Here is a 57,671-nt window from a genome sequence, read left to right as displayed (position 1 = left end):
CTGAACGCTCTTTGCAGACACTGGAGCAAATTCAAGCGAACGTGGATGCACTTACGGCACAAATGAAAAAACTGTTCGTAACCGATGGCGACAATCAAATTCGCATGGTGAACAACTATGATTGGACGCATAAAATCAATGTTATTGAGTTTTTGCGTGACTATGGTAAGAACTTCAGCATCAATTCGATGCTTGCCAAAGATGTTGTAGCGAGCAGATTGGACAGCGGAATTTCCTTTACGGAATTCTCCTACCAAATCCTGCAATCCCTAGATTACCTGCATTTGTACCAGCATGAAGATGTGCAGCTGCAAATTGGTGGCTCTGATCAATGGGGCAACATTACAAGTGGACTGGATTTGATCCGTAGAAAAGAAGGATCTGAAGCTATAGCCTTCGGTCTTACTATCCCGCTTATGCTGAAATCCGATGGCACGAAATTTGGTAAATCAGCTGGTGGAGCAATCTGGCTGGACCCGAACAAAACGACTGCGTTTGAGTTCTACCAGTTCTGGGCGAATACGGATGACCGTGATGTTGTGAAATACTTGAAGTACTTCACATTCCTTTCTAAAGAACAAATTGATGCAATTGCAGAAAAAGTACAGTCTGAACCACATAAACGTGAGGCTCAAAAAACACTAGCTGAAGAAATGACCAGATTCGTGCATGGTGAAGAATTGCTGGAGCAGGCGAAACGTATTACTGCTGCTCTGTTCAGTGGAGATATCAAATCCCTAACAGCTGATGAGATCGAGCAAGGCTTCAAGGAAATGCCGACTTACGAAACTACACTGGAATCCAAAAACATCGTAGAGTGGTTGGTTGATCTCGGGATCGAGCCATCTAAGCGTCAAGCGCGTGAAGATATCACCAAAGGCGCAATTTCCATGAACGGTGAAAAAGTTAGCGATGTAGCATTTGAAGTTACAGCAAATGAAGCGATCGGTGGCCGGTTTATCATTATCCGTAAGGGTAAGAAAAACTACAGCTTGGTGAAATTGTCCTAGAAGGTATAATATTAATAGGTCTTCCTTATATGAATAAGGGAGGCTTATTGCTATATTTGGGATAGTTAGCTTATCATTTACGTATTAAAATGAAAATCGAAGGTGAAATCGTTGGAATTATGTTAAGATTAGGATTCGTGTGATTTATAGATTAACATAATCATCAGAAACCATAATAGAAAATTAGGAGTGGTAATTTGAGAAGACAAAAACCAATGACCATGGAAGAATTAATGAATGAACTTCAAGGTCAAAAAATGAATCAAGAAGATCCCAATGAAATATCTTTTGAAAAGCTGTTTAATGAAGAGTTTATGAAAAAATACTCGAACTGGATGAGTTTTGATGAATTTTTAATCAAAGGGAACTTTCAAGTAAAGACAGAAGAAGATGTTGCTGACATACCTGATGAACTTTTTGATCGTCATGTAGCAAGAGAGACGAAGTTTGCAGATTGGAAATCAATGTTGGAAACAGCAAATAAGGAATACGTCCGTACAACATGAAACAACATTAGTATTTAAAGTCCCCGAAACGGAACTGCCCCCGTTTGAAATTTGGGATTAAAGTACCTAACAAGTTTAAATAGCCAGTCGCTGGAAATTCAGCGACTGGCTATTTTTTTCGCTAAAATACTGTAATCAAACGAATCCCATTCTCAAATATACTGCACTCTCATTAGTTTATGGGGAGGTGTTTTTTATGTCCAATTATTCGATTAACTGTGATGTTTTACTCATTGATGATTTGCATCCTATGATTTAATTGAAGACATAGGAAATCGCTTTAACAAAGATAGTATATACATAGGAGGGGCAGACTCGTATGGCAACATGCATGCAGACCACAAGGCCACAAACCCTTAATGTCATGTGGAAAACCGTCTCAGAGGATTGTAATCTAGCCTGTGATTATTGCTACTACAGCACAGCAGGGGGGCATCCTCGGCAACCGATCCGGGTGATGGATATGGATCTTCTGGAGCGATTTATCGCTCAGTACATGAAAAGATCATCAGGTATAGCGACTTTTTCTTGGCAGGGAGGGGAGCCGCTATTGGCCGGACTTCCGTATTTTGAACGCGTGATTTCACTCCAAGCTAAGTACGCTCCACCTCATACAATGATTAGTAATGCGCTGCAGACCAACGGAACGCTTATTAACGAGAAATGGGCGGAATTTTTTAAACGGTATAACTTTTTGGTTGGGATTAGTGTGGACGGTCCTGAGCCCATTCATGATGCGCATCGTATAACGGGCTCGGGGAAAGGTAGTTATGATCTAGTTATGCGTGGGGTTCGCCATTTACAGAATGAGGGTGTGGACTATAGTATTCTGACGGTGATCCATGAAGATAACGTAACGAAACCGGACGATTTGATGGCATTTTACCAAGAACAAAAATTTCCCTATGTTCAGTTTATCCCTTGCATGGATTTTGTTTCACAGAAGAGTGATATGCCTGGCCGCTTTCGAATTACACCTGAACAATACGGAGTCTTTTTATGCCGTACATTTGATCTGTGGTACAACGAGGGGTATCCAGAGCTTCCCATTCGTAATTTTGAGAATATGCTTCTAGTATTCATGCATCGGGAGGCAGAGTTGTGCGTTCACAGCTCATGCTGTCCGAAGATGATGGTGCTTGAAACCAACGGGGATGCTTATCCTTGCGATTTCTTTATTGATGAAGAGCACTGGTTAGGAAATATCGGCTATACCGACCTTGAAGCACTGCTTACCAGCCCTATATATGATGACTTTTTGTTAATGAAACCCAATATGAATGAATCATGCTATAAGTGTGAATATCTTAGCTTTTGCAATGGGGGATGCCCACGCAACCGGAATTGGCTTGATGTTCATGATCGTACTGAGGTTGATTATTTCTGCAGTAGCTATAAAATATTCTACTCATATGCCTATGAACGAATGATACTGCTAGCAAACCGACTTAAATCGGAGCAGATGCTGGCGTTCAGGAAAAGTGACAAACTACTTCCAGGTAGAAATGATCCATGTCTCTGCGGAAGCGGGAAAAAATTTAAGAGTTGCTGTCAACCACTATAGCTCAAATTTTTAAAAAAGGTTGTTCCAACAATCATGCAAATTGTTGTGAAACAACCTTTTTGATATGTTAAAGAACCATTTGGTTTCTCACCATAATAGCCGCACCAGTCACCACAGCTTCTTCTTTTAATGTACCCAGGGAGAAATGAGGTTGGTATTCAGGATAACGGTAAGTGTTTCGCTGTGCCACTTCAACCGCCGTTTGGAAAAACAATTCGTGAGAGTGGATGAGCGCACCACCTAGAATGATGGTTCCAGGATGAAACAGGTTAATAACGTTGGCGAGGCCAATACCGAAGTGAATGGCGGCTTGGGTAAATAATTCACGGGCGTGTGGATTACCCTCTCTAAAGGCTTGTACCAATACATCATAAGTCAGCTTCTCCGGCGATACTTTGTATCTTTGGAGGATCAGATCTTTGTCCATCTTTGCCTCTGAACGTGCACTTTGTTCGAGCGCCTGCACAGAAACGAATGCTTCTAAAGCTCCGTAATTCCCTTCATTATTTAATCGGGGTCCGTCTGTCTGGATGATCATTTGACCAATGGCATCTTCCATATCCATCGTGCCATGAACAATACTTCCATGCGACATCATCGCATAGCGGAGCCCTGCTCCAGCATGAACATAGAGCATATGTTGAATGTTAGCGTGACGGATGGACCATCGTTCTCCAAGGAGTGCGGAATTGGCACCGTTGTCGAGCAGAGCTTTGAAGCCCGTTCGTTCCTCCACCAATTTGCAAATAGGCAGATTGTTCCAGCCAGAAGAAGGGAAGTGTAGCGGTTTTAAGATAAAACCATTATCCCGGTCAAGCGGTCCCACGGCTCCAATTCCTATGCCAATAATTTGACTGTCCACTAACTGATGATCCCTGAGGAAAGCGCGTATTTGACTACTTACATGATCCATAAATCTTTCAGGTGTGAATGCCTGATCCATTCTCCAGTGAACAATTGATTTTGGATTCATTTGCATATCAAATAAACCAAGGGAAGAATACAGCCTGGAAATCTCTAAACCGATGATGTAACCGTAGGAAGGATTGATCTGGTATAAAATAGGTCTTCTGCCTCCGCTAGATTCCCCGAATCCGCATTCTATCAGCAAGCCTTCTTCCGTCATTTCATCTAATATTCGGGTCATTGTGCTTTTGGTAAGTGAAAATGTTTGTAGAAGATCTAACTTGGAAACTGTGCCTTGTTCGGCGATTCGGTCGTATAGGAGTTTCTTTGGGGATGGAATGTGTGTCGAGCGCTTTTCCACGATATACCTCCAAGCTATATATAGGGTGAACTAGTAAGATCGGTTTTAATAAAGTTTGTATTTATTAACATTAATATAGTATAACGCATAACCCAAAGAATGTATTTTACCGTTCAAAAAACTTAATTCCATTTTGGGAAAAAGTGATATAATGAAATTACGACAGAAAATATAAGGGTGGAGTCCATGAGAACAACTATGAAAACAAATGCGATGACGAATACAGACCTAAGGATAAGTCTATTGCTCCAGTTGTTTTGGGTATTTGTTCGAATCGGTCCTGTTACTTTCGGGGGAGGTTATGCGATGATCCCTATGATCGAACGGGAAATTTCCACTAAACGGAAATGGCTAGCTGAAGAGGAGATGGATGAAATTTTATCTTTAGCTGGCGCAGCACCAGGTGGGGTAGGAGTAAATGCGGCGGCATTCATTGGTTATCGACTTGCTGGTGTGAAGGGTGCGATTGCTGCAATCGCTGGGATTACGATTCCAACCTTTATCATTGTTTGTTTGCTTAGCGCCGTTTACTCACTTCTGGCCGACCAACCAAAAGTTATTGCCGCCATGAAGGGGATTCATGGTGCTGTTATTGCCTTGATCCTAGTAGCAGCATATCGAATGGCCAAGAACGCTATATTTGACAAGACTACGGCTGTTACGGCGCTAATTATACCGATTGTTTTATTAGTTTCCGGAATCAATCCCATTTACGTGATCGCAGCTGGATTGATTATCGGGTTTGTATATATGCCAATCAAACAGCTCTTTGGGCTCCAAGTTCGGACAGAGAAGGATTCCTTGAATGATTCAGATGAAGAGTCGAATTATCCGGAGTATTACATCTAGGGGGAAGCGATGTGATTTGGAATTTATTTTTTATCTTTATAAAAATTGGACTGCTCTCCTTTGGGGGAGGGTACGCCATCATTCCGATGATTCAGCATGAAGCTATGGCTGGTGGTTGGTTATCTGAAAGGGAATTTCAAGAGGTAGTTTCCATCGCAGGGATGTCACCGGGCCCTGTTGCAACTAACAGTGCAACCTTGATTGGATATCGTGTAGCTGGAATTGAAGGAGCGATTGTGTCCACATTAGGCATGGTTCTGCCTTCATTAATCATCATCATTTTTATTTCCATCTTTTTTTATCGGGTGAGGGACAGTCAATGGATTAAAACGTTATTTTATGGGTTGCGACCAGTGATTACGGGTTTGATTGCCTATGCTGCGATTCGGTTTGGTTTAAATAGCGTGGAACACGCCTTCGTTACTTGGCAAACCATTGGCACGTTGATCATTGTATTCGCTGCACTTTATGGTTTAATGAAATATAAGCTGCATCCGCTCACCATTATTGTTGCCTCTGGCATTCTTGGTGTAGCCTTTTTTTAGACAGAGCCGGGACGATCCCGGATTGGAGGTAATACATGTCAGAGAATATACGGGCTTGCTGCTCAGCTAGTCGAAATCAAGTTGAGAAACAAGGTTCCATCGATGATGTTTGTAAGGAGAACACAACTATCCAAAGACCAGAAGGGGATACAGATTTCTCGGACATGATCCTTATTCCTGGAGGTACTTTTCTTATGGGGACGGATGACAAAGAGGGGTTCCCCGAAGACGGAGAAGGGCCCGCTAGGAATGTTACCTTATCTACCTTTTTGATTGATGCAACGGCAGTTACGAATAAGCAGTTTGCTGCTTTTATCAAGGAAACAAACTACGTTACAGATGCGGAGCGTTTCGGCTGGTCTTATGTGTTTCATTCTTTTGTTTCCATGGAGACAGGGAAAAAGGTGACCCAAGTAGCTACTCAAACCCCCTGGTGGTGGGTGGTAGAGGGAGCGAATTGGTGTCATCCGGAAGGTCCGGATTCCCATGTAGATGAACGCCATGATCATCCGGTGATCCACATATCATGGGCTGATGCTGATGCTTATTGTCACTGGGCTGGCAAACGTCTGCCGACGGAAGCGGAATGGGAGTATGCTGCACGAGGAGGACTAGTTCAGAAACGATATCCTTGGGGGGACGAATTAAAACCGGGCGGAGAACATCGTTGCAATATTTGGCAAGGAAAGTTCCCTGATAAAAATCATGCCAGTGACGGTTATGCAGGTACGGCACCAGTAAAATCCTATCTACCTAACGGATATGGTCTTTATAATATGTCAGGGAACGTGTGGGAATGGTGCGAGGATTGGTTTACTAAGGCCTATCATTTAACTTCCGAATCCGAGAATCCGAGAGGCCCTGTAAGTGGCGTAGCAAGGTCGATGCGCGGAGGATCGTATTTGTGCCATAAATCTTATTGTAACCGTTATCGGGTGGCGGCCAGGAGCAAAAATACACCAGACAGCTCTGCAGGAAATATTGGCTTTCGATGTGCGGCTGATTATACCGGTTGAGAATACATAAAGACTACTACATTAGAAGGAGGAACTTCTTTGTCCTCTATCATTCATAGTCAGTTTGATATCACCGTGCTGGACGTCATAAAAATTCAATATCAGAAGCGGGTTATATTCGATTACGTCCAGTCTTGTTATACCGTCTCCTATATCCAAAAAGGTGAGGTTTTGACGACATCCTCCGAGGGAGAATATGTTGCTTCTGCAGGAGATGTGATGATCCACCGTTCTAACGAGCCTTTTAATGTGATTTCCAAAACGGATGGTGTACATTATCTGTTTAATATTAACGCTAAAGTTAAAGACGGAAATGATTTTTTTAAGTTATTCCCGCTAGGCAAGGTGATTCGGGTCCGGGATCGAAGCGAATATGAGCGAAGGTTTGACGAGATGCGGAGCCTGTGGTTGCAGGAGGAGGATGATTTCAGAAATGTTCAGGTCGGTTCATTGGCATTTTTTCTCCTTTATGAAATCATGGAGAGCACCAAGCTTGGCGGGCGCCGCTCATCTCGAGACCCCTATGTCACCGACCGCTTTAACGAGGCGTTGCAGTATATGGAGGAGAGACTTGATCAGGAGATTAGTAGAGAGGAGCTTTCCAAGCTCTATCATATGAATCCTGTTTATTTTAGCCGGGCGTTTCAGAAAATATATAAATTGACACCTATGCAAATGCTACGAAAATTGCGGCTGCAGCAAGCTAAACAAATGTTGGAGTATACGGATTATACCATCGAGCATATCTCCCAGAGATGTGGTTATTATGATGCTTCGCATTTCAGTAAGGTATTTCGTGGCGAATACGGCAAGGGTCCGGCAGAGTACCGAAAAAGTATCGAATATACAAAAACAAACATCGTTACTCCATAGCGGAGCTTACCATATTCATATACTCTATAAGCATGAGCAGATCATTCTGAACTGCCCGAATCGCCGCGTAACCATTTCGATGAAAAGGAAAGGCAGGGTATAACTCATGAGAATCTTGTATTTGGATTTGGATTCGCTTCGCCCGGACCATCTGGGATGTTATGGCTATCAGCGGAATACCTCCCCGAATATCGATTCAATCGCTAAAGAAGGTGTCACCTTTACCAACTATTATTGTTCAGATGCGCCGTGTTTACCGTCCCGTTCTGCTTTAATGTCGGGACGATTTGGCATTCATAATGGGATTGTAGGACATGGCGGGACCGCTGCTGATATGCGTAGAGAAGGGGCGAAGCGCGAATTTAATGACCGGCTGGGAATGGAAAGTCTTCCAGCTATATTAAGGCAAGCGGCCATGAAAACCGCTTCGATCAGCACCTTCGCCGAACGACATTCAGCCTGGACCTTTAATGCCGGTTTTCAAGAAGTGTTCAATGTTGGCGGAAGGGGACATGAGACGGCAGAACAGGTGCTCCCAGTGGCACTTAAATGGCTTGAGGATAATGGGGAGTCCGAGAATTGGTTTCTGCACCTGAATTTCTGGGATCCCCATACACCTTATCGTACACCCAGGAGCTATGGTAATCCGTTCGAGAAGGACCCTTTACCCGAGTGGATCACTGAAGAGGTGTTTGAGCTTCACCGAAAGAAGAAGGGACAGCACAGTATCGAAGATATGAATGCGCTTGCTAAATCACATTACCAACAGCATTTCAGGCACAATCAGGAGATAAAGAACCATGACGACCTGCGTGTTATCTTTGACAACTATGATGCTGGAGTTAAATATCTGGACGAACATCTCGGGCAAGTCTTTTCCAAGCTGAGAGAACTTGGCGTGATGGAAGATACAGCTATTTTGATCTCAGCGGATCACGGAGAGAGCCTGGGCGAGCTAGGGATTTACTCCGAGCACGGCACAGCAGACGAGGCGACTTGCCGCATTCCGATGATTATCCGCTGGCCAGGGGGCAAGAAGGGAATCGTGGAGGATGGACTACATTATCACCTTGATCTCGGACCGACATTAGCAAGCCTTTTGAATTTGAAAGGGGCACCTTCTTGGGATGGTGAAAGTTATGCTGATACCATTCTGGAGGGACTTTCAGGAGGGCGTGAGTATCTCGTAATCTCACAATGCGCGCATGTGTGTCAACGCAGCATCCGGTTTGAGGATTGGTTATATATACGCACCTATCATGACGGACACCATGGATTTCCGAAAGAAATGTTGTTTGATTTGAAGCATGATCCTTATGAACAACATAATCTCGCCGAAGTGAGTAAAGACATTTGTATGAAGGCTGTCTATCTGTTGAATGAATGGCATGACATCATGATGAGCTCCATGGACTGTGATATCGATCCATTATGGACGGTACTTATGGAAGGTGGACCCTATCATGCGAAAGGATATGTGAGCTCATCCTCACAGGATGCTTAGCGCTGTCCCTTTGAATGAGGAAAGAAAGACAAATGGAAAGGAGGCTGCCCCTGAATGGGCAACCTCCTTTTTTACACTCTGGCTTCTTGCTGATCAATTAAAGCCCCGGGAAGCCTCAAAACGGTCTTCGTCCCGCTACCTTCCTTACTGTACAGCAGAACGCCGCAAGGATCACCGTACTTAAGATTTAGACGGTTATTGACGTTTAGGAGCCCGATATGATCGCCGGACTCTATGTTCTTACCAGCAAGCAGCTCGGTTAGCTGTTCCAGTCTCGCACCAACGATGCCAACACCATTATCTTCTACAGCGATTTCAAGCAGTCCCGCTTCGCTTTTCTCTACTGTGATCAGCAAGACTCCCTGACCTTGAGCCTCAAGCCCATGACCAAGTGCATTTTCGACAATAGGTTGAAGGATCATTTTAGGTACGGGAATGTGTAACCATTCAGGTGGACAGAACAGTTTGTAACTGAATTTGTCAGGGAAACGGCCTTGGTAAATTCTCACACAAGATTCTGCGATTTTCAGCTCTTCCCCAAGAGTGACCTCCTCTTTGCCTTTGATGCTATACTTGAGCATTGTGCTTAAGGCGGTAGTCATTTCGTAAATATCCCGATTTCCTTTTACGATCGCAACGCCTTTGATTGTATCTAAAGTATTGCTTAAGAAATGGGGATTAATTTGACTTTGCAAATACGAGTATTCGGCACGTTGTTTTTCCAGATCTGTCTGGTAAAGCTGGGTGTTTGCATCGATTAATTGGTCCGTCAAATCGTGAATCCGCGTTGTCATATCGTTGAACTGCCGAGAGATGATTTCAATTTCAGCATAGCCTTTTAAATCGACCTTGTTGTTCAATATTCCTAGACTTCCGCCTTTTAATTGATTCATATAGCGCATAAGCCTAGACAATGGTCTTAAGAGATTCATCATGAGCACAGAGTAGGGAATAGAGACGACCAACAAGATTAATGCTAGAAGAGCATAGCTGACCTTCTTTAATTTCTCCAGTTCTTTCATTAAATTATGGACAGGAACAGCGGTTATGATTTTTCCAGAAATCTCCGGTAAGATAAAGGACTGAATAGCATATTTCTTTCCGTTGACTGTTTCAACGATTGACTCTCCATTCCTTCCAGTTGCCCGAGTTTGAAACTGCTGGAGCATGTCCTCCGGTTCATCACTATTTGAGTAGATCAGCCCTTTATCATCCATCATAAAAAAGCTGGTTCCGACCAATCGAGGGTACTCTGAAATTTCAGTTTGAATAGCCTTCATATCCACAATAACTGCGATGTAGCCGATTTTTTCGCCATATAGGGACGTGTCACCAGAAGCAAAGATGTTCATCCCGAACAGTAATTTTCTCTTGTCGATGACCTTATCTGGAGGACTGTATCCGCGATAATGAACGATTCCATCATCCCCAGCCGTCTTCATAAGATCGACAGCATATTTTGTTCTTCCCGCTAATGAAATACGTGTGTTAGAGCTACCGATAACAATAATATCTAAGATGTCTGTATTCATATTTCGCGCGATACTCAATAGCCCCTCTACCTTTTGGGATAGGTCGTAGCCTCGAAGCTTATCATTCTCGACTAGGAACTTTTGGACGGTCGAATCGTACCCTACATTCATCATCATGGAAGAAACGTTGGCATAGTTGTTAGAAATCCGTTGCTTGAGAAGGGAGACAAGCTCTGTATTGTATTGCGTATTTTGATTAATGATGGTCTCGCTTGATAGTTGGTATACCCTAGAGACGATGATTGGGATAATAGCAACAATAAACAACCCGAATAGCAAAACCTGAGTACGGATGGATAGTCTCTTAAATGTCTTCATTGTTTTGTTCCCTATATTGCGTTGGTGTCATCTTGAGATGCCGCTTAAAAATTCGCGTGAAATAGAAATAATCCTGAAAACCGCATTTCTCGCCGATTTGGTAAATGGAAAGGTTCGTCTCGACCAGTATTTTACAAGCGTATTCAATCCTTAAACGACTGATATGTTCGATGATGGTCTCGCCGACTTCTTTCTTGAATAATTGGCATAAGTAATTTGGACTTAAGAAAAACTGATTCGCTAAATGTTGAATCGAGATTTCTTGATTAAAATGGTTGTGGATGTACAACATGATCTCTTTGACTTTGTTGTTTGAAATTCGTGAAATATCAGTTTCGTTTCTGCTCATAAAAATATCTAGCGTCATAAGAATCAAATCATCGATCATAGCTTCAGCCGTACCGTATCTATAATAGAGCTGTTCATATCCTTCAAAAAAACGGCCGTTAACCCGAGTCCCTTCCCGAGGAAATAAGTACAGGATTGATGTGTAGAGCAAATAGGCTTCTTTAATGGTGAACGTTCCCTCTTTGAATAATTTCTTTATCGATTCCATGGCTGCTATAAAACCGAGCCGGTCTTTATTATGAAGAATCCGGGAAATCTCTTTGAGCTTCTCATCGATCGGTATTTCCTGTTGCTGAATCAACCGATAACATCCTGGCATTCCCGTTGCGAACATGCTGAATGCAGCATGAGAGGCGGATTCTAAAGCCGCATCCAGTTGGTGTATATCCGAAATAGGAGAACCAATTCCAACCCCGCACTCTTGTAAAACCTCTGTATGTTCAAGACCCCGAAGGAAGACTTCGTATTGGCACTCTTCCAATAAGTAGCCATACCGACGGCGGCTCATCGGGAAGACCAGGGGAGAGAACTGGCCGACATCTGCAGGTGAACTTAACCCTTGGATAACAATGGGGATATGTGGCGTATCCTTTGACAAAGGAATTCTCTTCTCATCCAACCATAAGCTAATTCGTTCGAGATCTCCGGAACAAACCGCTTCATATAGTTCGAAGTCGTGGACAGGGCTTTCTTTAACCACCTTCGATTCGTGCTGCTGGGCTATTCGGTTGAGCATTCCTTCAATTTCTTCGATTTCAAAAGGTTTCAGGCAATATCCGAACGTACCATAATTCATCGCTTTTTGTGCATAAGCAAACTCTGCATGTCCACTAAGTACGATAAAGATTGTATCAGGAGCGATAGCTTTGCCACGTTGAATGAGCTCAAGTCCATTCATTACAGGCATTTTAATATCTGTTAGAACAAGGGTGGGGCGAAGCGATTGAATTAATTGCAGGGCTTCTTGCCCGTTTTCGGCATCGTCGATGACTTCAAAGCCGTATTTCTTCCAATTCACTCCTGCTTTAATTCCCTCTACAATCCACTTCTCATCATCTGCAATAATCACTGAACGCATAAGTGAATCCCCCTTTCTATATGGAGCTCTTAGATTAATCCTAGCGATTGTGGATCAAGGGGGGTATGGACTATCTTACGCTCACTATGTCCGATATTACGTGTCACAGGAAGGTCAACGCACTAAGGTGTGAAAAATCCACATGACCGGAGTTGTATCCTCTATACAAGATAATTTACACTCCCGATATAATTTACCATATAAACCGCTTACAAGCATAAACAATCTCATACAGAAAGGTGGGGAGAAGATTGGCTGATTCTGTAACCGCTCGTACGCCTAAGCGAAGCTTAAAGACTAATGCTCCTAAGCAAAGCTTAGGAAAAACGATTTTACATTACAAGTATTTTTACCTCATGGTTCTACCGGTGTTAATCTGGTACGCCCTCTTCAGCTATGCTCCCATGTACGGTATAACGTTAGCATTTAAATCATTTGATTACAGTAAGGGGATCCTGGGAAGTCCCTGGATAGGCTTAGAAAATTTTCAAACGCTGTTGACCGATCCCGATTTTCGAAGGGCATTTTGGAATACGGTCATTATCAGCTTGATGAAGTTGATCACTCATTTCCCGATGCCCATTATCCTGGCGATTGTTTTATATGAGTTTTCCAGGACAAAAATGAAGCGGTTTTTTCAGACGATCCTGACGTTCCCGCATTTTATATCATGGGTTGTACTGTCGGGGATTATCATCAATATTTTAAGCAAGGACGGGATTTATAACCAGATCATCATGTTGTTTGGCGGGGATCCAAATTCTCCGCTTGTAGATGAAAGTGCATTTAGACCCGTTCTGTATATCACACATGTGTGGCGAGAGATCGGCTGGGATTCAATCATTTACTTAGCGGCGCTTGCAGGGATCAATCCTGAGCTGTTTGAAGCGGCGGAAGTGGACGGAGCGAACCGGTTTCGCCGTTTGCTAAACATCGCATGGCCGGGACTGAAGAGTACAGTCGCAGTCCTGCTAATCCTTCAAGTTGGACAACTACTAACCCAAGGTTCGAGCTTCGAGCAAATATTCAATCTGTATAGTTCACCGGTATATTCGGTTGCCGACACGATCGATACATACATTTATCGGACTTCATTCACGATAGGGGGCGACTTTGGATATATGACTGCCGTGGGTGTCGTCAAGTCCATTATCAGCCTGATTCTTTTATGGGCGGCCAATTCGTTCGCTAAGAAAATGGGTGAGGAAGGACTGTATTAATTTGCAGGAAAAGGGGAGAAGGAAGTGAGCGACACAACGGTTAAAAAGGGGAAAAAATGGAGTGTCTTCGATATCGTCGCATTCGTAGTTCTGGGGCTTCTAGCACTAGTAACATTTTTTCCCTTCTATAATGTTCTTATTATCTCTGTTGCAAAGTTCGAAGCGATTAGTAAAAGTGATTTTTATATTTTTCCGCTTTCGTTTGACCTGTCTGCATACAAGCTGTTGCTTCAGGATATGAAGTTTTGGACTTCAATTTTAAATTCTGTCATTGTCACGGCGCTTGGCGTGTTGTTCAGCATGACGATCTCTGTTGCTGGAGCATACGCATTATCCAAGCGGGGCATGCCGGGAAGAAACATAATGCTTAGTTTGATCTTGTTCACTATGTTTTTTAATGGGGGTTTAATTCCCTTTTATCTAGTCGTTAAAGATCTAGGATTCGTAAACAATATATTCGTCATGATCATACCCGCCGGTCTCAATACGTTTTACCTGATCATTATGAAAAACTATTTCAATACGATTCCAGAAAGTTTGGAAGAGTCAGCTAAGCTGGATGGGGCAAATGATCTGTACATCCTTTACAAAATCATTATTCCAATCTCTGCCCCATTCATGGCGACCTTTGCTTTGTTCTATGCCGTGGAAAGATGGAATGAATGGTGGTACGCGTTGATCTTTATCAGTGATGCTGCAAAAGCACCGCTTCAGATTTATCTACGGGAGACACTCATTACTTCGAATTCCTTGCTAAGTCAAATGGCACAGACGATGGCCGAGCAGGAGCAGACGGGGAAGGTATACACACCTGCACTTCAAATGGCAGCAATTGTAGTTTCGAGTATTCCGATTATTGTTGTTTATCCGTTCCTGCAGAAGCATTTTAATAAAGGGATTATGGTAGGTTCGATAAAAGGATAAGAAAGATTTTAAATAGATTGATTCTATCCTAAAATAGTATAAAGGGAGGTTTCAAGCATGCTTAGAAAGAAAATTTTGACACTGGCATTATGCATAACTTTATTGGCTCTGGTGCTCACAGCTTGCGGTGGAGGCAATAACGACAAAGGGCAGGCGGCATCAAATGGTGAAGGATCTCCAGATTCTTCTAATTCCACGGACACCCCTTACAAGGATCCAATGACCATTTCTCTTGGTTTCTGGGACGCGGATGCTGAAATTGCTAACATCGAAAAAGACCCAATCGCCAAACAAGTGTTGGAAAAGTTCAACATTACATTAAAACCTGTCAATATGACCTGGGATGACTATACCCAGAAGATTCAAATGTGGGCTGCTTCCGGTCAATTGCCTGATATTTTCGCGATCGACGCTGTGGGGACGCAATATCAGCGTAAATGGGTTGAACAAGGTGTTGTCAAAGCACTTCCGGAGCTTTCTAAGTACCCTAACCTTGCAAAATACTTCGAATCGCCGGACATTAAAGGTTTAGGTGTAGACGGAAAGTATTATACCGTTCCTCGCCGGATGTTCCCGAGTGTCGATTGGAGCGCACTGGATCGTATGGTGTTCTATCGATGGGATCTTGCTCAAAAAGCTGGTATCACAAAAGAACCTGAGACCTGGGAAGAGTTTGAAGCTATGCTTGATGCAATCGTGAAGTCGGATCCGGAAGGTAAGCATATTACCGGTCTTACGACGACAACTACCAAGATGCTGGGCGGATTCTTCTGGTTGTACGGTAACCCGGTTGCCACGAGTGATGGAAGCGGCAGTGACTTTAAATGGATCAAAGAGGATGGTAAGTTTATACCCGCTGTATTTTCGAAAAATGCGCTTCCCGCGTTGCAGAACATGAAGAATATGTACGAAAAAGGCTTGATCGATCCAGACATTGCGCTTGTTAAGCCGGCAGAGTCTTATGACAATTTCGTAGCCGGCAAAGCAGCTGCTCTTCTAAGCGGTGGCGGTTTTATAAATTTAAATAGCGATATGTATGAAAAACGCTGGAAAACAGCTTATCCGGATAAGGATATCATGGAGAGCATAAAGGCACTCAAGCCACTTATTGGACCTGATGGTGAACGCTCACATGCTATTTTTAAAACGTACTGGTCGGAAAGTTATTTCAGCAATAAAGTTGACGATAAAAAGATGGATCGCATCATGGCACTCTATGATTATGTGTTGTCTCCTGAAGGCAAGGACCTGTTGACTTATGGCATTGAAGGTGTCGATTACAAGATCGAAAATGGGCAGAAGGTTGTCATTGAAAAGGGTTCATTAAATGAGAAGTATCCAGCTAGCAGATTTCTAAAGAATTTGGTGGCTTATGAAACTTCAGATAGCTATAACATGGATAACCCGACGATCGCTAATGAAGGGATCCGCAAAGAAGCTGTCGATTATATCGATTGGATTCAGAATAATACGAAGGTTCCGGAATACGACATCCGGTTAACGTATATGTCCACCCCAACAAAGGATAAATTTACTGTGCTTGACCATGATGATCTGCTGAAGATTATGCTTTCCAAAGAACCCGTTGAAAGTTACTGGAATAACATTTTGAACGATTATAAGGCTAAAGGTCTTGATAAAATGATAGAAGAAGTAAATGCGAAGGCCAAAGAACAAGGTATTGAATAATTGATGGATAGAGAAGATCCGGGCTGAAACAGCCCGGATCTTCCGTTTAATGATTTGAAGAAGAATCAAGAATGTGCGGCGCTACTGATCGCATACTTATTATAAGATTAGGAGGGGAAAGTCTATGATTCATAGCATTCACTTGACAGGGTTAACCGAGAAACAGTTAGCAGCTGTTTCAGAAGTAGCGGGAATATTGAGTATTCGTATAGAACGGTCAGGGATTCCAGTGAATTGTAAGAAACAAGGGAAGGGCATTCGAATATCTTACGATGAGGTTCAGGTCACTATTACGTATGAACAGGAACATCAATTGATCAGGGCGCTCAGCCGATTTCTAGAGAATATACGTCGTGGTGAGAGAGTTGAAATTAATGAAATGCCGGTTTATGAACAGCTAGGTTTCATGGTAGACTGCTCGCGAAATGCTGTTCTTAACCATGAAGGATATAAGGAATTGATTCGGCGTTTAGCGCTTATGGGATATTCAACGGCTCAACTGTATACGGAAGACACCTACGAACTTGAGGGGTATCCTTATTTCGGTTATTTAAGAGGTCGATATACAGGGGAGCAAATTCGGGAGATGGACCAGTATGCCGCGCTATTTGGTATAGAATTGGTTCCTTGTATCCAGACGCTGGCTCATCTGGGCCAAGCATTGAAATGGCAAGCACATGCACCGCTAGTGGATTTCCAAGACATTCTCCTCATTGATGATCCGAGAACTTACGAGTTAATTGATCGAATGTTCGCTTTCATGGCAACTCATCTAAGCAGTCGCCGCATAAACATTGGGATGGACGAAGCGCATATGATGGGACTTGGTAAATATCTAGATAAGCATGGATACCAAGATCGATTCTCCTTGATGTTAAAACACTTTAGCACTGTTATGGAAATCGCCAGGAAATATGGTTTCCGTGCGATGATGTGGAGCGACATGTTTTTCCGTCTGGCCAGTTCTGGAGAATATTACGATGCTGAAAGTCCAATCAGCCCCGATATTGTTAAGCTGATCCCTGAAGAAGTTACTTTGATCTATTGGGATTACTATTCGGAAACGCAGGAGAAATACGACGGAATGTTACGCAAACATAAGCAGCTGAATGATCATATCGGATTTGCAGGTGGGGCTTGGAAATGGATGGGCTTCGCTCCAAACAATGAATTCAGCCGCAAAGTCAGTCTGCTGGCTCATGATAGCTGTGTTAAGCATGGAATTCAAGAAGTGCTGATTACCGCATGGGGAGATAACGGTGCTGAAGCTTCCGTCTTCTCGGTTCTTCCTACCCTTCAACTTTGGGCGGAGCTGTGCTACACGGGATGTTTCGTGGAGAATCATGTCAAAGAAAGATTCAGTAGCTGCGTGCAAGGCAATTATGATGACTTTATGGCACTCGATGCGGCCAACCTGGTTCCAGGAAATTCGGCACCTGGGGGATGTTCTATCAATCCGGCTAAATACTTGCTTTATCAAGATATTTTGTGTGGTTTGTTCGATCGACATGTTATTCCTACCGTGTATTCGAAGCATTATCAGCAAAGTGCGAAAAAGCTCGAACAGGCGATCACTCGCAATTTGCCTTGGCAATCCTTATTCTCTGTACAAGCCAGCTTATGTCGCTTGCTTGAAATAAAGAGCGAAATAGGGATTTCCATACGTGATGCTTATCATCGAGGAAATGTTGAGGAATTGGCTCATTTTTCCAAGGTGACTTTGCCAAAATTATCAGATTTAGCCGGTCGATTTATGGATGATTATCGGGTGCAATGGGAGCTGGAAAATAAGGTGTTTGGTCTTGATGTTTTTGATCTTCGTATGGGAGGAATGCTTCAGAGGATTAGGACGGCTATTCATCGAATCAATAGTTATGCCGAAGGGAAAGTGGAACAGATAGCTGAATTAGAAGAAGAGCTACTGACGTTCGACGGTCTCGTTGACGATGACGGCCCAAGAGCGATAAGTGCGAATTTGTGGCACATGATCGCAACACCGTCCGTCATCGCAGGGGTATAAGAAGGGAGTGAGGTTATGACTGACACTAATCTGGAACATCAAAATGGCTCAAAACGGCCAAACCTTTTGCTTATCACAGTGGATCAGATGCGTTTTGATTGCCTGAGCATCATGGGACATCCCGTCGTTGAGACACCCAACCTGGATTCTCTTGCTTCAAGAGGGATATTATTTGAACACGCTTACTCAGCTACCCCGAGTTGTATTCCCGCGAGGGCTGCCATCATGACAGGAATGGGCCAAAGATCACATGGGCGGGTGGGGTATCAGGATAAGGTTGAATGGAATTACGCCCATACGATTGCCGGAGAGCTTGCACAAGCTGGTTATCATACGCAGTGTGTTGGCAAGATGCATGTGTATCCTGCACGTAATTTATGTGGATTCCATAATGTAGTGCTTCATGATGGATATCTTCATTACAATCGGGACAAGAGCCAAGTTATATATGATGAACACTATGATCAAGTGGATGATTATTTACAATGGCTGCGAAGACAAACCAATGCCAATTCGGATATCACTGACTTAGGCCTTGATTGCAACGCCTCAACGGTTGCCCGCCCCTGGCACTTGCCGGAAGCGATGCATCCCACGAATTGGTGCGTAACCGAGTCGCTAGACTTTTTGCGAAGAAGAGATCCTGGGAAACCATTTTTCCTATGGTCTTCCTTCGTTCGCCCGCATTCCCCATTGGATCCGCCACAATGTTATCTAGATATGTATAAGGACTTGGAATTTCCCGATCCTCCAGTTGGAGACTGGGTGGATGAGAGTGCCGCCTTCAACGGAGCTAAGGATCCAACCTCTTCGTTCACTCATTTGCCAAAGCGCAGATTGGATCGTGCCCGTGCCGCATATTATGCACTTATAACGCATCTTGACGACCAAATTGGGAGGTTAATCAATGGGCTGCAGGAATATGGAGTTTTAAATGAAACTTTAATTCTATTTACTTCTGATCATGGTGAGATGATGGGGGATCACCATTATTTCCGCAAGTCTCTACCATATGAAGGGAGTGCTAAGATTCCTTTCTTAGTGTATGACCCGGGAGAAACGCTTGGACTTCTTCCAGGTACCCGGCTCGGTTCTATTGTAGAACTTCGTGATATTATGCCAACGTTTCTTGAAGCTGCTGGCATCCAAATACCAGTTACAGTAGAAGGGCAAAGTGTGTTGCCACTGTGTAAGGGGGATCAGACAGTGTGGCGGTCTTTTATTCATGGGGAGCAGGCCTATGGAGAAAGGTCGCACCACTTTTTAACGGATGGAAGAGAGAAATTCATTTGGTATTCTCAGACAGGCGAAGAGCAATACTTTAACCTAGTGACCGACCCCTTTGAGAAGGTTAATGCGATCGGATGTACCGATAATTTCGAGCGTATACATGAATGGAGAGATCGTCTTATTCACGAGCTGGAGGGACGAGAGGAAGGGTTTGTAAACAACGGAGAATTGATTGCCGGACGTCCAATTTCACATATTCTAAAGGCATCTGTATTGGGAAAATGATCTAAACGAAGGGCAATCTGAACATTCAGGTTGTCCTTCGTCTGTTATGGAAATATTAAGGGGTTTAATAGGTGTTTTGATTTACCAGCTACTCCGGCGTTCTGGCAAAGGGTCCTGATCTTGAATCATTCGATGGACGAGCATTTCTACCATCGAATGACGAATTTTACTATAATCGGGATCTTCAAAACGATTGTGGTTTTCATGAGGATCCTCTTTTAGATCATATAATTCACCGTAGGTCTCTCCTGCAAAGATAACTAGCTTATAACGTGTAGTGCGCAAACACTTAGCGTTTATACCGCGATCATGAGCAATATAAGCGGTTAGGGCAGAATCACGTACATTGGACTCCCTGCCAGCTAGCACTTTCATCTGTGACACGCCTTGAATTCCGTAGGGGAATTTGAGACCTGCGGCTTCAAGCAGGGTAGGGACAATATCAACATGTTCCATCAAAGCAGACACCCGTTGCCCGGAAGCAATCCCAGGACCGCGTACGATCATCGGGATTCGTGTTAACCCTTCATAAAACCACGGCCCCTTGTAAATTAGTCCATGGTCACCGAGCAGTTCTCCATGATCGCTGGTAAAGAGGATGACAACATCATCGTACATTTCTTTTTGACGCCAAGCTTTTATAATACGTCCGATCTGCTCATCAATGAAGGTAATCATCGCATAATAATTTCGAGTGAGCCGTTTCATATGCGCTTCATCAAGAGAATGCTCTTCACCGCCACCAGGCCAATATCCTCCCTGACTCTGACGCAGCAAATGTGGAGGACGAAGAAGCACGTCGTCAGCTTCTCTGGTTGGAGACGGAATGTCAATGTCCGTGTACATATCCGTATAAACTTTTGGAGGGTCAAAGGGATGATGCGGATCAACGAAACTGGACCATAAGAATAACGGTTGCTCGGTTTTGTGGGCGAGGATAGCATCGATACTCCGTTCAGCAATCCAGTAAGTCTGATGCAGCTCCGGTGGAATTTCGCTCTCCCACACATCGTGTTGAGCATCGGAGGCTCTGAAACGGTCTTTACTGAATCGTTCTGCTACTTCCGGGTTGCGTTCCCTAAGCCACTCCATATATTCCCCGATACAATTGTCTTCAGTAATATGATGCTCATCAAATCCGTAGTACGTTCCATCGGAAGCTCTTCCGCGATCTCGATAAGCAGGATCTTCATATTCTTGTGAAAAGTCCTCCTTCATTTGTGGACGGAAGTGCATCTTTCCTATACCGATGGTTTTATAATCCGCTTTCTTTAAATGATCGCACAAGGTAAGTTCGTCTTCTTTTAGTGTGGTACCGATGTTCCAAGCACCATGGACATGAGGGTACCTTCCAGTAAAAATGGAGGAACGTGAGGGCGTACAAACGGGGCTAGCGCAGTAAGCTCCAGTGAAGAGTGTGCCTTCCGAAGCAAGCTTGTCAAGCTCAGGTGTCAGTACGGAAGCATTCTCGATACCTAGTGCGTCCGCACGCATTTGATCTGTGGTAATTAACCAAATATGAGTTCTTTTTGACATCCGTAACCACTCCCCTATGGATATAGTGTATAGCATTACAAAAGCCTCTAGCAACCAATGAATTCTCCATATATTTCATTAGAATCGTCCATATGGGTTGCTATTTTTATTCCTTATAATGAGATAACCTATCTCAACGTTGGAGGAGAAATTTTATGCGGAAGTTATCCATATCAGGGGATCATTTTATATTAGACGAACAACCTATCCGGTTGCTTTCTGGTGCGCTTCATTATTTCCGGATCGTTCCGGAATATTGGCAGGATCGTTTGCTGAAGATGAAGGCTTGCGGATTGAATACTGTTGAAACCTATATTCCTTGGAATTTACACGAACCAGAGGAAGGGGACTTCAATTTCGCAGGCTTTGCTGACATCGAGGCTTTCGTTAAGCTCGCCGGAGAGCTCGGATTGCACGTGATTTTGCGGCCAAGTCCTTATATTTGTGCGGAGTGGGAATTTGGTGGATTGCCAGCTTGGTTACTTGCAGACGATAACATCCAACTGCGTTGTAATGATAAGGTTTATTTATCTAAGGTGGATGCCTACTTCGATGTGTTACTTCCAAGATTGCGACCTTTGTTAAGTACTAAAGGTGGACCTGTGCTCGCCCTTCAGGTAGAGAATGAATATGGAAGCTTTGGAAGTGATAAGACTTACCTGAAGTATCTGAGAGAAGGAATGATCGCCCGCGGCATGGATGTTCTGCTATTCACCTCAGATGGAGCTGAAGATCATATGCTCCAAGGCGGTATGATCGACGGAGTGTTCGCCACAGTAAATTTCGGTTCACGGGCAAAGGAAGCCTTTGCTAAATTACGTGAATATCAGCCTAGGGGGCCGTTGATGTGCATGGAATTCTGGAATGGATGGTTTGACCACTGGATGAAACCGCATAATACCCGCCCCGAATCAGAAGTAGCGGAGACTTTGGATGAAATGCTGGCTCTAGGAGCCTCTGTTAACTTCTACATGTTTCATGGGGGGACGAATTTTGGATTTATGAATGGGGCAAATCTTTTTGACAAATATGAGCCCATCGTAACCAGCTACGATTATGATACACTGCTGGACGAATCTGGTAAGCCAACAGCAAAATTCTACGCAGCTCGAAAAATAATTGAGAAATACGTGACGTTGCCGCCACTGGAATTACCGCCGTTAATAAAGTCACAAGCTTATGGTAAAGTGTTGATGACAGAAGCAGCACCACTGTTCACTCAGTTAGACGTTTTGTCTCACCCAGAAAGTAGAGCATGTCCCGAGCCCATGGAGAAACTGGGTCAGGATTATGGATTTATCTTGTATTCAACGAAGATCAGTGGACCGCGTAGTCATGTGGAGCTCGTTCTTCAAGAAGTACGCGATCGTGCGCTTGTATTTGCGAATGGGGGCTTTGTCGGTACAGTTGAACGCTGGGATCCGAGAGGAATTTCACTAGAGATCCCGATTGAGGGACTGCAAATCGACATTCTTGTGGAGAACATGGGGCGTGTAAATTATGGCCCGCTGCTCCGTGATCCGAAAGGCATAACCTGTGGCGTTAGACTCGGCTATCAATTTTTGCATGATTGGACCATTCGTTCCTTGCCATTAACCGATCTTAAAGGATTATCATTCACTTCGATAGATTGCGAAGAACGTCAGCAGCCCACTTTCTATCGGGGGTGTTTTCAAGTTAGTAAGCCTGAGGATACTTTTTTGCGGCTGGACGGATGGAGTAAAGGTCAAGCTTTTATAAACGGCTTTAATTTAGGTCGCTACTGGGAGAAGGGTCCGACAAAAACGCTTTACATACCGGCACCGCTTCTGCGTCAAGGTGGGAACGAACTAATCTTGTTTGAATTGCATGGCGTAGTGGAGCCAGTGGTTACTTTTGTAGATATACCAGAGTTCACATGATATTTAATGGGTGAATAAGTATCGTGATTCTATAGTATTGATCTGATGATTTTTAATATATAATCAAGACAATTGCCATTTCATTAAATTACCACTTGAAGTGAATGATTGAAGTTTTTTCAATCCCGAAACTTTTTAGGAACTGAAAATGCACGATTAGGGTGGGTTAGAGGAGGATTTTAAATGAGCTATGATTTGATGGCGTTCGAGACGTCTAAAGCACCGCAAGAGAGAGCAGCGTTTATGAAGTGGTATGAGCAGCAAGTGCAGTGGTCGGAAGACCATGCCTATAGTGATCCATCAGTTTTATCGGAGGCGCTGCAACGCTTTTATAGTGAGTTGTCCGAGCAATTTCCAAATATGAATGTAGAGGATGAGATTTTTGAGGCGATGGAGGAGGCCGGAACGGATAACCGGTTGACTGACTACTCGCTTGGCACATCCGTCATCTATGCGGCGTTCGCGTATTCCGTAGCTGACGAAGCTTACACTTCGATGCGGGAGTTGGCTATAAAACACAAAGTAGGATTTTTTGATGCAAGCAGCAACGAAGGAGATATTATTTTTCCTTGAAGTAAAATGATTTAGAGTGTAGACAGCTGGTTGCTCTTCTTGATGTTAATGAAGTGGCAACCAGCATGTTTCTAACATTACTTTTTTACTCTACTACAGACGGAATTATACAATCCTTAATCAGAGGCCACCGGTCACGAGGCTGAAGTGTGAATTCTGAGGCGATAGCTACGACAAGTTTTTTTTCTGGAATGCAGCAAATGACATTACCACCATCCCCTAAAGCTGAGTAAGTGTAAATCCCATCTTCTTCGCGTAGCCACCACAAATAACCGTAATGATTAGGGTTCATCGCTGTTGATTCTTCAATCCATGTCTCCGAAATAATCTGATTGTTCTCCCATTTTCCGCGGTTCAAATATAATAAACCAAAGCGCGCCATATCGCGTGGAGACAACGTAAGTCCCCATCCTCCTGTGGTGATACGATTGGGGTCTTCTACCCATCCCTTCACATTTACCCCAAATAAATCATCAAACCCAAATGAATTCATCTCATAATCCGGGATTTCCGTCATACCGATCGGACTGAATAATTGCTCGTTACCAAATTCACGGGCACTTTTTCCTGTGCAACGAGTGATGATCGCCGACAGTAAGTGCGCCCCTGCGGTGGAATATTTAAAATCACCAACATTCCCTCGGTGGCCAAGGATATCAAGTGTGAATTTGACCCAGTCGGACGACTTACAGAGTTGCTCCAGTGGTTCATGCCAGTCTTCAAAAGCATAGGGAGCGGTCATGTTGAGCAAATGGCGTATCGTGATTTCTTGTTTTTGCGGGTGGGAAGCAGCATCGTCGGGAACATAGTCAGGGAAAAAATCCAGCACCTTCTGATCAACATGCTTGATATATCCGGCATCAATGGCAATACCAATGAGGGCGGATAAGATGCTTTTCGTTACAGAAGCCACATGATGCAGATCATCCGGGCCATAGCCATTGAAGTATTGTTCATAGGCAATATATCCACTGCTCACCACTACAATTCCGTTTATATTACTATAGTCGGATTTAATCTTAGCTTCTAGTTCTGAAAGTTGTTCAGCATCCATTTTTAAGCTAGCCGGATCTGAAGTTTGCCAGTCTTTTGTAGGCCGGTAGTTTTTGTGCATATCGATAACTCCTTTAATCAAATTTTTATGTGATGATGAGTGCGGCTACGATCTTTTCTTAACTGGAAAATACACCTCAGTAACAAGATCCTCAGGATCAGTAGTTTGCGAGGGGTCTGTTATATATTTTTCATAGGGTGAGTTCACCATTTCATAACCTTCATTTTCTATCCATTCTGTGAGCTTCGCATAGACCGATGTCAATTCTGAATAAGGGCCTTTATAAACCGACCTCGCACATAGTTCCTCAGATAATTCTCTCGTTCCTTTTATATTCTCCTTAATAGGTAGGGCAAACTCTGTATCATTCCCGGCAGGATTATATTCCTCACTGTGATAAATGGTTATTGGCGTGCCCAGCAAGGTCAGCTTTTCAGTGGCAATGGTTTCATACAGCTTGCTAAAATAGTTACCATATCCGAGTGCATAATCATCACTGCTCAACATTTGACGCGTGAAAAGAATATGCATTGGTTTGGTTTCAACAAGTTGCACTTCTATCTTATTTAGGTAGGACATCATAGATATTCCATTCTCTAAATTTAGAACATCACTATTAATTTGCTTTAACGTATATTCGTAAGTTCGTAGTTTCTCTTGTATTTCTCTTTTTTTGAGATGAAGGACTGCACTAAGTTTCTCTTCAAACTGATCCTGCTCCCATTCCAGAATAGCTTTGATTTCTTCCAGAGAGAATTGATAAGATTTCAAACGGTTGATAAAGAGCATTTTTGATAGTTGTTTGATGGAATAATACCTATAACCGTTCTCAGGATTAATCTCATCGGGATGAATTAATCCGATTTCATCATAATACCGCAGCGTTTTGGTTGACACTTCGCATATCCTCGAGAATTCTCCTATAGAAAGCAACAATCTCATCTCCATTTCTTCGATATCAAATGATATATAAACTTTGAATTTCGTTGGTTTGTTCAATTCCACTATGCACCTTCCCCTAAGGGTAAAGTCAATAGCCAAACATGGCAGTCAGTGATGTAGCGGAGTGAAGATCGCAGGTCTTACTTTTTGCAAGTCCAGTAAATTTACTTTCTCTGTTGGAAGTTGGAGCTAGCGGTAGCGCGTTGAATCATGCTGCAAATCCAACATCACTTCACGATCTGACTTTTAGAACAGGAGGGGCATTCTCAGGAAAAAATGATATCAGTCTAAAGATCAAAAGTAATGATGTTATTGCTGATCAGCTCTGGATCTGGCGTGCGGATCATGGTGTGGGTACCGGCTGGACGTCTAATATCTCTAAGAACGGTCTTGTTGTAAATGGTAACAATGTGACGATCTATGTTTTGTTTAACGAACACCATAATGAATACCAGACATTATGGAATGGTAATGGTGGTCGAGTATATTTCTATCAGTCGGAAATTCCTGGTGATGTTCCAAATCAACCGAGCTGGAGGAGCAAGAACGGAATTCGCCTGGCGGAAGCGATGGCTACACGCTGGAGTACCGGAACGGCGATGGTACCCGTGCAATCGTTTAACGTGGACATGAAGGCGGTGAAGAGCATTAACCAGATCGTCATGGATTCAACAGGTAGCGATCTGGATGATGCACGGGGCTATGAGGTGTACGTCTCGAATGACGGAACGAATTGGGGTAACGCTGTGGCAAGTGGTAACGGCAACTCTTCCAGTTGTAACAGCAACCTTTGCAGCTCAGAACGCGAGGTAAATCAAAGTGGTGCAGACGGGGACAGCTTCAAGTTGGTGGTCTGTACGTGAAGGGATAGTCTTTTTTTGTAGTAGCTGTGTCTTATGAGTCGGAAGTGTTGGACAAAGTGTTTGGAGAGAATTTTTGATTTTCAACTGCTTTACAGTTTTATTATTATTATTTCGCTTTCACATGATACGACTTGAAGTTAAAAAAATAATATTTATAATTTCAAGTGATAAGGTGGTGATAAAATGTTTAGAATAGGTGAGCTTTCAAAGCTAACACAAGTATCAATTCGTATGCTTCGATACTATGATGAAGCAGGTCTTTTGAAACCACAAGAAATTGATAAATGGACAGGGTACCGTATGTATTCAAGTGAACAAATACCCATTCTTAACAGAATAGTATATCTTAGAGATAGTGGATTTAATGTTGCGGAAATTGCAATAGCTCTTGATAAAAATAATGATATATCACTTATAAAGCAACTTGATAACAAATACGCTGAAATAGAAAAAGTTATTCAAGATGAACAAGAAAAGTTAAGGAAAATTAAATTGGCAAAAATAGAAATATTAGGGCAAAAGAAAGAAATGTACTATAATATTTCGATAAAAGCCATACCCAGTTATGCCGTTTTATCCTTGCGTAAAATAATTCCGAATTACTATGCAGAGGGAGAATTATGGCAAGAATTATCTACAGCCATACAAAGGCGCACCTGAAACTATGGGTATCTTTGCCACAAGGTCGCCGATGCGCCCAAATCCTATTGCTTTGACGGCGGTAGAGGTTATTCATATTGACTTGGAGCATGGTAAAATTCAAGTTCCCTTTATTGACGCAGACGACAATAAACAGAAAGGCTTATGCTTTGAAGAAACAGAACTGAAACGGTTACGGTCTATTGGCAAATTCGCGACGGTAAAATGGTGAAATGCTTACTGATAATTATTTATTCAGCTTAACTATTCGCCTAAACTATTCGCCTAAACAAAATAAAGATAGCCTAACGGCGGTTTTGAATAACAATCAAAGCCGCCGTTTCTCTTTTTAAAAAATACGAATACGGAGGGTATGTTAAAGTCACCCTTATTTGATATCGCCGTGTTTCTTCTATCGAAAAAATCCGATAATCTGTTACTTGTTAAAAAAAGCAAATCAATAGGGTGAAGGAAATTCTAACACCATTCTACTAAAGAGTGCGGCCTTTTCTCTGTCATGGTCAGGGAGAGGATAATCGCCATTCCATTATTTTGTCGAAACATGAAGGAAAATAGAAAATTTTATAGAATTATCTATCGTTATCTATTCTATTTATTCCAAGTGTGCACGATGCCCCAAGCGTTTGCTGCAGCTTTACTTCTCCATAGAAAAGGGGCCTACGATGCTCAAAAGGACGTTACTTATTTATTTAATCGCTTTCATCTCGATAGCAACAATACCGCTATCCGTTTTTATAGACAACGATCGGCATGCGAATCACCTGCAAGTTCAGAAGGGTAGTATGGATCTTTCAACGTGGGATTACCAAGAACAAGAGATTATCAAACTAGATGGTGAGTGGGAATTTTATTGGAACCAGTTGCTAACGCCTGAGCATTTTATAGGAGCAAACACAGAAAAACCAGTTCCTTCAGCATGGATGGAGGTCCCTTCACAGTGGAATGGCAAAGTGATTGATGGGGAACCATTACCTAAATTTGGTTCTGCTACTTATCGGATGGTGCTGAAAAATGTACCTGTAAACGGTGTATTTGCCATAAAAAAAACGAACATCCGCTTTTCAAGTGCGATATATGCGAATGGACATCTACTGATTGAGGATGGAAAGCCAGCTATGAGTACAGCCGATTACAAGTCGGGGAATATTCCGCAGGTTGGGCTGTTTTCATCTGAAAAGGGTGATGTTGAGATCATCATTCAAGTGTCTAATTATGAATATGTAAATGCAGGCATTCCCGTATCTCTGACTTTTGGCGAAGAAGCCGCGATGATGGAGAACCAGCAGAAGAGTATGGCTCGTGAATTTAGCACAGTTGCAATTTTGGGAACGTTATCCCTTATTTTTGTTATCTGCTTTGTAGCGGCTGCGTTATACCGTAAGAAGGACTACTCCTTATTAGTGTTTGCTATTATTTGTTTGGTGCTCGCGATTTATCATGGATTGATTGGAGAACGTTCGCTGTTACTGTTTTTCCCAAACCTTTCGTTTATTGTCTTATACAAAGTGAAAGATATTACCTCCATATCGGGTTTTATTGTTCTGGCTATATTTTTCTACCAAATGCAGAAAAGCATAATCTCTTTAAAACTTGCGCAAGCCGTAACGATTATACTAGGCAGCTTTATAATTCTGGTAGTGATTCTGCCTATTTGTACTTATACGGTCTTCTCTTCGTATGTGATTTTTGTATATGAATTGATGTTAATTTGGATGTTGTTTAGAGTGGCTCTCTTGTATATTAGAAGCGCAGAAGTAAATCGGATCAAATCGTTGCTGCTGTTCTTGGCGATTCTTGCTATTAATCTGTACTCCATAGACATTATTCTGTTTGCGCTTTCGATGAAAGAGAATCTTTGGCTTGGACAGTTCTACATTGTTGCTTTTAATATCATTATGATCGTACTAATTGTTCTCCGTTTTTTCGAGGCTTATCATACGATAGACGAAATGAAAAACCAGCTAATTGGATTGGACAAAATTAAAGATGAGTTTCTCTCCAACACCTCTCATGAGCTGAAAACACCATTGAATGCCATAGTGAATATTACCGCTACACTTCTTAATGGGGTTGAAGGTCCAGTTACCGACAGGCAAGCGCAGAATCTAGCGATCGTTTTGGGAAGTGGCAGAAGATTAACTTATATGGTAAACGAATTGCTCGATTATTCTAAAATGAAGCATGGAGATATCACATTATATAAAAGCACGTTAGATCTGAAAGCTGTAGTTGATTCTGTCATCGGTATTCATTCGTTCCTGCTCGGAGAAAAGTCGATCCTGCTCATAAACAGTGTTGCTCCAGATTTCCCTACGGTGCATGCGGATGGAAATCGGCTGATTCAGATTTTGCACAACTTGGTAGATAATGCGATTAAATTTACGGAGCAAGGTGAAATACATATTAGTGCAAGAGCTATGCATGAATGGGTTGAAGTTCGTGTAGCAGATATGGGAATTGGAATTGCACCGGATATGCAAAAACGTATTTTTAGGGCCTTTGAGCAGGTGGACGAAGCTGAAATCCATAGTCATGGTGGAACAGGTCTTGGACTCAGCATTACCAAAAAGTTAGTGGAGTTACATGGTGGGAACATTAGAGTGGAATCTAATATAGGTAAAGGTTCGGTTTTTATTTTTACCCTTCCACGCTGGGAGAAGTTATCTAATCAAATCACGGGTCCAATGGTTGAAAAGACACTTCCTTATAGAGAGGTTGTCTTCCCTCGTCAGGAGTACCCCGTATATATTAAAGGTAAAATCAATGAACCGATCTTGGTCGTGGACGATGATTTTGCTAACCTTCAATCGATGATCAACTTGTTCAAGCTAGAGGGATATCCCATTGTTGTCGTGAACCGCGGGCAGCTGGCACTCGATGAGCTATCGAAGAATTCAGACTTTTTCCTGGTTGTTCTGGACATTACAATGCCTGATATTTCTGGCTATGAGGTGCTGCAAAAGATCAGAGAAAGGTTCACTGCCTTTGAGCTCCCTGTATTAATGTTAACGGCGAAAAACAGACTTACCGATATGAAATTGTCCATGGACAAAGGGGCAAATGATTATGTGGGGAAACCGTTTGAAGCGGAGGAGCTAATGGCGCGAGTGAAAAGTCTGACCCGATTGAGAGCTTCCGTGAAAATGGCAAAAGATGCCGAAATCGCCTTTTTACGTTCTCAGATTAAACCTCATTTCTTGTATAATGCCCTGAATTCAATTGCTGCATTATGTGTGGAAGAACCTGAGCAGGCTGAGGAATTAACACTGGAGCTATCACAGTATTTGAGAAGTAGCTTTGATTTCAAACAGTTGGATTCGTTAACGACCCTGGAGAGTGAGCTAGAACTGGTTAAAGCTTACGTTAATATTGAAAAAGTGCGCTTTGGTTCGAGATTACAAGTCCAATATGATATAACCGCAAATTCAGATAACCGGATTCCTCCACTGATCTTACAACCATTAGTGGAAAATGCTATAAGACATGGACTGATGTCCAATTTACGCGGAGGTAAGGTCACTATAGCTGTGAAAGAGTCGTCGGATCTTGCTGTGGTCAGCTTTGTTGTAGAAGATGATGGATGTGGAATGAGCGAGCACAAGCTGAAGGAGATTATGCGATCAGATGTAGATAAAAGAGGCGTAGGGCTGTGGAATATCAGTCAGCGCATCAAACTTCTTTATGGAAAAAGTGTTTGTATTGAAAGTGTTGAAGGAAAAGGTACACGGGTTTCTTTTGACATCCCCAAACAGCATAGCAAGCGGGTAGGAGGTTGACACATGCTTCGAGCTATTATCGTAGATGATGAAGAACTATCAATTAAGCGGTTAAAAAGAATATTGTCTCAGAGTGGTGAGATTGAAGTATACAGTACTTTTCTGGATCCGACAGAAGCCTATGAATTTGTAAAGGGAAATTCGATTGATGTTGCATTTTTGGACATTTCTATGCCTGACACGAATGGAATGAAGCTTTCTGCCTTTTTACATGAACTAGATGAATCGATTGATGTGGTTTTTGTTACAGGGTATGACGAGTACGCACTGCAAGCCTTCGAACTGAGTGCTGTCGATTATCTGTTGAAGCCTGTAACTGCTCAGCGATTAACTAAAACTCTGGATAAGATCAAAAAAATAAATCGAGGAGTGACGGTTCAGCCTGTTATGGAAGTGCTTTTATTTAATGGACTAAAGATATACCGCCGGACGCAAGACAGAGAGCCCATTAAGTTGAGAAGTCCAAAAACCGAAGAGTTGTTTGCTTTTTTGGTTAGTAAAGGAACCGTTAGCCGTGAAGAAATTATCGACACCTTATGGAGCGGGCTGGAACCTGAAAAAGCGCTCAAAAATCTGAACTCTACCTTATATTATATTCGAAAAGCAATCGGTCCTAGTGTAATAAAGGCGAGTAGAAATGAAATTAGTATAGATGAACGCAGTGTTTATTGTGATTTGTATGAATTTGAGCGATTGTTGAAGCAAATTAGACATGTCTTGAAAAGAAATTCAGCATGGTTCAATCTAGTGGAAACATTGTATACGGGAACCTTTCTCAAAGGAAAATCATACGATTGGGCCAGTGGGAAGACACTCCGTCTTGAACAGGATTTTATTGGACTGCTGGAACTGGCTGGTAGATTTCACATGGAGCAGAACGAACCTCAACCATCTCTGCACTACTTTGAGAGAATATTGAAATTGGACCCCTTGAGGGAAGATATCCATCAGGAAATCATCCATTTATATATTGAACTAGGGCGAATGAATGAAGCCTATCGGCGATATGGGCAATTGGAAGAGACCCTTCAACAGGAGCTTGGAACTTCACCTGATCCTAAGCTCAAAGCGTTGATTAAGAAGATGATGAATTAGTATAAGAAAAAGAGAACCGACGAATCGATTAGATTTCGAGGGTTCTTTTTTTGTTTATTTTTCGTTTATCATAATTTTGTATAATACTCTCGATTATTGTCGAAATGATGACATGATTTAAGCTAGAGGGGGAAAAAGAGTTTGAAGCCATCATTTATGAAAATAGGCATTAGTATTTCGTTAGCCACTGGACTTGTGGTGCAAGGTGTGGGGCCGATCCATCCTCAAATCATGAGTGCAAAATCGAGCTTTGGTTGGCTCGAGAATAGCCCAGTAGTGATACCGTCCATTAATGAAGATGATACTTCCAACGCGGGCGTTGTTGTGTCAAGTCTTTTGGCAGCGAAGGTAACCGATCCAGCGACAACAGGGATTGCTGTGGTATCTTTTGATAATACCAATGGGGCCTGGCAATATTACAACACACAAGGAAATATCTGGTATAATATCGAGCCGGTGTCGGACACTAAAGCTTTTCTGCTGCTGAAATCGGAGAAAATACGTTTTGTCCCAGGGAAAGATTGGAACGGACAAGCTTCCATTCGCTTTAAGCTATGGGATACTACAGTAGCCGGTTATCAAAATTATCAAAAAAATGCGAATACCACAGTTTCTGCCGCATTCAATCCAGATTTAGGCACTGCCACAATTACTGTAAACCCAGTGAACGATGCACCTTATCTGACAGAACTGAATGGTGGGGACTATCTTAGTTTTGACGGTAGCGGGGATTATGTGTCGTTCCCGGATCAACGTATTTATGGGAACTCTTTTACAGTTGAAGGATTTTTGAAGGTCAATGGTTTTAATACATGGATGAGATTTTTCGAATCTTCAATCGGTGAGGCAGACCACAATATTTTTGTAGGCTTTAACGGAAAAAAAATGAACTTCACCGCGTACACCAATAAAGGAGACATTAATGTCGCTGAAGATTTTCCGATTTCCAAGTGGGTTCATGTCGCGATTGTTTATGATCACACTCAGAAAAAGGGACGTATTTATTGGGATGGCGTTCTTAAAGCAGAAGGACCTATGGATTTAAGTACGGTTGGAAACGTTGCGCGTCCGAACAATTGGCTTGGTAAAAGTACTTGGAGACAGGACGGAGACTATAACGGTGGAATGAGAGACGTAAGATTCTGGAGTAAAGCCAAAACTCAGAGTGACATTGTGCGCGAAATGAACGTCGATTTGAAAGGGACGGAGCCTAATCTGGCTTTAAACTATAAATTAGCGAATAGTAATGATGGTAATGTTGCTTATAATACACTGGTCACTGCAGGTAAGAACGGAACAATTACGGGAGCAAGCTGGAAGCAAGACACTGGCTTCATGGGAAATACTACAACGGACAAAAATAAGTCGGTATCACGATCTTTTAAGGTCATTGATGTAGATGGAGATGACCTACAAGTATCCGCTACCTCCTCAAATACTCTTTTAATTCCGAATAGTGGCCTGAAGGTAAGTGGAAGTGGTGAGCAACGAACGTTAGAAATTACACCGGCGGTAAATGCTTTCGGTACTAGTGTGATTTCTGTCAAAGTAGATGATGGGAAATTAAGCAACACTTACACCTTTAACTTGACGGTAAACGATGTGGGGGATGTCATCGTAACCGGATTGACCTTGAATAAGACAACACTCCAGTTAACAGAGGGAGAAGCGGGAGATACATTGAAAGCTGTCATCGCACCTGCTAATGCCACGAACAAAACAGTAATTTGGAGCTCCAGTGATGAAACGGTTGCGACCGTTGTGAACGGTGTGGTGACACCGGTAGGTATTGGAACAGCAACGATCACAGCAACCTCTATGGATGGAAGTTATACGGCTACATCCGTAGTTACTGTGAGTGCTCCAATCCCACCAGTTGTGAACGTAACTGGAGTGAAGCTTGATCAGGAGACGCTAGACTTAACTGCTGGTGAAGCGGATGCCTTACTACATGCTACAATTGAACCTGTGAATGCAACGGATAAAGATGTAATCTGGAGCTCCAGTGATGAAACTGTCGCAACCGTAGTGAACGGTGTTGTCATTCCGGTGGGTAAAGGAACAGCAACGATCACCGTGACGACTAAAGATGGTAGCTTTACGGCTAAAACGACCGTTAATGTGGCAGCCCCTAAACCACTTATCGTTATCGTAACGGGAGTAACGTTAGACCAGGCCACACTTAATTTAACAGTTGGAGAAGGCGATGAAACGCTACAAGCGACAGTGGCACCTGCCGATGCAACGAATAAGGGTGTCATCTGGAGCTCTAGTGATGAGACAGTAGCCAAGGTTGTTTACGGAGTAGTCACTCCAGTTGGTGTGGGCACAGCAATCATCACAGTAACGACCAAAGATGGAAGTTTTACAGCTTCAACAACAGTACATGTAAGTGAACCCATTCCACCAGTTGTGAATGTGACTGGGGTGAGGTTAGATCAGGAGACGCTCGATTTAACTGCTGGTGAAGCTGATGGAACACTAAAAGCGACAATAGAGCCTGCAAACGCAACGGATCCAGACGTGATTTGGAGTTCCAGCGATGAGACGGTAGCTAAGGTTGTGAATGGAGTAATTACTCCGGTGGGTGTGGGAACAGCCATCATCACGGCTACGACCAAAGATGGAAGTTATACGGCTTCAACAACAGTACATGTAAAAGCGCCTGTGAGGCCAATTACAGCACCGAGTGCTCCAACATCTATCACTGCAAGCGCAGAGAATGGTCAAGCGATCATCACCTTTACGCCACCAGCTAACGATGGCGGGAGTGAGATCACAGGGTATATTGTCACGGCTATTCCAGGAGGATTGACGGTTACGGGAACGGGAAGTCCGCTTACGATCAGTGGTTTGACGAATGGTACAAGCTACACCTTCACGGTACAGGCCATCAATAAGGCTGGATTCAGCGAATTCTCTGTGGCGTCCAATGCGGTCATCCCGAGCGCTCCATCCAGTGTTGATGTTCCTTCACAACCAACCCCATCAGCAACGCCGGCACCTTTGGCAAATGATGCTTCCATTCTAATTAATGGTAAAGCGGAAAGTGTCGGGTCCGCGACCAATGGTAAACGGAAGGATCAAACGCTAACTACCATTGCTTTAGACCAGAAGAAGCTGGAAGACAAGCTCGCCGCTGAAGGTAAAGGTGCTGTGGTTTCTATCACTGCCACTAGTAAATCTGATGTTATTGTTGGCGAACTAAACGGACAAATGGTTAAAAATATGCAGGGAAATCAAGCAGTACTTGAAATCAAAGCCGGAAATGCGACATTTACACTGCCTGCCGGGCAGATTGATATTGATGCCTTATCTGCGCAGATTGGCAAATCTGTAGCTTTACAAGATATTAAAATACAGATTGAAATCAGCGCACCAACTGCTGATCAAGTTAAAGCATTAGGAGCTGCTGCGCAAAACGGATCATTTTCATTAGTCGGGGCACCGGTGAACTTTACGGCTAGAGGTATTTACGGAGATAAGAGTATTGAACTATCTCAATTTAATACGTACGTAAAACGTACCATTGCTATTCCGGAGGGAATGGACCCGAACAAGATTACAACGGGTGTATATGTTGATGCTGATGGCACAGTGCACCATGTACCTACTAAAGTGGAAGTCATTGATGGTAAATATTTTGCTACAATTAACAGCCTTAGTGCCGGCACTTACTCTGTTATCTGGCATCCACTTGAATTTAACGATGTTGCTAATCATTGGGCAAAAGATGCAGTGAATGATATGGGTTCCAGATTAGTCATCGAGGGATCTGGCAATGGCCAATTTACGCCTGACCAAGCGATTACCCGTGCAGAGTTTGCGGCAATAGTTGTACGAGGCCTCGGACTTGAATTGAATCAAGCGGCAACACCATTTGCAGATGTTAAGACTACGGATTGGTATAATAGTGCGATCAATACTGCATATGCCTATCAATTAATTAATGGTTTTGAAGACGGCATGTTCCGCCCTGATGACCAAATTACCCGTGAACAAGCGATGCTAATTATCGCCAAAGCAATGAAAATCACAGCGTTAAAAGCTAAGCTTCCTAATCAATCCACTGAAGGATTCTTGAACCCATATACCGATGCCAGCAAAGCATCTGACTGGGCGATTAGCGCAATTACTGATTGCTTACAGGCAGGCGTAATCATGGGACGAAGCAGCAATGTGCTTGCTCCTAAAAATGATATGACCAGAGCTGAGGTTGCTGCAATCGTTAAACGTCTTCTTCAAAAGTCTGATTTAATTTAATAATTGACTTACAATAAACATTGAAAAGAAAGAGTATTCATTTGATAACCTTCGAATGAATACTCTTTTCTTTTTTTAGCAGGAGAATGGTTTAACTATCCAGAAAAAATAAACTAGATCGTTTATCAGATCAATCGAAAAGAGGCGAAATCTAATGGAATTACAGCAAAGCATTAATGAAGTTTTTCAGTCGGCACAACAAGGTGATGCTGTACGGCTAAAACAAATTCTAGAATCCCATCCGGCTCTGGTGAATACGGAAAATAATGTGGGACTTACCCCTTTGGGATATGCAGCACATTTTGGCAAAGAAGCAGCGGTGCAGGTGTTATTAGACTTTGGAGCTAACGTTGATGCTGTGTCTCACTCTAAGCTTAGCTATATTCCTTCCAATACTGCACTTCATGCTGCGATTGCTGGGGAGCGGGATATGGGAGTTATCCAGCTGCTATTGAACAAGGGTGCTCAAACACATATTTTTGATAGCGATGGGCATTCTGCCTTGCATTCTGCAGCTTTTCATTCGGATAATGTGGAGCTGATACGCTTGTTAATCGAACACGGAGCTGACGTCCATGCTAAAATTGAAGGTGGTGAATCCGTATTAGCAATAGCCATCCAACAAGAAAACCACAATGTAAAAGAGATTCTTATCGAAAAAGGAGCAATTTGAATGCAAATCACATTAAACCGTAAAGACAATTCAACAGTAGCCTTGATTTCCAGCGAGGGCATTGTAATTAATAATGTAAATGATGCATTGGATCTAATGGCGAACGTTAGATATCAAGAATGCGATAAAATGATTCTAAGAAAAGAGCAAATCACGGATGATTTTTTTGAGTTAAAGACGGGGCTTGCCGGAGAGATTCTTCAAAAGTATACAAACTACCAGATGCGAGTTGCTATTGTGGGAGAATTTACTGGCTATAATAGTAAAAGTCTGAATGATTTTATTTATGAATGCAATCAGGGGAATAAAATATTGTTCAAGAGTACTGAAGACGAAGCATTGGCAGCACTTCATCAAAGTTAAATGTGACTAGAAACAGTGAGGGGACTTAACATGGAAGGTAAAATCACGTATGAATCGATCGATGACTATATTTCCAAGTTTCCACTGGAGCTTCAAGAAATCCTTAATACAATAAGAAAAGTGATCAAAGAAGCGGCACCTGATGCAAAAGAAAAGATTAGTTATCAGATGCCTACTTTTGCACTGCACGGAAATCTGGTGCATTTTGCAGCTTTCAAAAACCATATTGGATTTTATCCAACACCTAATGGGATTGAGGCTTTTAGGGAAGAACTATCCGTCTATAAAGGTGCAAAAGGATCCATTCAATTTCCACTTAATCAGCCGATGCCCTATGAATTAATTAGTAAGATCGTGAAATTTAGAGTGGCTGAGAATATCAAAAAAGCTGAAGATAAGCGTATGTAATTGGTGTGTAAAGAAAAAAGCGTCCAATTGCACACCTGAAGCTTTAGATCCTCACTGGTTTCAGGTGTACAATTCTTCCGTGTTATCATGTACCCGATACTGAACGACGCACAAACGACAGGATAATATCCTGTGAGTAGTCTCCGAAACCACTTCCGAATAAATTCAGGCCTCGTCTATTGGGGGCATCCTCGCGAATCTCAAAGCGTACTCGAATGGGCTCATTGAATGCCAGCTTTAGTGAGCTAATTGTAGTAGGGGAAGAAGCAATTCCATTTATTTTGCTACCCTGTTCTGAGGTACTCCACTCTGTCAGCATTCCATATTCTGTACCACTCTTCCAACGTTCGGGTGTTAACTTTCCTTTCCGGTTACCGAAATCGGATGGACAAGTCCAAGTACCGACATGTAAGTCGTTTATAGTTAATGTGATGTCACTTGCCCAATTTTCTCGGAATGCAGGTGCTTCAGAACAAACCTCAGCAGAAATCCGGATCTCATCAAGCTCGACACCTGGGGGTAGTGGATTGGCAAAATAGTATTCGACATAGCCAGAGTCAGCGAACCATAAGAGAGATGCATCAACTCTTTCCGGCATGTAGAATACCCGAGGATCATCCTGAGAACCGATGACTCCGCCGTCTTTTCCTGCCATACCACAAGAGGGTTGAATAGAGCAGTGGGAGAACATCCCGATGGGCATATGTAGTTCTTCCGTTTGATGCAGACCATCACCTAACTTCGAAGGAAGATCGAGATGGATGGATCGGCAGGTGACCGCGCATATTTTCTCACGATTTGCACCTTGTGTAGATGAGATTAAGTTAACTTGCTCAAGGGTCTGTACATTGATTGAAATTGTAGGTTGAGCTACACCAAGTGTCTCGGCCAATTGACTTACACTCATAGGCTTGTCACCAAGGGCTTCAAGAATGCGGACTCTGACATCTCCAGAAAGTGCTTTAGCAACATCTAAGATGCGTGATGCAGGGTAGCGTATCGTTTCTTGCGAAATATCATTCATGGGTTATATTCCTTTTCGTTAGGATAGGTTGAGGATATTGTACACTGAAGTTTATATATTGTAAAATTATAATATACATTGCGAATTTTATATACTGATGCTAAAATGAGCTCAACTTCTTATTTTGAAAGGCTGTGCTCATATCATGACAACTCCCGTACTGAATGTTGAGAGTCTTCCGATTCCTCGTCCCGAACATCCGCATCCACATTGGCAGCGCAACGAATGGATGAATTTGAATGGGGAATGGTCATTTAGCTTTGATCCGAGCAACGAAGGAATTAGCGAACATTGGTATTCCAATTCAGAAATCACTTACAGTTCGAGGATTACTGTTCCTTTTTCATGGGTAAGTTCATTATCAGGTATTGGCAGTGATCATAAAGGGATAGGATGGTATCGGCGGACTTTGAAATGGCAGTCTATCGACTCACAGACACGACTATTTTTGCGATTCGGGGCAGTAGATTATTCATGTGACGTTTGGATAAACGGAGTGCATGTTGGTTCACACCAAGGTGGATATGGTTCATTTGAGTTCGAAGTTACTCAGTACTGGGTTGAAGATTTAGACAATACAATTGTCGTTAGAGTAGAGGACTTCGATCATGATTACCAAGCCCGTGGCAAACAAGGTTATGGAGAAATTCGCGGAATCTGGCAGTCCGTATGGCTAGAATCTCGGCCCCAGACTTATATGAAAGATGCTAAGTTTGTGACCACTATTGATGGGCAAGTGAATGTGACTGCAAGAATCTTTGCACAAGAAAATGGATCGGCAGAGTTCACGCTGAAATTCGCAGAGAATTCTATATTGCATACTGAGAACATTGATCTTACCGCAGGGGAGAATGAATTTAAGCTCTCTATCCATATAACAGATCCAATGTTATGGAGTCCAGATACACCTTATTTGTACGAAGGCGAACTACAGCTTAGCGGATCTTTTGGCACAGACACAGTCAGCACTTATTTCGGAGTTCGAGAAATCCAAACTGTACGCTATGATGAGCGTGGTTATCGCTGGATTACCCTTAATGGCAAGCCGATTTATTTAAACGGTACCCTTGACCAGTCTTATCACAAAACGGGCTATTTCACTTATCCGACTGATGAAGACATGCGGGATGAAATCTATCTAATGAAACGTTTGGGACTGAACTTTGTGCGTATTCATATCAAGCCAGAGGAACCACGCAAACTATATTGGGCGGATAAACTAGGTATTTTGGTGATGGAGGACATGCCTTGCTTTTGGGGAAATCCGGATGAAAAAGCACGTGCTGCGTATGAATGTGAAGCACTTGAGATTATTGAACGAGACTATAATCATCCATCGATTTTTTCTTGGGTAATGTTTAACGAGACATGGGGTTTGAAGACGAACGCTCAGGACACTAGTCTGACGAGTGATGTAGAGCAGCAGAACAGCTATCTTAAAGAAACACAGGAATGGGTTCGGGAAAAATATCATTGGGCAAAACGGCTGGATCCATCTAGAATCGTTGAAGATAACTCACCATGTAACTATGATCATGTGGAATCTGATATCAATACTTGGCATTTCTACATTAATGGTTATGATCAGCTTAGATCTCATTTGAATGAGGTTGTAGACAAAACTTTTCCGGGTTCAGACTTTAACTGTATCGGAGGTAATGTACAATCTGATGCCCCGTTGATGAACAGTGAATGTGGAAACGTATGGGGTATCGAAGGCGGGGCAGGGGACAGTGATTTAGCATGGCATTATCGCTATATGATGAATGAATTCCGGCGGCATGATAAGCTATGTGGTTTCGTATTTACCGAATTTCGTGATGTTACGAACGAGTTCAATGGTTATTATCGGTTAGACGGTAGCGATAAAGATTTTGGTTATGATGCCTTTGTTCCTGGGATGACGATTTCTGATTTGCATTCGCCGGACTTCATCGTGATCGATGCGCCGCCATGCCAGACAGTAAACGCAAAGGCTGAAGTTAAAGTTCCCCTTCTTCGTTCCAGTTTTTCAGATAAATATCATGGACAGCTTTTAAAGATAAAATGGGAACTTTGGTACGACAATTTGGGAACACGAGTTGTTTCACAAAGTGAGCATATGTCAGTGGAGTGGGACGGATATGGAGTAGCAGATTTACCTCCTCTTTATGTCCTTATGCCTGATCAGGACGCAGTTGCAGTGCTGGCAGTTTCATTGATAAATAATAAGGATGAGGTAATTACACGCAACTTCATTACGTTTGATGTTAGAAGCGGTAATCAGAGTGTAAGGTTTGAAGGGGATGGAGATTGTATTAATATCCCTGTGGATGCGTATAAAGAACACAATTTTGGACAACAATGGGAAGCTATTCAGTGCGCAAAAATCAATGGGGCTGGGCAAGGCCATTATGCATATGATATAACTCTTCCAGATGGTGTGGAGAAAAAGATGATTGGCGAGATCGAAATCATGTTCGAAGCTAGCGCAAAGCGAGTATTGGCTCGAAATCTTGAAGGTGCAAAACAAAATGAAATGGGACTTGATCTCATGCACGGTGCTGATGCCAGGGTGGAGTATAATCCGAATACGTATTATATGACCGACGAAGAACGTCATCCTTCATGTGTGAATGTTCTGATAGAAGGTCAACGGATTGGCTCCTTCTATTTGCCGGATGATCCGGCCGACAGCCGAGGTGTATTATCTTGGCATTATCAGCCATTAGCGAATAAGTTGGATGAGGCGGGCTCTTACGGCTATCTGTGTAAAGTAAGTGTACCGGGGCAGTTAGCAGCTAGACTAGACCGCAATCGTACTTTCCGTTTGGAGCTTCAAACAGAGGGGAGAGGCTTAGCCTTATATGGCCGCAATGCGGGTCGTTACCCCATAGATATATTGATTCGTTATCGATAACATAGATGGGTGAAGTTGGATCATTCCATTTTAAAAAGCAATCCAAGCCCTAAGGCAAGGATTGCTTTTTTTGTGATGAGCTTATCAGAGGATGGATTAAAGCTCTTTATCATTAATGCTGTTTAGCCAACCTTCAATATCCCCAATAACGGAGCTAATGCAGCCGTCTTCAAATGGTGAAGTCAGACCCGCTAGTTCAACTAGTTTGATAAAGGACTTGCTTCCACCAGCTTGGCATAGCTCCAAATAATCGCTCCAAGCAGATTTGAAATCTTCGTTCGAACGTTTCCAGAATTGGAAGGCACATAGCTGAGCTAGTGTGTAGTCGATGTAGTAGAATGGCGAGGCAAAGATATGGCCTTGTTTATGCCAGAACCCCCCTTGTTCCAGATAAGTGTTACCTTCATAATTACGATGTGGTAAGTATTTCTTCTCGATGTCTCTCCAAGCTTGCTTGCGTTCAGCAGGAGTTGCGTCAGGGTTGCTATAAACAAAATGTTGGAATTCATCGACAGATACCCCGTAAGGAATAAACTGAAGGCTGTCAGATAAGTGATTAAAGCGGTATTTATCCGCATCTTCCTCAAAGAACAAATTCATCCAAGGCCAAGCGAAAAATTCCATACTCATGGAATGAATCTCACATGCTTCATAGGTTGGAAAAGCATATTCTGGTACATTAATATTGCGGCTTTCATACACCTGGAACGCATGACCCACTTCGTGAGTTAAGACATCAATATCCCCAGAGGTTCCGTTGAAATTCGAGAAAATAAAAGGGGCTTGGTATTGGCTAAAATAGGTACAATATCCGCCGCCTTGTTTTCCTTTTTTGCTTACTAAATCCACCAGATTATTGTCTAGCATGAAGTTGAAAAACTCATCCGTTTCAGGTGAGAGTTCTTTGTACATCTTCTTACCATTAGCTACAATCCAGTCTGGATCCCCTTTAGGTGTAGCGTTCCCAGTCTTAAAGCTAAAGTTCTCGTCGTAATATTTCAATTCATCGAGACCCAGTCGTTCAGTCTGACGTTTCTTTAACTGCTGGGAGACGGGTACGATATATTCAAGTACTTGTTTGCGGAAATTAGCAACCATTTCAGCATTATAGTCGGTACGCATCATACGGTCATAACCAAGCTGAACAAAGTTGCTGTACCCAAGCTTTTTAGCTATGCGGTCACGGACCTTGACAAGCTCGTCATAGATGCGGTCAAATTCAGCCTCGTGTTCGGACATAAAACCAAATCGGGCTTCAGAAGCACTTTTACGCATATCACGGTCTGTAGACAATTCGAAAGGTGCGAGTTGAGGCAGTGTACGCTCTTCACCTTCAAAAAGAATCTTGGCAGATGCGATAAGCTGGGAGTATTCTGTTGAAAGTTTATTCTCCAATTGTAAATCTTCAATGATTTCCGGACTAAACGTCCGCAGCGATACTTCAGCAAGCTGGAGTAACTGCGCACCCCATTCCTTTTCAAATTCGGCTCTATATTTGGAATGTACGAGTGCTTTGTAGTAGTCGGTTATGTATTCCTGTACGACAGGCCCGATTTCGTCCATGAATTCTTGTTCGGCTTTGTAAAATTCATCTGTCGTGTTGATAGAATGACGAACGCTAACCAATGTCTGCATCGTGTCAAACTCATTGCGAAGCTTGTTAATGGCAGTGACGGAAGCTTTTTGTACCTCTAGTGGTGATGTGTCGTTGAGATCTTTCAGCAGGGTGTTAAAATCTTGCTTGAATTTCTCTACATCCGGCCGCTCATAGCGGTAATCATCAAATTTCATAAAAAAATCAACTTCCTTTCTATACCAGATAGTCTCTATTATATAATCTGAACAGCCATTTACGATAGACCTGTGTAAGCTTTTTATGCTTGAAAAAAAGAACAAATCTACAAAAGTGTAAAAACTTGTTAGATGAAGTGCGGTTTGATATTATCTATGAAGATACTAGATCTCATCAAGAAAAAAATGGTCCATGGTATATTGAATGTACAAAGAAATCGCTCCTTTGGGAAGGGTTGGGTCGTACCTCCATTTTACCAAAACGAGCGATTTCTTTGTTTGTTTTTAAAGGATACAAGAGTCAATTCCCGCTTAAACAACGGTCCGTTCATGCAGCGTCCACTTAAGTGCACACGTTAATCCGACTCAAAAAAAGGAGGCGTCCCCGAAGCTATTACTTGGCTTTTGGGACAGCCCCTTATCTCTGTTTCTATACGAATCTTAGAATTTTTCCACTTTAAGCTATACTTCCTTCCTCCCTCTTTTTTTACCTGCTTCCGTTCAAATGTCGACAAACTTAATATATCATGATATATTATTATGTATAAAGATGAAAAAATTAGAGTCAGGAGATAACGAAAGTTATGAATGAGACAACGTCATCCAAACCGATGTATGAAAAAATATTTGATGAAGTAAAGCAGCTTATTGTTAATAAATCCTATGGACAAGGGGAGCGAGTTCCTTCAGAAAAAGAGCTGGCCGAAACCTATAATGTAAGTCGGATTACGAGTAAAAAAGCTCTGGAAATGTTAGCCGCCGAGCATTTGATTGTGAGAAAACCGGGAAGGGGTTCGTTTGTGGCTGATCCGGCAGTTGACTACTTAGATTCAGCTATGTCTTCTGAGACGATCTCCGACGGGACTGTTTTTAATTCCTTTAATCATGAGGAAAAAACGATTGGTCTGATTATTACCGACTTTGGCAACAGTTATGGAACAGGCTTGATTTATGGGATGGAACAGGCTTCCCGTGATAATGATTGCTTCCTCGTTCTACGAAGAACATTTGGCGTACCAGAGAACGAGGAACAGTCTATTCAGAAGTTGCTTAGCCTAGGTGTAGATGGTCTGATTGTTTTTCCGGCTCAAGGCGAATTTTTTAATGCTGAGATTCTAAAATTGGTGATTGGGCGCTTCCCTTTAGTTTTGGTAGATCGCCATCTGAAAGGAGTAGCTGCTGCTTCGATAGGCACGGATAACATACAGGCTGCACTTAAAGGGACGGAGTATTTATTTGATCTCGGGCATACTCATATCTCTTTCCTCTCTCCGCCTCCAGCGGATACGACAGCTCTTGAGGAGCGGGTGGAGGGATTTATTCAAGCGCATGCGGAGCGGGGGATAGCTGTAGATAAGGGGTTGTGGGTTAGTGATTTAACTTCAACATTACCTAATTCCTTTAATGATGCAAATATTGAACACGATATCTCACGGCTGGTTTCTCATATACAAGAGAATCCAACAATAACGGCGCTTTTTGCTGTGGAATATAATATTGCTCTGCTGGCTAGAACTGCGGTTGAACGGCTTGGGCTGCAGATTCCGGGGGATATTTCGATCATTTGCTTTGATAGTCCGCCAACTCCACTCGGCTCGGGTTATTCGTTCACTCATTTGCGGCAGAATGAAGAAGAAATGGGGCGACTCGCAGTTGAAAATGTATTGCAAATTATGAACGGCCAGGCTGTATCGAACAAGATAATGCTGGAAGCTAAGTTGATTTCCGGTGAATCCACAGGTCCTGCTAAATCATCCAATTCTAAATAATTTTATACGATTATCCATAAATTAGTTGCTATGAAAACCTATCTTTTGGGATAGGTTTTTTGTTTGTTTTAGATAGATGTTTATCATTACATAACTATTGATATATCATTATTAATAAATAAACATATTGACATACTAACTACATGACAATATACTAATTTGTGAAAGCGCTTCAAAGGAAAAAGAAAAAAGGGGGTATTATAACTGAAAGCAACCAGAGAAATCCCTGAGTCGATGAAGAAACTGGCATCTAATGTAAAGGTCCAGCTGAATGATCGTCCAAAACTAGCAGAGATGTTCGAGAAATGTATGGCTAATACCTGGAATACAACGTTGAAACGAATGGCGAATGGTACCACTTTTGTCATTACCGGAGATATCCCAGCGATGTGGCTGCGGGACTCGGCCGCTCAGGTTAGACCTTTCCTAATCCTTGCTTCCGAGGATGAAGATATTGCCGACATGATTGAGGGACTTGTACAAAGACAGTTCGCCTGCATCCAGCTTGACCCTTATGCGAACGCGTTTAATGAAGAAGAAAATGGGAATGGTCATCAGGAGGATCTAACGGAGATGAGCCCAGGAGTATGGGAAAGAAAATATGAGATTGATTCGTTATGCTATCCGATCCAACTGGGTTATCTGCTTTGGAAGAATACGGGCCGAACTAGTCAGTTCAATGATTCATTTGTTAAGGGTGTAGAAAGAATCATTGCATTATGGACTACCGAACAGAAACATGAGAGCGATTCCAACTATCTTTTTCAACGCCTGAACTGTCCATCTACGGATACATTAGTGCGTGAAGGAAAGGGGACGTTGACAGCTTATACCGGAATGACTTGGTCTGGATTTCGTCCTAGCGACGATGCCTGTGAATACGGGTATTTGGTTCCTGCCAATATGTTCTCTGCGGTTGTTTTAGAGTATGTGTGTGAAATTGCCAGAGAGATTCTAAAGGATCAAGAACTGGAATTGAAATCCAGAAGACTTTCTGAACAAATTAATGAAGGAATACGCCAGTATGGAATCGTAGACCACCCAGAGTTTGGGTCAGTTTATACCTATGAAGTAGATGGCCGCGGACAGGTGAATTTGATGGATGATGCCAATGTGCCGAGTCTACTTTCTATCCCCTATTTAGGTTATGTGAGTGCTGATGATCCGATCTACCAGAATACCCGTCGTCTTATTTTAAGTGGAACAAATCCTTATTACTTTGAAGGCAAGATGGCTTCAGGTATTGGAAGTCCGCATACGCCACCGCGTTACATCTGGCCTATCGCTTTAGCGATTCAGGGAATGACATCTACCAGCGATGAAGAACAGGATTCCTTGCTTAATCTGCTGGAGAAGACGGATGCGGGCACCGGATTTATGCATGAAGGGTTCCATGTAGATCATCCAGATGAATATACACGTCCATGGTTTTCTTGGGCAAATATGATGTTCTGCGAACTGGTGCTTATGCGCTGCGGTATGCAAGTGAAGCGAAGCTGATATTTGCAAGGTTGTAATTATCTACGCTAAAGGGGATTGAAAACATGAAAAAATGGCTGGTTACCATGCTTGCGCTGGTTATGACTACATCTCTTATCGCAGGCTGCGGGGGGACGAACGGATCAACCGATAAAGGAACAGGAAATACAGGGAAAACTGGAAGTAATGTTGGGAAGAAAACGGAGCTTACCTTTTGGGGTGACTGGGGCGGAGAAGGGCAGAAACAATTCGAGACCATGGTGGATGCTTTTAATAAATCGCAGGATAAGATCCATGTGAAATACGTGCTACAGCAGGATATGATTACGAAATTCCTGACTTCAGCAACGAATGGCGGTACGCCAGATGTACTGTTTTGGGATCGCTGGAGAACATCGTTGTATGCGCCTAAGAACGTGCTGCATCCAGTGGACGAATACTTAACGCGTGACGGCCTTTCCAAAGATGATTTCTACGCTGAATCGCTTCGTGAACTCTCATATGCTGATAAATTATACGGGTTGCCACTTACGGTAGATGCTCGTGCTCTTTTCTATAATAAAAAACTGCTTGCAGATGCAGGACTTCAGCCTCCAACTACGTGGGATGAGCTAGAAGCAGCAGCTACTAAACTGACTAAATGGAATGGTAATAAATTGGAGACCGCAGGGTTCTCTATGGGAGATTTGGGGCTTTTTAATATGTATCTTCAACAGGCTGGCGGCACCATGCTTACAGAGGATGGAAAGACCAATTTTAACAATGATAAAGGCAAACAGGTGCTAGAGTTCTGGGATCGCCTGATGAACAAAGATAAGGTGTATAAAGTAGGGTTCGAGCTTGGACTTGGGGAAGGGCAGGATGCTTTTGTCACAGGTAAGGTTGCTATGTTGTATTCCGGTCCGTGGATGCTCAGCACTTATAACAAATATGGTAAAGATTTAGATTATGGAATCGTTCCCCCTCCAGCTGGACCAAACGGGGATAAAGGCAGTGTGATGGGCGGATTTGGTCTGGTGATTCCAGAAGGTTCCAAACATAAGGATGAGGCATGGGAGTTCATCAAATGGTGGACGGCGAACAAAGATAATGCGCTGCTCTGGGCTAAGACCAGTCTGAATTTGCCGGGCTTTAAGCCGTCCATGGAAGATCCGTTCTTCAAGGATGATCCCAAATGGCAGCCGTTTCTTGAAACATTGGAGTTTGCTAAGGTCCGTCCAAATCACCCAGGTTATTCTGTGATGGAGACCGATGCGTTGGCACCTAATTTGCAGCTCAATCAGCAAAACAAGATGAGCATTGAAGAAACCTTGAAGAAATCTCAAGAAGAGGGCGACAAGATGCTTAAGGATAATGAGGCAGTGAAGTAAGACATTAGAAGCGATGGGGAGGTTCTGCCTCCCTTTTGCTTAGGAGGGGGAGCTAATGGCTTCTATCAGAAGACTTGAAAAACATCAGGCGCGGACGGCTTATTTGTTCATTACACCCACGGTGTTGCTGTTTACAGTATTCACGGTGATCCCCGTGTTCATGGCATTATATCTAAGTTTCACTAACTATGATGTGCTCAGTAGAAACGACTGGATCGGTTTTGATAACTATCGTCGATTATTAGAGGACAATCTGCTGTGGAAAACATTCCAAAATGTATTTCTGTATTCGATTGTTTTCGTCCCATTAAATATCATTATTTCGTTATTACTTGCGATTCTGCTTAGTCGCACATGGCGCGGGGTGAAATTGTTCCGCACGTTGAATTATCTTCCAACACTTACATCCGCAGTTGCTGCGGCTACCGTTTGGATTTGGCTTTTACATCCTGAATTCGGATTAGTTAATGGGTTGTTGTCTTATGTAGGTATAACTGGACCCGCTTGGTTATCCGAGACTCGGACGGCGATGCTGTCGATTATCATGCTCACATTATGGCAGTCGGTAGGTTCGAATATGATTATTTATTTAGCAGGTCTGCAAGGCGTGCCTGATTATCTTTATGAATCCGCAAGGTTAGATGGAGCCAATAAGCTCGATTGTTTCCGGTATATTACATGGCCGCAGCTACGACCAACGACCTTTTTAGTCAGTACGATGGCTATTATTGGTGCTCTGCAGTTATTTGATCAGGCTTTTGTGCTAACGCAGGGAGGTCCGGCGAATATGACGAAGACTCCAGTCTATCTGATCTATCAGCAGGGCTTCAATCAGCTGCAAATGGGGTATGCGTCGGCACAGGCATTTGTGCTTGCTGTGGCTATTCTCATTTTCTCATTAATTAACATGCGGATCTCAAAGGCGGAAGAGCCCATTGTATAGGGTGGGCTTGCCGAGGAGAAGGAGGTTTAAGGTATGGATAATAGCGGAGGATCGCTACTAAAAAGAAACATAAGTAAATCAATTTATTATATAGCCTGCATTGTTATTGCAATTGTAATGTTCCTTCCCTTTTATTGGAGCGTACTTACATCCCTGAAGCCGGACGAAGAAATATTCGCCATGCCGATTCGATGGTTTCCATCACATATAACCTTTGAGCATTACCGCAAAGCGTTCACAACGGTTCCGTTTGCCCTATTTTTCTGGAATTCACTTGTGCTTGCTGTGGCTGGTGTGCTGGCGAATTTGTTCTTAGGTTCCCTCAGTGGTTACGCGTTCGCGAAGCTGAAATTTAAGCTCAATAAACCGATATTCCGCGTGTTGCTAGCAGCGATGATGATCCCGGGCATTGTGACGATGATCCCGACTGTTTATGTCATGCGTCATCTTCCGCTCTTCGGAGGCAATGATATTTTTGGAAACGGTGGAAACGGATTGATGAACTCCTTCTGGGGGATTATTCTGCCGGGAGCCTCCGGAACCTTTGCGGTGTTCTTTATGCGGCAATTTTTCCTTACACTGCCTAGCGACATGATGGAAATGGCCCGAATCGAGGGTTGTGGAGAATTTAAAATCTTTTGGCGCATTTACTTGCCGCTGACGAAACCTGCACTTGCTACCCTAAGTATTTTCACTTTTCAAGCGGGATGGAATAGTTTCCTATGGCCAATGATTGTGCTGAATGACCCGGATAAAGCGACGATTCAAATGGGGCTTCAAGCCTTTTCGTATAATTTCCAAACCGATTATGGTCCAATGATGGCTGGAGCGTTGGTAGCGATCATACCGATACTGGTGCTGTTTTTAGCGCTTCAGCGTTATTTTGTACAGGGGATAGCGTTCAGCGGGATTAAGGGTTAAGGGCTTCATAACCTATCGGGGAGATGATGTTTGTGTTGAATGCCTTGAAGAAAACGTCGTTATTCGCACGTGGCGCGTTGGCGGCGGTTTTGCTTATTGCCCCTTTTAGTGGATATCAGCGAGCGGATGCGTTTACGGCGGCCAATGCCGATACGGCTATGAATAGCTTTGTTAATACTTTCTATGATGCATCTGCAAAATATTTCTACACAAACAGCGACCATCTTATTCATTCCGAACATGCTAGTGGTCCAAACGGTGGGCTGTATACCGATTTTTGGTGGGAGGCCCAGTTATGGGAGACGGTCATGGACGCGTATGAGAGAACGGGCAGTAGCACGTATCGAACGATGATCGATGATATCTATACTGGATTTAATACGAAGTATCCCGATATGATGCTCAATGATTTCAATGATGACTTAGGTTGGTGGGCCTTGGCTTGTATGCGTGCTTACGAGATTACAGGCACTGCTGAATACCGCAACCGAGCCTCTTTTCTATTTGACCAAATCTGGAGCGATTGGGATTCGACCTATGGTGGCGGGATATGGTGGAAGAGAGATGGGACCTCACCTCAGAAAAATATGGCTACAAACGCTCCGATGATCATGACAGCCATCAAGCTCAAGACTGCGACTGGTAATGCGGATTACTTATCGAAAGCACAAACGATGTACACCTGGATTAAAAGCAGACTTGTTAACGGAAGTAAAGTGAATGATCATGTGGAAGGCAGTGGTTCGGGAACGGTCGTGGACTGGGATTTTACCTATAACTATGGAACCTTCTTGGGGGCAGCTCTGGCGATGAATCAGGCGACAGGGACTAGTTCTTACTTGACCGATGCACATACCGCCGCAGCTTATGTGATGGATAAGATGACGCTTTCTTATTCCTTGATGTACGAGGGCGAGAACGATTCCCCGGGCTTTAAAATGGTATTCGCCCGCAATTTGAACCAGCTGAGATTAGCCACAGGTAACACATCCTACTTAAACTTTTTGCAGCAAAACGCTACACAGGCTTTTAATCATCGCCGGGCATCGGATGGCATTATTGACAGTGACTGGACTGCACCCGCTCGGAGTGGTTACATCCAGAGTATCGCTGCGGGAGCAGGCGCGTCTATTCTACAGCTTGTCCCTGCGGATAATTACACCGGGCCTATAGCTGGGAATGGCATTTATGAGGCTGAGAATGCAAGATTATATGGCATCAATAATGAATCCTCACAGCCGGGATTTACTGGAAGAGGTTATACGGCGGGTTGGAACACCAATAATACGCGGATAGAATTCCATGTGAATCAGAACAGTGCAAGTACGCGGACAATTAGCTTCCGTTATGCAGCAGGAGCTGGGAATGCTGGACGGTATGTCAAAGTGAACGGAACGGTCATAAGTAATAATTTGATTTTTACAAGCACAGGCGGCTGGAGTAATTGGAATACGGTCATGCTGAATGTACCTCTGAACGCTGGCTATAATTCGATTGAGATCGGCTTTGATACGGCCAAGGGCAATAATAACTATTTGAATCTCGACAAAATGACAGGTCTATAAGATCGGAATAGGGAGAGCGTCTAAATGAACAAATTGGAGATTGGGGTTTGGGAGGAACGGGCGAATCAAGCGCAGGAAGCGTTGGATACGTTATTCTGGAATGAAGCAATCAAAATGTATAATATCGAAACACCATGTCCAAACGGAGTATGCAATACGATTTTTCATTATTGGTGGATGGCTCATGCCGTGGATGTACTCGTAGATGGATTACTGCGAACAGGAGAGAAACGGTACGCCGAAAGGCTTGCCGCGCTTCACACAGGTCTTCTTAAGCGGAATGGGGGAGTGTGGCCTAATGAGCTGTATGATGATATGGAATGGATGGCTCTTGCATGGCTGCGTGCATATGAGGCAACAGGACTAGAAGTTTATAAAGAAACAACCCTTCTTCTATGGAAAGACATCCAGACGGGCTGGAATGAGCATATGAGTGGTGGGATCGCTTGGCAGAAGACACAGTTAGATTATAAAAATACACCTGCCAACGCACCTGCTGCTATTCTTGCAGCGCGGTTGTATCAAGCTTTTGGAGAAGCTGAGGATCTCGACTGGGCGCTAAAAATATACAACTGGCAAAAAGGGCATCTCGTAGACCCGGAGACGGGATTTGTATGGGATGGCATGAATCGAACCGGCGATGGCTTGATTGATAAGGATTGGAAATACTCCTACAACCAAGGTGTCTATATTGGTGCAGCAGTAGAGCTGTATCGTATCACTAAAGGGCAGGGTTATTTGGATGATGCTCGCCAAACCTTTACTTCTGCTGCCCGTGAGCTCGCTGAACCTCAGGGCGGTGTTCTTCCTGACGAAGGGAATGGTGACGCAGGACTGTTTAAAGGGATCTTGATCCGCTATACAGCAGAATGGGTCAAGATGGACTTTACAGCAGTTGAAGCTGTTGATTTCCTGCGTACAAATGCTGAATGTCTCTGGGATCAAGGGAAGTCCGTTGACGCAGTCTTGTTCGGTACAGATTGGACTTCGGCATCCAATGGTGTCATCCAGCTAAGTTCCCAACTCAGTGCGATCAAGTTACTGGAGAAAATGAGCGAATTGACTAAGGAACAGGTCTGAGGTGATCTATTTATGACACAACCGAAGGAAACGCTGGAGATGATCAACTGGAAGGAACGGGCGGAATGGTTCCAACAGTGTATAGAGCGCAATTATTATAATGCTGAGACGGGTATCATGAACCAATGGTATCCCAGAGCGTATAACGTTGAGGGCGAGAATTTTTATTATTGGTGGCAGGCGCATGTCATTGATATTCTTGTGGATGGTTATGAGCGCAGCGGAGATCCTGCTTATTCCTTGAGAATTAAGGAGCTCAGTCAGAGTCTTGCAATCTATAATGGTGGGACTTTCTTGCATAATTATTATGATGATATGGAATGGACCGCATTGGCGTTGTTGCGTGCTCATAGAGTCTCGGGTGATGAAGCTTATTTAAGCGCTGTACTTGATCTGTGGGCGGATATAAAAACCGCTTGGAACGATAAGCTCGGTGGGGGAATGGCGTGGAAGAAGGATCAGCTCGACTATAAAAATACGCCTGCCAATGCGCCCGCTGCCATTCTAGCCGCCCGTTTATATGAACTTTGTCATAAACAGGAAGATCTGGAGTGGGCACTCCGCATTTATGAATGGAACCAGATGAATTTGGTTGATCCGGCTACAGGTTCTGTGTGGGATGGCATGAACAGACTTGGGGACGGACAAATCGATTTCGATTGGGAGTTCACGTATTGTCAAGGTGTGTTTCTAGGTGCTGGTCTTGAGCTCTATAAGAATACGGGTGACGCCCGCTACTTGGAAGATGCGAATCGAACCGCCGAGGCTTGTATTGAACGTCTGTGCAATCCAGTTACACAGATGCTTCCTGATGAAGGAATTGATGATACAGGGTTGTTTAAAGGAATTCTGATCCGCTATTTCGTGCAGATATTTAGAGAATCTCCTGAGGCAGCCCGCATTTATGAGGTAATAATGGCCAATGCTAACCGCTTCTGGGAAGTGGGGCTGGATAAACAGTTAGGTCTTTGTAGTCCATCGTGGGAAGTGAAACCGGATCTTCCGGTTCAGCTGAGTGTCCAGCTCAGCGGCTTGATGCTGCTGGAGGGTGCAGCGGCACTGATGGAAGCATAAGATGCAGGTTTTAAGATAAACAAAACGTTAGCGAATTTAGGGATTTACCTTGCCTGTAGGCGTGGTGAAGCCCTTTTTTGCGTGAGATAAAATATCTAATCATGCATTTCGTTTTACGTTCCTATGACATTCAGTTGATATAATGATCTGAATTTTGAAATGGGAGAGGGGTCAATCAATTTGAAAAAAATAGTTCAGCGCTGGATTTCTGTCGCCCTTGTGACAGCAATGGTGGTGCAATCCTTATGGGTTCTGTCGGGGACGGGCTATGCGGCCGCAGAATCGGCGAACACCGATAATCTGGCGGAGAACATAGTAATCAGCCATTTTTATGGAGGGAAAAAAGACGATGTTCTCGATGTGTACTCAAGCGACTTTGTTGAATTATTTAATCCTACATCGAAGCCTGTTTCATTAAACGGCTGGTCTATACAATTCGCTGATAACCAGAAAAACAACTGGAAGATAGCAAATTTAGGCGCACCGACAGCACAGATTCCTGCTTACGGCTATTATTTGGTAGCGCTTGGCAGCAACGGAAGTGTCGGAGCTGAATTGCCACAAGCGGATGCCGTGGAGAGTTCTTTTAAACTAGGGAATAACAGCGGTAAGCTAGCCCTATTAAATACGAACCAAAAACTAACCGACAATGATCCAATGAAAGATTCGCTAAAGGATAATGTCGTGGATTTCGTTGGCTACGATGCGGTAGATGCATTTTGGGGAAGTCCAGCGCCGCAGGCTGGCAAGCAAAATACGATGCAGCGCTTAGTGTTCGATCCATTGGAGCCTGTGACCTACCAGACTTCGGCATCCTTCCCGAATAGCGGAAACAACTGGGATACGAAGAACAACGGAAAGGACTTTGAAAAAGTCAAAGGCGCAAAGGCCCGGAATTCCAGCAGCCCGGCGGCTTATGCTTTTGTGGAGAATAATCAGACTGTACAGATGAAGTCCAGCTCTGCCGTAGATTCAGATCATAATACTATTATTCTGAAAGCCTTCAATGCTGTTCTAAAACAGGGAGTATGGGCTTCGGCTGATTTCAACGTATTCGGTCTTCCGGCAGGTTTATCTGCAACGGCAGCCGCTAGTGGGGATCAAATCACTATTACGATTTCTGGAAATGCCTCTGGCAATTTAGATTCTGATGCCAATCTTACGTTTAATATTCTTCCTGGGGCATGGAATCAGGCCAACAAGCCTACTGAACCAGTGAGTGTTTATCAAAAGACCAATACAGTGACCTTGGCTAAGTTTACGCCTTCCAATAAAATTGTTGCTGTTCCAGATTCCTCTGCGATCCCTATGAGCAGCGCGAAGAATGTAAACGCACTTCTGCGGTTGCAGGTTAATGCAGGTGTTGCTGTTGATGGCTCGCTAAGTGCAAATGCTTACAGCGTGGAGGGGCTTCCTGCAGGAGATTGGAAGCTTACGGCTGAAGGACAAAGCAGCAGTAATACGATCACTATCGCCATCTCTGGTGCAGCAAAATTACCGGTTATGGACACTGTGCCGCTTAATGTGACTTTGAAGCCGCAGGCAGTACAGGATAGTGGTTGGATAGAATCCGATGGGATCGGAATCTCATTACTCCGGTATAGTCAACCTGTTCTTTCTGACGAAGCTCGAAAGCAAGTGGTTGAACAAAGAATTATAGCGGACAATACTGGATTTAATGATCCGGTTACTAAAGCATATAAATATGGAAGTGATGCGATGGGAGCTAATGCTTATACTTTTTTACGGGGTACGAATTCATTGTTCAAATCCGATCAGGCGAATCATCTCATTCCATCCCCCGATTCGGTTATCGCAGGGTGGAAAGACAAAGATATTCAAACCTACACACAAGGTGATGCCCATATTCAGAATGTGGGAACCTTTAATGACAGCACAGAAACGATGGTATTTAGTCTGAACGATGTGGATTCTGCGGGAATCGGAAGCTTCTATAACGATTTGGTTCGTTTTGTGACAAGTGTTTACGTCGTGAGATATGATAAAGACAGCTCTGGCATCTTAAATTTACAGGACGCTGATTTCCGTGAAGTATCTGATAAATTCTTGGAAACGTATAAAGATACTCTAGTAGAAATTAATAACGACAATAGTAAGAAGACTACCAAGTTGACCAAAAGCAATGTCACGCCCTATACGAAAAACGTAATGGACAGTGTCTCCAAGGTGTCTTACCCTGAGGCACTGCAAAAACTATTAGGTAAACGCACCTTGAACGGAAAACTTAACATTGCCGGCAATTCGGATAAGTTTGAACTTGCGACTGAGGCTGAAATGACATCCTTGCGTGCAGATTGGGAAAATTATAAGACTCAGGTCAGAGGGAATTTCCCGAACCTAACCGATGAGCAATTTGAGGCTTATTTCACCATCAAGGACATCGCACGCCGCATCCACCAAGGGATAGGCAGCATCGGTGTTGAACGCTATAACGTGCTGATCGAAGGTCGAAGCGTGGCGAACACGGATGACATCCTGCTTGATGTGAAGGAGCAGAATACCAGCGCGTACATCTCCAAAGACGCTTATATCAAGACAGCGGTAGACCCTGATATTTATCTGGGTGTAGTCGAAGCTGCGAACCGTTCTTATCTGATCCGGGAAGTCTCGCCTTATAAAGGAGATTACACAGATAAGCCATTCAAAAATAAAGATGAATTGGAGCAATATTTAATAGATGCGGCAAAAGCCTATGCTTATTCGGATTCTCGTCTAGACAAAGTATCCGAAGCACTGAACTACAAATTTGAAGAGCGTTTTGTAACAGATGTACTTCCAGTGTGGAACGATCTTAAGAGCTTTATTCTGAATGCTGCCGAGGATTATTCACACCAAGTGGTAGCGGATTTTGCATTAGTCCAAAGCGATATGCTGGCAGGCAAGCTCATTGATGTCTCGACACTGAATGATTTGACTGTTCAGACAGGTACGTTATTCCCGTCATTCGCTACCGGTATCACCCAGTATGCAGTTAAGGTAGAACACTCCGTCGATTCTATTGAACTAATGGCGAAGGCTACCGATGACAAAGCGGAGTTGACTGCCCAAGGACAACCCTACAGCAACGGAACCGGAATATCATTTGAGCTTTCAGTTGGAACGAATGAAATCCCATTCACAGTGACGGCACGGGACGGCTCTACCAAGACTTATACCGTGATCGTGACAAGATCTAAGGCAGAAGAAGTGAAAGGTGTTACAGACTTGAGTGCTCTTACATTATCTAGCGGCACATTGGACCCTTCATTTGCTTCAGAAACCACCGAGTATTCGGTGCATGTGAATAAGGAAGTAACAGGCATTACGGTAACAGCTAGTGTGTACGATAGCTCAGCCACACTTACGGTGAATGGTAAACCGTCCACAAGCGGCCAGCTCAGTGACATGATTCATCTTGAGGTTGGAAGCAACAACATTCCGGTTGTGGTGACCGCGGTCGATGGCACGAGTAAAACCTACAACGTAGACGTTGTAAGAGGAGCTGAGGAAGCAGCCAGTCATGACATGGATTTAAGTGCTCTGATGCTGTCTAACGGTATACTGAACCCGGCCTTTAAACCAGAGGTAACAGACTATACTTCTAAAGTGGGCAATGAAGTGTCCAGCATTACGGTAACAGCAAGTGTATATGACAGCTCTGCTGCCTTTACTATAAATGGTACTCCGGCAGTGAATGGACAAACCAGTGAAGCGATTTATTTGAATGTTGGCAACAATGTTATTCCAATTATAGTGACATCATCAGACGGTATCCGCAAGACGTACTCTTTGACTGTGATCCGAGCTGAAGCTGTTACAACGTTACCAACGGAGCCTTCTAATCCGTCGACCTCGACAGGAGGGACGAATC

The 57,671-nt window shown here is 43.2% G+C and carries 42 protein-coding genes (2 of these 42 only partly in view); 34 read left to right on the top strand and 8 right to left on the bottom strand.

The annotated features are described in order from the left end of the window. From tyrS to M2444_RS18295, 3 genes are all read left to right on the top strand, one after another. Positions 1-1,010, top strand: partial view of a tyrosine--tRNA ligase gene (tyrS, locus tag M2444_RS18305; RefSeq protein WP_280787702.1) — the 3' portion only. It extends 250 nt beyond the left edge of the window; 1,010 of the gene's 1,260 nt are visible here — the last part of the coding sequence; the start codon falls outside the window, past its left edge; its stop codon occupies positions 1,008-1,010. 215 nt (positions 1,011-1,225) lie between these two features. Further along, positions 1,226-1,516 (top strand): hypothetical protein, encoded by a 291-nt coding sequence (locus M2444_RS18300; protein ID WP_094868832.1) that lies wholly within the window; start codon positions 1,226-1,228, stop codon positions 1,514-1,516. Positions 1,517-1,835: 319 nt separating this feature from the next. After that, positions 1,836-3,080: an anaerobic sulfatase maturase gene (locus M2444_RS18295; protein WP_280787701.1), complete on the top strand. Its 1,245-nt coding sequence runs from the start codon at positions 1,836-1,838 to the stop codon at positions 3,078-3,080. Positions 3,081-3,147: 67 nt separating this feature from the next. Here the strand turns inward: M2444_RS18295 and M2444_RS18290 are convergent, their stop codons facing one another. Next, positions 3,148-4,347, bottom strand: coding sequence for an ROK family protein (locus M2444_RS18290; protein WP_280787700.1), 1,200 nt, complete (start codon positions 4,345-4,347; stop codon positions 3,148-3,150). A gap of 186 nt (positions 4,348-4,533) precedes the next feature. On the opposite strand from M2444_RS18290, the gene M2444_RS18285 reads away from it, so the two are divergent. From M2444_RS18285 to M2444_RS18265, 5 genes are all read left to right on the top strand, one after another. Continuing rightward, positions 4,534-5,196, top strand: coding sequence for a chromate transporter (locus tag M2444_RS18285; RefSeq protein ID WP_256989699.1), 663 nt, complete (start codon positions 4,534-4,536; stop codon positions 5,194-5,196). 11 nt (positions 5,197-5,207) lie between these two features. Continuing rightward, on the top strand, positions 5,208-5,741 hold the full coding sequence (locus M2444_RS18280; RefSeq protein WP_094868835.1) for a chromate transporter: 534 nt from the start codon (positions 5,208-5,210) through the stop codon (positions 5,739-5,741). Positions 5,742-5,776: 35 nt separating this feature from the next. After that, positions 5,777-6,757 (top strand): formylglycine-generating enzyme family protein, encoded by a 981-nt coding sequence (locus tag M2444_RS18275; RefSeq protein WP_094875243.1) that lies wholly within the window; start codon positions 5,777-5,779, stop codon positions 6,755-6,757. 39 nt (positions 6,758-6,796) lie between these two features. Continuing rightward, positions 6,797-7,630, top strand: coding sequence for a helix-turn-helix domain-containing protein (locus M2444_RS18270; protein ID WP_280787699.1), 834 nt, complete (start codon positions 6,797-6,799; stop codon positions 7,628-7,630). Between the two features lie 106 nt (positions 7,631-7,736). Continuing rightward, entirely contained in the window at positions 7,737-9,134 is a 1,398-nt protein-coding gene (locus M2444_RS18265) for a sulfatase family protein (protein ID WP_280787698.1), read from the top strand. 71 nt (positions 9,135-9,205) lie between these two features. On the opposite strand, the gene M2444_RS18260 is transcribed toward M2444_RS18265, so the two are convergent. Both M2444_RS18260 and M2444_RS18255 read right to left on the bottom strand, forming a co-directional pair. Beyond that, the gene (locus M2444_RS18260) at positions 9,206-10,984 is read right to left on the bottom strand and encodes a cache domain-containing sensor histidine kinase (protein ID WP_280787697.1); all 1,779 of its coding nucleotides are present in this window, start codon (positions 10,982-10,984) and stop codon (positions 9,206-9,208) included. Then, positions 10,971-12,410, bottom strand: coding sequence for a response regulator (locus M2444_RS18255; protein ID WP_280787696.1), 1,440 nt, complete (start codon positions 12,408-12,410; stop codon positions 10,971-10,973). Before M2444_RS18255 ends, M2444_RS18260 begins: the two co-directional genes overlap by 14 nt. 251 nt (positions 12,411-12,661) lie before the next feature. Here M2444_RS18255 and M2444_RS18250 point away from each other — a divergent pair, with 251 nt between their 5' ends. From M2444_RS18250 to M2444_RS18230, 5 genes are all read left to right on the top strand, one after another. After that, positions 12,662-13,630 (top strand): ABC transporter permease, encoded by a 969-nt coding sequence (locus M2444_RS18250; protein ID WP_280787695.1) that lies wholly within the window; start codon positions 12,662-12,664, stop codon positions 13,628-13,630. A gap of 24 nt (positions 13,631-13,654) precedes the next feature. Beyond that, positions 13,655-14,554, top strand: coding sequence for a carbohydrate ABC transporter permease (locus M2444_RS18245; RefSeq protein WP_094868840.1), 900 nt, complete (start codon positions 13,655-13,657; stop codon positions 14,552-14,554). 57 nt (positions 14,555-14,611) lie between these two features. Then, positions 14,612-16,243, top strand: coding sequence for an extracellular solute-binding protein (locus M2444_RS18240; protein ID WP_280787694.1), 1,632 nt, complete (start codon positions 14,612-14,614; stop codon positions 16,241-16,243). Between the two features lie 124 nt (positions 16,244-16,367). Beyond that, a complete protein-coding gene (locus tag M2444_RS18235; RefSeq protein ID WP_280787693.1) occupies positions 16,368-18,263 on the top strand; it encodes a family 20 glycosylhydrolase in 1,896 nt (631 codons plus the stop codon). Positions 18,264-18,278: 15 nt separating this feature from the next. Continuing rightward, positions 18,279-19,778 carry an arylsulfatase gene (locus tag M2444_RS18230; protein WP_280787692.1) on the top strand — a complete coding sequence of 500 codons (1,500 nt, stop codon included), beginning with the start codon at positions 18,279-18,281 and terminating at the stop codon, positions 19,776-19,778. A gap of 81 nt (positions 19,779-19,859) precedes the next feature. Here M2444_RS18230 and M2444_RS18225 read toward each other — a convergent pair whose 3' ends face one another. Further along, complete coding sequence (locus M2444_RS18225) at positions 19,860-21,314, bottom strand: sulfatase-like hydrolase/transferase (protein WP_280787691.1); 1,455 nt, start codon at positions 21,312-21,314, stop codon at positions 19,860-19,862. A gap of 155 nt (positions 21,315-21,469) precedes the next feature. Between M2444_RS18225 and M2444_RS18220 the strand changes: the two genes are divergently transcribed. Both M2444_RS18220 and M2444_RS18215 read left to right on the top strand, forming a co-directional pair. After that, a complete protein-coding gene (locus tag M2444_RS18220; RefSeq protein WP_280787690.1) occupies positions 21,470-23,215 on the top strand; it encodes a glycoside hydrolase family 35 protein in 1,746 nt (581 codons plus the stop codon). Between the two features lie 183 nt (positions 23,216-23,398). After that, a complete protein-coding gene (locus M2444_RS18215; protein WP_280787689.1) occupies positions 23,399-23,788 on the top strand; it encodes a hypothetical protein in 390 nt (129 codons plus the stop codon). An 85-nt stretch (positions 23,789-23,873) separates the two neighbouring features. On the opposite strand, the gene M2444_RS18210 is transcribed toward M2444_RS18215, so the two are convergent. Both M2444_RS18210 and M2444_RS18205 read right to left on the bottom strand, forming a co-directional pair. Then, positions 23,874-24,902: a serine hydrolase domain-containing protein gene (locus tag M2444_RS18210; protein WP_280787688.1), complete on the bottom strand. Its 1,029-nt coding sequence runs from the start codon at positions 24,900-24,902 to the stop codon at positions 23,874-23,876. Between the two features lie 45 nt (positions 24,903-24,947). Further along, on the bottom strand, positions 24,948-25,775 hold the full coding sequence (locus tag M2444_RS18205) for a MerR family transcriptional regulator (RefSeq protein ID WP_280787709.1): 828 nt from the start codon (positions 25,773-25,775) through the stop codon (positions 24,948-24,950). Between the two features lie 212 nt (positions 25,776-25,987). Here M2444_RS18205 and M2444_RS18200 point away from each other — a divergent pair, with 212 nt between their 5' ends. From M2444_RS18200 to M2444_RS18160, 9 genes are all read left to right on the top strand, one after another. Further along, on the top strand, positions 25,988-26,647 hold the full coding sequence (locus tag M2444_RS18200) for a discoidin domain-containing protein (protein ID WP_280787687.1): 660 nt from the start codon (positions 25,988-25,990) through the stop codon (positions 26,645-26,647). A gap of 183 nt (positions 26,648-26,830) precedes the next feature. Next, positions 26,831-27,307, top strand: a complete 477-nt coding sequence (locus tag M2444_RS18195) for a MerR family transcriptional regulator (protein ID WP_280787686.1) — start codon at positions 26,831-26,833, stop codon at positions 27,305-27,307. A gap of 4 nt (positions 27,308-27,311) precedes the next feature. Continuing rightward, positions 27,312-27,518 carry a TrmO family methyltransferase domain-containing protein gene (locus M2444_RS18190; RefSeq protein WP_256990321.1) on the top strand — a complete coding sequence of 69 codons (207 nt, stop codon included), beginning with the start codon at positions 27,312-27,314 and terminating at the stop codon, positions 27,516-27,518. 451 nt (positions 27,519-27,969) lie between these two features. Continuing rightward, on the top strand, positions 27,970-31,083 hold the full coding sequence (locus M2444_RS18185; protein WP_280787685.1) for a hybrid sensor histidine kinase/response regulator: 3,114 nt from the start codon (positions 27,970-27,972) through the stop codon (positions 31,081-31,083). A gap of 3 nt (positions 31,084-31,086) precedes the next feature. Next, on the top strand, positions 31,087-32,178 hold the full coding sequence (locus M2444_RS18180; protein ID WP_094875221.1) for a response regulator: 1,092 nt from the start codon (positions 31,087-31,089) through the stop codon (positions 32,176-32,178). Positions 32,179-32,319: 141 nt separating this feature from the next. Then, complete coding sequence (locus tag M2444_RS18175) at positions 32,320-36,441, top strand: S-layer homology domain-containing protein (RefSeq protein WP_280787684.1); 4,122 nt, start codon at positions 32,320-32,322, stop codon at positions 36,439-36,441. A gap of 154 nt (positions 36,442-36,595) precedes the next feature. Continuing rightward, entirely contained in the window at positions 36,596-37,114 is a 519-nt protein-coding gene (locus M2444_RS18170) for an ankyrin repeat domain-containing protein (protein ID WP_280787683.1), read from the top strand. Continuing rightward, complete coding sequence (locus M2444_RS18165) at positions 37,115-37,477, top strand: DUF4180 domain-containing protein (protein ID WP_076283444.1); 363 nt, start codon at positions 37,115-37,117, stop codon at positions 37,475-37,477. A 30-nt stretch (positions 37,478-37,507) separates the two neighbouring features. After that, positions 37,508-37,885 (top strand): iron chaperone, encoded by a 378-nt coding sequence (locus tag M2444_RS18160; protein WP_094868855.1) that lies wholly within the window; start codon positions 37,508-37,510, stop codon positions 37,883-37,885. Positions 37,886-37,970: 85 nt separating this feature from the next. Here the strand turns inward: M2444_RS18160 and M2444_RS18155 are convergent, their stop codons facing one another. Further along, complete coding sequence (locus M2444_RS18155) at positions 37,971-38,909, bottom strand: ArsR/SmtB family transcription factor (RefSeq protein WP_094875216.1); 939 nt, start codon at positions 38,907-38,909, stop codon at positions 37,971-37,973. A gap of 145 nt (positions 38,910-39,054) precedes the next feature. On the opposite strand from M2444_RS18155, the gene M2444_RS18150 reads away from it, so the two are divergent. Next, the gene (locus M2444_RS18150; protein ID WP_094875215.1) at positions 39,055-41,808 is read left to right on the top strand and encodes a glycoside hydrolase family 2 protein; all 2,754 of its coding nucleotides are present in this window, start codon (positions 39,055-39,057) and stop codon (positions 41,806-41,808) included. 96 nt (positions 41,809-41,904) lie between these two features. Here M2444_RS18150 and M2444_RS18145 read toward each other — a convergent pair whose 3' ends face one another. Continuing rightward, the gene (locus M2444_RS18145) at positions 41,905-43,599 is read right to left on the bottom strand and encodes a M3 family oligoendopeptidase (protein ID WP_094868858.1); all 1,695 of its coding nucleotides are present in this window, start codon (positions 43,597-43,599) and stop codon (positions 41,905-41,907) included. Positions 43,600-44,183: 584 nt separating this feature from the next. On the opposite strand from M2444_RS18145, the gene M2444_RS18140 reads away from it, so the two are divergent. The 9 genes from M2444_RS18140 to M2444_RS18100 form a co-directional block, all read left to right on the top strand. Continuing rightward, the gene (locus M2444_RS18140; protein WP_094875214.1) at positions 44,184-45,368 is read left to right on the top strand and encodes a GntR family transcriptional regulator; all 1,185 of its coding nucleotides are present in this window, start codon (positions 44,184-44,186) and stop codon (positions 45,366-45,368) included. Between the two features lie 234 nt (positions 45,369-45,602). Next, positions 45,603-46,868, top strand: coding sequence for a glycoside hydrolase family 125 protein (locus M2444_RS18135; RefSeq protein ID WP_280787682.1), 1,266 nt, complete (start codon positions 45,603-45,605; stop codon positions 46,866-46,868). A 44-nt stretch (positions 46,869-46,912) separates the two neighbouring features. Continuing rightward, positions 46,913-48,217, top strand: coding sequence for an ABC transporter substrate-binding protein (locus tag M2444_RS18130; RefSeq protein WP_280787681.1), 1,305 nt, complete (start codon positions 46,913-46,915; stop codon positions 48,215-48,217). A gap of 55 nt (positions 48,218-48,272) precedes the next feature. After that, a complete protein-coding gene (locus M2444_RS18125) occupies positions 48,273-49,160 on the top strand; it encodes a carbohydrate ABC transporter permease (RefSeq protein WP_094875209.1) in 888 nt (295 codons plus the stop codon). A gap of 33 nt (positions 49,161-49,193) precedes the next feature. Further along, positions 49,194-50,081 carry a carbohydrate ABC transporter permease gene (locus M2444_RS18120; RefSeq protein WP_280787680.1) on the top strand — a complete coding sequence of 296 codons (888 nt, stop codon included), beginning with the start codon at positions 49,194-49,196 and terminating at the stop codon, positions 50,079-50,081. Between the two features lie 32 nt (positions 50,082-50,113). Next, entirely contained in the window at positions 50,114-51,646 is a 1,533-nt protein-coding gene (locus tag M2444_RS18115) for a glycoside hydrolase family 76 protein (protein ID WP_280787679.1), read from the top strand. A gap of 24 nt (positions 51,647-51,670) precedes the next feature. Beyond that, complete coding sequence (locus tag M2444_RS18110; RefSeq protein ID WP_280787678.1) at positions 51,671-52,726, top strand: glycoside hydrolase family 76 protein; 1,056 nt, start codon at positions 51,671-51,673, stop codon at positions 52,724-52,726. A 12-nt stretch (positions 52,727-52,738) separates the two neighbouring features. After that, positions 52,739-53,800 (top strand): glycoside hydrolase family 76 protein, encoded by a 1,062-nt coding sequence (locus tag M2444_RS18105; RefSeq protein ID WP_280787677.1) that lies wholly within the window; start codon positions 52,739-52,741, stop codon positions 53,798-53,800. A gap of 180 nt (positions 53,801-53,980) precedes the next feature. After that, positions 53,981-57,671: the 5' portion of a cadherin-like beta sandwich domain-containing protein gene (locus M2444_RS18100; protein WP_280787676.1), read on the top strand. Its footprint extends 965 nt past the window's final position; the window shows 3,691 of its 4,656 coding nt (coding positions 1-3,691); its start codon is at positions 53,981-53,983; its stop codon lies beyond the right edge, outside the window.

Origin of the sequence: Paenibacillus sp. PastF-3, assembly GCF_029893135.1 — a bacterium.
Classification (GTDB): Bacteria; Bacillota; Bacilli; order Paenibacillales; family Paenibacillaceae; genus Paenibacillus_AQ; species Paenibacillus_AQ nitricinens.
Note: the sequence above shows the minus strand (reverse complement) of the source record. Positions and strands in the feature narration are given on the sequence as shown.

Coding starts and splice junctions, on each gene's coding strand:
- M2444_RS18160 (WP_094868855.1), top strand. CDS start 37,508: ATGGAAGGTAAAATCACGTATGAATCGATCGATGACTATATTTCCAAG.
- M2444_RS18215 (WP_280787689.1), top strand. CDS start 23,399: ATGAGCTATGATTTGATGGCGTTCGAGACGTCTAAAGCACCGCAAGAG.
- M2444_RS18140 (WP_094875214.1), top strand. CDS start 44,184: ATGAATGAGACAACGTCATCCAAACCGATGTATGAAAAAATATTTGAT.
- M2444_RS18285 (WP_256989699.1), top strand. CDS start 4,534: ATGAGAACAACTATGAAAACAAATGCGATGACGAATACAGACCTAAGG.
- M2444_RS18125 (WP_094875209.1), top strand. CDS start 48,273: ATGGCTTCTATCAGAAGACTTGAAAAACATCAGGCGCGGACGGCTTAT.
- M2444_RS18220 (WP_280787690.1), top strand. CDS start 21,470: ATGCGGAAGTTATCCATATCAGGGGATCATTTTATATTAGACGAACAA.
- M2444_RS18260 (WP_280787697.1), bottom strand. CDS start 10,984: ATGAAGACATTTAAGAGACTATCCATCCGTACTCAGGTTTTGCTATTC.
- M2444_RS18195 (WP_280787686.1), top strand. CDS start 26,831: ATGTTTAGAATAGGTGAGCTTTCAAAGCTAACACAAGTATCAATTCGT.
- M2444_RS18240 (WP_280787694.1), top strand. CDS start 14,612: ATGCTTAGAAAGAAAATTTTGACACTGGCATTATGCATAACTTTATTG.
- M2444_RS18110 (WP_280787678.1), top strand. CDS start 51,671: ATGAACAAATTGGAGATTGGGGTTTGGGAGGAACGGGCGAATCAAGCG.
- M2444_RS18180 (WP_094875221.1), top strand. CDS start 31,087: ATGCTTCGAGCTATTATCGTAGATGATGAAGAACTATCAATTAAGCGG.
- M2444_RS18210 (WP_280787688.1), bottom strand. CDS start 24,902: ATGCACAAAAACTACCGGCCTACAAAAGACTGGCAAACTTCAGATCCG.
- M2444_RS18120 (WP_280787680.1), top strand. CDS start 49,194: ATGGATAATAGCGGAGGATCGCTACTAAAAAGAAACATAAGTAAATCA.
- M2444_RS18185 (WP_280787685.1), top strand. CDS start 27,970: ATGCTCAAAAGGACGTTACTTATTTATTTAATCGCTTTCATCTCGATA.
- M2444_RS18275 (WP_094875243.1), top strand. CDS start 5,777: ATGTCAGAGAATATACGGGCTTGCTGCTCAGCTAGTCGAAATCAAGTT.
- M2444_RS18295 (WP_280787701.1), top strand. CDS start 1,836: ATGGCAACATGCATGCAGACCACAAGGCCACAAACCCTTAATGTCATG.
- M2444_RS18165 (WP_076283444.1), top strand. CDS start 37,115: ATGCAAATCACATTAAACCGTAAAGACAATTCAACAGTAGCCTTGATT.
- M2444_RS18105 (WP_280787677.1), top strand. CDS start 52,739: ATGACACAACCGAAGGAAACGCTGGAGATGATCAACTGGAAGGAACGG.
- M2444_RS18265 (WP_280787698.1), top strand. CDS start 7,737: ATGAGAATCTTGTATTTGGATTTGGATTCGCTTCGCCCGGACCATCTG.
- M2444_RS18225 (WP_280787691.1), bottom strand. CDS start 21,314: ATGTCAAAAAGAACTCATATTTGGTTAATTACCACAGATCAAATGCGT.
- M2444_RS18130 (WP_280787681.1), top strand. CDS start 46,913: ATGAAAAAATGGCTGGTTACCATGCTTGCGCTGGTTATGACTACATCT.
- M2444_RS18135 (WP_280787682.1), top strand. CDS start 45,603: ATGAAGAAACTGGCATCTAATGTAAAGGTCCAGCTGAATGATCGTCCA.
- M2444_RS18300 (WP_094868832.1), top strand. CDS start 1,226: ATGACCATGGAAGAATTAATGAATGAACTTCAAGGTCAAAAAATGAAT.
- M2444_RS18230 (WP_280787692.1), top strand. CDS start 18,279: ATGACTGACACTAATCTGGAACATCAAAATGGCTCAAAACGGCCAAAC.
- M2444_RS18170 (WP_280787683.1), top strand. CDS start 36,596: ATGGAATTACAGCAAAGCATTAATGAAGTTTTTCAGTCGGCACAACAA.
- M2444_RS18155 (WP_094875216.1), bottom strand. CDS start 38,909: ATGAATGATATTTCGCAAGAAACGATACGCTACCCTGCATCACGCATC.
- M2444_RS18235 (WP_280787693.1), top strand. CDS start 16,368: ATGATTCATAGCATTCACTTGACAGGGTTAACCGAGAAACAGTTAGCA.
- M2444_RS18190 (WP_256990321.1), top strand. CDS start 27,312: ATGGGTATCTTTGCCACAAGGTCGCCGATGCGCCCAAATCCTATTGCT.
- M2444_RS18150 (WP_094875215.1), top strand. CDS start 39,055: ATGACAACTCCCGTACTGAATGTTGAGAGTCTTCCGATTCCTCGTCCC.
- M2444_RS18255 (WP_280787696.1), bottom strand. CDS start 12,410: ATGCGTTCAGTGATTATTGCAGATGATGAGAAGTGGATTGTAGAGGGA.
- M2444_RS18145 (WP_094868858.1), bottom strand. CDS start 43,599: ATGAAATTTGATGATTACCGCTATGAGCGGCCGGATGTAGAGAAATTC.